The organism is Sphingopyxis sp. P1IMeth2, from assembly GCF_900185685.1.
Taxonomy (GTDB): domain Bacteria; phylum Pseudomonadota; class Alphaproteobacteria; order Sphingomonadales; family Sphingomonadaceae; genus Sphingopyxis; species Sphingopyxis terrae_A.
Window position 1 is genome coordinate 1 of record NZ_FYAT01000015.1, and the last position, 57,360, is coordinate 57,360.

General features: G+C 66.2%; 48 protein-coding genes and 1 tRNA gene (1 of these 49 only partly in view). 23 read left to right on the top strand and 26 right to left on the bottom strand.

Translation table 11 applies throughout. The annotated features are described in order from the left end of the window. Positions 1-143: 143 nt before the first annotated feature. Genes P1IM2_RS15510 through P1IM2_RS15530 form a run of 5 tightly spaced genes read right to left on the bottom strand, consistent with a single transcriptional unit; the run spans position 144 to position 5,794 of the window. Positions 144-680, bottom strand: a complete 537-nt coding sequence (locus P1IM2_RS15510) for a DUF1003 domain-containing protein (protein WP_186402986.1) — start codon at positions 678-680, stop codon at positions 144-146. Between the two features lie 5 nt (positions 681-685). Beyond that, positions 686-1,387, bottom strand: coding sequence for an NnrU family protein (locus tag P1IM2_RS15515; protein ID WP_186402987.1), 702 nt, complete (start codon positions 1,385-1,387; stop codon positions 686-688). Positions 1,388-1,432: 45 nt separating this feature from the next. Then, positions 1,433-2,734, bottom strand: coding sequence for an amidohydrolase family protein (locus P1IM2_RS15520; RefSeq protein ID WP_186402988.1), 1,302 nt, complete (start codon positions 2,732-2,734; stop codon positions 1,433-1,435). After that, complete coding sequence (locus P1IM2_RS15525) at positions 2,731-4,143, bottom strand: amidohydrolase (protein WP_186402989.1); 1,413 nt, start codon at positions 4,141-4,143, stop codon at positions 2,731-2,733. Before P1IM2_RS15525 ends, P1IM2_RS15520 begins: the two co-directional genes overlap by 4 nt. Positions 4,144-4,147: 4 nt before the next feature. Beyond that, positions 4,148-5,794 (bottom strand): peptide MFS transporter, encoded by a 1,647-nt coding sequence (locus tag P1IM2_RS15530; protein WP_186402990.1) that lies wholly within the window; start codon positions 5,792-5,794, stop codon positions 4,148-4,150. 166 nt (positions 5,795-5,960) lie between these two features. On the opposite strand from P1IM2_RS15530, the gene P1IM2_RS15535 reads away from it, so the two are divergent. The 3 genes from P1IM2_RS15535 (at position 5,961) to P1IM2_RS15545 (ending at position 8,667) form a co-directional block, all read left to right on the top strand. After that, positions 5,961-6,542, top strand: a complete 582-nt coding sequence (locus P1IM2_RS15535) for a nitroreductase (RefSeq protein ID WP_186402991.1) — start codon at positions 5,961-5,963, stop codon at positions 6,540-6,542. Positions 6,543-6,613: 71 nt separating this feature from the next. Continuing rightward, on the top strand, positions 6,614-6,961 hold the full coding sequence (locus tag P1IM2_RS15540) for a GntR family transcriptional regulator (protein WP_003043532.1): 348 nt from the start codon (positions 6,614-6,616) through the stop codon (positions 6,959-6,961). Between the two features lie 110 nt (positions 6,962-7,071). Then, entirely contained in the window at positions 7,072-8,667 is a 1,596-nt protein-coding gene (locus tag P1IM2_RS15545) for a peptide chain release factor 3 (RefSeq protein WP_062764671.1), read from the top strand. Between the two features lie 35 nt (positions 8,668-8,702). Here the strand turns inward: P1IM2_RS15545 and dinB are convergent, their stop codons facing one another. Further along, on the bottom strand, positions 8,703-9,827 hold the full coding sequence (gene dinB, locus P1IM2_RS15550; protein WP_186402992.1) for a DNA polymerase IV: 1,125 nt from the start codon (positions 9,825-9,827) through the stop codon (positions 8,703-8,705). A gap of 100 nt (positions 9,828-9,927) precedes the next feature. Between dinB and P1IM2_RS15555 the strand changes: the two genes are divergently transcribed. Further along, positions 9,928-10,001, top strand: a tRNA-Gly gene (locus P1IM2_RS15555). A 12-nt stretch (positions 10,002-10,013) separates the two neighbouring features. On the opposite strand, the gene P1IM2_RS15560 is transcribed toward P1IM2_RS15555, so the two are convergent. Genes P1IM2_RS15560 through P1IM2_RS15575 form a run of 4 tightly spaced genes read right to left on the bottom strand, consistent with a single transcriptional unit; the run spans position 10,014 to position 16,776 of the window. Further along, positions 10,014-11,858: a tetratricopeptide repeat protein gene (locus P1IM2_RS15560; RefSeq protein ID WP_186402993.1), complete on the bottom strand. Its 1,845-nt coding sequence runs from the start codon at positions 11,856-11,858 to the stop codon at positions 10,014-10,016. Next, complete coding sequence (gene prsR, locus P1IM2_RS15565; RefSeq protein WP_186402994.1) at positions 11,859-13,235, bottom strand: PEP-CTERM-box response regulator transcription factor; 1,377 nt, start codon at positions 13,233-13,235, stop codon at positions 11,859-11,861. Further along, a complete protein-coding gene (gene prsK, locus P1IM2_RS15570; protein ID WP_260834175.1) occupies positions 13,232-15,385 on the bottom strand; it encodes an XrtA/PEP-CTERM system histidine kinase PrsK in 2,154 nt (717 codons plus the stop codon). The genes prsR and prsK overlap by 4 nt, the downstream gene beginning before the upstream one ends. Before the next feature lie 2 nt (positions 15,386-15,387). Beyond that, positions 15,388-16,776, bottom strand: coding sequence for a TIGR03013 family XrtA/PEP-CTERM system glycosyltransferase (locus P1IM2_RS15575; protein WP_186402996.1), 1,389 nt, complete (start codon positions 16,774-16,776; stop codon positions 15,388-15,390). A gap of 123 nt (positions 16,777-16,899) precedes the next feature. Between P1IM2_RS15575 and P1IM2_RS15580 the strand changes: the two genes are divergently transcribed. Further along, on the top strand, positions 16,900-17,937 hold the full coding sequence (locus tag P1IM2_RS15580) for a mannose-1-phosphate guanylyltransferase (protein ID WP_186402997.1): 1,038 nt from the start codon (positions 16,900-16,902) through the stop codon (positions 17,935-17,937). Here the strand turns inward: P1IM2_RS15580 and P1IM2_RS15585 are convergent. Together P1IM2_RS15585 and P1IM2_RS15590 are read right to left on the bottom strand one after the other, a co-directional pair. Then, the gene (locus tag P1IM2_RS15585) at positions 17,934-19,262 is read right to left on the bottom strand and encodes an HD-GYP domain-containing protein (protein ID WP_186402998.1); all 1,329 of its coding nucleotides are present in this window, start codon (positions 19,260-19,262) and stop codon (positions 17,934-17,936) included. The two genes, P1IM2_RS15580 and P1IM2_RS15585, sit on opposite strands and share 4 nt — an antisense overlap. A gap of 108 nt (positions 19,263-19,370) precedes the next feature. Next, the gene (locus P1IM2_RS15590; protein ID WP_186402999.1) at positions 19,371-20,759 is read right to left on the bottom strand and encodes a short-chain fatty acyl-CoA regulator family protein; all 1,389 of its coding nucleotides are present in this window, start codon (positions 20,757-20,759) and stop codon (positions 19,371-19,373) included. Positions 20,760-20,896: 137 nt separating this feature from the next. Here P1IM2_RS15590 and P1IM2_RS15595 point away from each other — a divergent pair, with 137 nt between their 5' ends. Together P1IM2_RS15595 and P1IM2_RS15600 are read left to right on the top strand one after the other, a co-directional pair. After that, a complete protein-coding gene (locus P1IM2_RS15595; RefSeq protein WP_186403000.1) occupies positions 20,897-22,489 on the top strand; it encodes an isocitrate lyase in 1,593 nt (530 codons plus the stop codon). 206 nt (positions 22,490-22,695) lie between these two features. After that, entirely contained in the window at positions 22,696-22,995 is a 300-nt protein-coding gene (locus P1IM2_RS15600; RefSeq protein WP_003044268.1) for a hypothetical protein, read from the top strand. A gap of 105 nt (positions 22,996-23,100) precedes the next feature. Here the strand turns inward: P1IM2_RS15600 and P1IM2_RS15605 are convergent, their stop codons facing one another. The 7 genes from P1IM2_RS15605 to P1IM2_RS15635 all read right to left on the bottom strand — a co-directional run bounded on the left by P1IM2_RS15605 (position 23,101) and on the right by P1IM2_RS15635 (position 29,599). Continuing rightward, a complete protein-coding gene (locus P1IM2_RS15605; protein ID WP_186403001.1) occupies positions 23,101-24,087 on the bottom strand; it encodes a TerC family protein in 987 nt (328 codons plus the stop codon). 69 nt (positions 24,088-24,156) lie between these two features. Then, positions 24,157-24,333: a DUF465 domain-containing protein gene (locus tag P1IM2_RS15610; RefSeq protein ID WP_003044272.1), complete on the bottom strand. Its 177-nt coding sequence runs from the start codon at positions 24,331-24,333 to the stop codon at positions 24,157-24,159. A gap of 258 nt (positions 24,334-24,591) precedes the next feature. Further along, positions 24,592-25,416 carry a helix-turn-helix transcriptional regulator gene (locus P1IM2_RS15615; RefSeq protein ID WP_260834176.1) on the bottom strand — a complete coding sequence of 275 codons (825 nt, stop codon included), beginning with the start codon at positions 25,414-25,416 and terminating at the stop codon, positions 24,592-24,594. Between the two features lie 130 nt (positions 25,417-25,546). Continuing rightward, complete coding sequence (locus P1IM2_RS15620) at positions 25,547-26,860, bottom strand: amidohydrolase (protein WP_186403003.1); 1,314 nt, start codon at positions 26,858-26,860, stop codon at positions 25,547-25,549. Positions 26,861-26,903: 43 nt separating this feature from the next. Then, positions 26,904-27,548: a DUF4893 domain-containing protein gene (locus tag P1IM2_RS15625; RefSeq protein WP_186403004.1), complete on the bottom strand. Its 645-nt coding sequence runs from the start codon at positions 27,546-27,548 to the stop codon at positions 26,904-26,906. 82 nt (positions 27,549-27,630) lie between these two features. Next, positions 27,631-28,416 carry a 3-hydroxybutyrate dehydrogenase gene (locus P1IM2_RS15630; RefSeq protein WP_186403005.1) on the bottom strand — a complete coding sequence of 262 codons (786 nt, stop codon included), beginning with the start codon at positions 28,414-28,416 and terminating at the stop codon, positions 27,631-27,633. Positions 28,417-28,453: 37 nt separating this feature from the next. Then, positions 28,454-29,599: a patatin-like phospholipase family protein gene (locus P1IM2_RS15635; protein WP_186403006.1), complete on the bottom strand. Its 1,146-nt coding sequence runs from the start codon at positions 29,597-29,599 to the stop codon at positions 28,454-28,456. A 158-nt stretch (positions 29,600-29,757) separates the two neighbouring features. Between P1IM2_RS15635 and P1IM2_RS15640 the strand changes: the two genes are divergently transcribed. The 6 genes from P1IM2_RS15640 (at position 29,758) to P1IM2_RS15665 (ending at position 36,033) form a co-directional block, all read left to right on the top strand. Beyond that, a complete protein-coding gene (locus P1IM2_RS15640; RefSeq protein ID WP_186403007.1) occupies positions 29,758-30,663 on the top strand; it encodes a neutral zinc metallopeptidase in 906 nt (301 codons plus the stop codon). Continuing rightward, positions 30,636-31,913, top strand: coding sequence for an amidohydrolase family protein (locus tag P1IM2_RS15645; RefSeq protein WP_186403008.1), 1,278 nt, complete (start codon positions 30,636-30,638; stop codon positions 31,911-31,913). The genes P1IM2_RS15640 and P1IM2_RS15645 overlap by 28 nt, the downstream gene beginning before the upstream one ends. 70 nt (positions 31,914-31,983) lie before the next feature. After that, entirely contained in the window at positions 31,984-33,444 is a 1,461-nt protein-coding gene (locus P1IM2_RS15650; protein WP_186403009.1) for a helicase HerA domain-containing protein, read from the top strand. A 92-nt stretch (positions 33,445-33,536) separates the two neighbouring features. Further along, a complete protein-coding gene (locus P1IM2_RS15655) occupies positions 33,537-34,709 on the top strand; it encodes an acyl-CoA dehydrogenase family protein (protein WP_186403010.1) in 1,173 nt (390 codons plus the stop codon). Beyond that, positions 34,709-35,518 (top strand): formate dehydrogenase accessory sulfurtransferase FdhD, encoded by an 810-nt coding sequence (gene fdhD / locus P1IM2_RS15660; RefSeq protein WP_186403011.1) that lies wholly within the window; start codon positions 34,709-34,711, stop codon positions 35,516-35,518. Before P1IM2_RS15655 ends, fdhD begins: the two co-directional genes overlap by 1 nt. Next, a complete protein-coding gene (locus P1IM2_RS15665) occupies positions 35,515-36,033 on the top strand; it encodes a molybdenum cofactor guanylyltransferase (RefSeq protein ID WP_186403012.1) in 519 nt (172 codons plus the stop codon). The genes fdhD and P1IM2_RS15665 overlap by 4 nt, the downstream gene beginning before the upstream one ends. Here the strand turns inward: P1IM2_RS15665 and P1IM2_RS15670 are convergent. Both P1IM2_RS15670 and P1IM2_RS15675 read right to left on the bottom strand, forming a co-directional pair. Next, positions 36,030-38,297 carry an FdhF/YdeP family oxidoreductase gene (locus tag P1IM2_RS15670; protein WP_186403013.1) on the bottom strand — a complete coding sequence of 756 codons (2,268 nt, stop codon included), beginning with the start codon at positions 38,295-38,297 and terminating at the stop codon, positions 36,030-36,032. The genes P1IM2_RS15665 and P1IM2_RS15670 overlap by 4 nt on opposite strands. 60 nt (positions 38,298-38,357) lie before the next feature. Further along, positions 38,358-39,101, bottom strand: coding sequence for a helix-turn-helix domain-containing protein (locus tag P1IM2_RS15675; protein WP_260834177.1), 744 nt, complete (start codon positions 39,099-39,101; stop codon positions 38,358-38,360). A gap of 114 nt (positions 39,102-39,215) precedes the next feature. On the opposite strand from P1IM2_RS15675, the gene P1IM2_RS15680 reads away from it, so the two are divergent. The 6 genes from P1IM2_RS15680 (at position 39,216) to P1IM2_RS15705 (ending at position 46,547) form a co-directional block, all read left to right on the top strand. Then, positions 39,216-40,133 carry an SDR family NAD(P)-dependent oxidoreductase gene (locus tag P1IM2_RS15680; RefSeq protein ID WP_186403014.1) on the top strand — a complete coding sequence of 306 codons (918 nt, stop codon included), beginning with the start codon at positions 39,216-39,218 and terminating at the stop codon, positions 40,131-40,133. 10 nt (positions 40,134-40,143) lie between these two features. Continuing rightward, positions 40,144-41,313, top strand: coding sequence for an acyl-CoA dehydrogenase family protein (locus tag P1IM2_RS15685; protein ID WP_186403015.1), 1,170 nt, complete (start codon positions 40,144-40,146; stop codon positions 41,311-41,313). 79 nt (positions 41,314-41,392) lie between these two features. Continuing rightward, positions 41,393-42,589: a CoA transferase gene (locus tag P1IM2_RS15690; RefSeq protein WP_186403016.1), complete on the top strand. Its 1,197-nt coding sequence runs from the start codon at positions 41,393-41,395 to the stop codon at positions 42,587-42,589. A 154-nt stretch (positions 42,590-42,743) separates the two neighbouring features. Beyond that, complete coding sequence (locus P1IM2_RS15695; protein ID WP_186403017.1) at positions 42,744-43,958, top strand: acetyl-CoA C-acetyltransferase; 1,215 nt, start codon at positions 42,744-42,746, stop codon at positions 43,956-43,958. A gap of 142 nt (positions 43,959-44,100) precedes the next feature. Then, positions 44,101-45,696, top strand: coding sequence for an acyl-CoA dehydrogenase family protein (locus P1IM2_RS15700; protein WP_186403018.1), 1,596 nt, complete (start codon positions 44,101-44,103; stop codon positions 45,694-45,696). Then, the gene (locus P1IM2_RS15705; RefSeq protein WP_186403019.1) at positions 45,696-46,547 is read left to right on the top strand and encodes a MaoC family dehydratase N-terminal domain-containing protein; all 852 of its coding nucleotides are present in this window, start codon (positions 45,696-45,698) and stop codon (positions 46,545-46,547) included. The genes P1IM2_RS15700 and P1IM2_RS15705 overlap by 1 nt, the downstream gene beginning before the upstream one ends. A gap of 195 nt (positions 46,548-46,742) precedes the next feature. On the opposite strand, the gene P1IM2_RS15710 is transcribed toward P1IM2_RS15705, so the two are convergent. The 5 genes from P1IM2_RS15710 to P1IM2_RS15730 are packed head-to-tail and all read right to left on the bottom strand — an operon-like array spanning position 46,743 to position 53,471. Then, positions 46,743-48,497, bottom strand: coding sequence for a chloride channel protein (locus tag P1IM2_RS15710; protein WP_186403020.1), 1,755 nt, complete (start codon positions 48,495-48,497; stop codon positions 46,743-46,745). 39 nt (positions 48,498-48,536) lie between these two features. Then, positions 48,537-48,854, bottom strand: coding sequence for an ArsR/SmtB family transcription factor (locus tag P1IM2_RS15715; RefSeq protein ID WP_062766819.1), 318 nt, complete (start codon positions 48,852-48,854; stop codon positions 48,537-48,539). Then, entirely contained in the window at positions 48,851-52,069 is a 3,219-nt protein-coding gene (locus tag P1IM2_RS15720; RefSeq protein ID WP_186403021.1) for an efflux RND transporter permease subunit, read from the bottom strand. The genes P1IM2_RS15715 and P1IM2_RS15720 overlap by 4 nt, the downstream gene beginning before the upstream one ends. After that, positions 52,066-53,130, bottom strand: a complete 1,065-nt coding sequence (locus P1IM2_RS15725) for an efflux RND transporter periplasmic adaptor subunit (protein WP_186403022.1) — start codon at positions 53,128-53,130, stop codon at positions 52,066-52,068. Before P1IM2_RS15725 ends, P1IM2_RS15720 begins: the two co-directional genes overlap by 4 nt. 2 nt (positions 53,131-53,132) lie before the next feature. Further along, entirely contained in the window at positions 53,133-53,471 is a 339-nt protein-coding gene (locus P1IM2_RS15730; protein ID WP_062902285.1) for a rhodanese-like domain-containing protein, read from the bottom strand. 193 nt (positions 53,472-53,664) lie between these two features. Between P1IM2_RS15730 and P1IM2_RS15735 the strand changes: the two genes are divergently transcribed. From P1IM2_RS15735 to P1IM2_RS15750, 4 genes are all read left to right on the top strand, one after another. Further along, positions 53,665-54,942, top strand: coding sequence for an NAD(P)/FAD-dependent oxidoreductase (locus P1IM2_RS15735; RefSeq protein ID WP_186403023.1), 1,278 nt, complete (start codon positions 53,665-53,667; stop codon positions 54,940-54,942). Between the two features lie 14 nt (positions 54,943-54,956). After that, on the top strand, positions 54,957-55,160 hold the full coding sequence (locus P1IM2_RS15740) for a DUF2892 domain-containing protein (RefSeq protein WP_003044352.1): 204 nt from the start codon (positions 54,957-54,959) through the stop codon (positions 55,158-55,160). Next, on the top strand, positions 55,157-56,422 hold the full coding sequence (locus P1IM2_RS15745) for a TolC family protein (protein ID WP_058811341.1): 1,266 nt from the start codon (positions 55,157-55,159) through the stop codon (positions 56,420-56,422). Before P1IM2_RS15740 ends, P1IM2_RS15745 begins: the two co-directional genes overlap by 4 nt. 78 nt (positions 56,423-56,500) lie before the next feature. Further along, positions 56,501-57,360 carry the 5' portion of an MBL fold metallo-hydrolase gene (locus P1IM2_RS15750; protein WP_186403024.1) on the top strand. The gene runs 64 nt beyond the window's last position, so only the first 860 of its 924 coding nucleotides appear in the window; it begins with the start codon at positions 56,501-56,503; the stop codon falls past the right edge of the window.

Here is a 57,360-nt window from a genome sequence, read left to right on the forward strand (position 1 = left end):
TGAAAAACATTCTTCGCGATATCCAGACCGATTATGCTAACTTCCAACACGGACGCCTCCTCTAGTGGTGTGACAACACCTCCACTATGGCACATCGATGCCGCCGGGGGGCGTCCACCCCATCACCTCAACGCCACCGTCCCCTACCCCCTCCGATCGAGCCGTTCGCTCAAATCTTCGACCTTCTCGACCAGGTCGGCGATGCGCATGCGGTCGATCTTTTCGTGCAGGCGCATGATTTCCAGTTCGGCGCGCAGGTTGATTTCATAGTCGAGCCGGGCCGACAGCCGGTCCTTCGCCGCCTGCCGGTTCTGGCTCATCATGATCACCGGCGCCTGGATCGCCGCGAGCATCGAGAGCATCAGATTGAGGAAGATATAGGGATAGGGATCGAAGACGAGCCCCGCACGCGCAAGGACGCTCGAATTGAGCAGCATCCACGCGACGAGCACGACGCCGAAGGCGATGATGAAACCCCATGAACCGCCGACCGCCGCCACCCGGTCGGCCAGCCGGTCGCCGAAGCTCGCTTCCTCGTCGTCGATCTCGCCCGCGTTGCGGCTGGTCGGTGCGCGTTCGGCGATGGCGCAGATGACGCGCTGTTCCTGTTCGTCGAGTTCGTTGAACGCGCGCCCGAGCAGGCGCAGCGCCATGTCCGCGATCCGGGCTTCGTCATTCATGACGATCAGCCGATCCAGCGCCAGATGCCCGCGGCCATATAGCCGAGCGCGCCATGCCCCCAGGTCGCCGCGAGCCACAGCAGGATGCCGCCGAACAGCGCATGGCCGCGCGGGATCGCATCGCCCCACGGCGCCGCCCCCGCAACCTGGCGCCCGAACGGTAAGAAGCTCGTCCGCGCCGCCCAGTGGCGCCACGCATCACCCATCAACCGCGCCTTCTTCGCATCCTGCCCCGCCGATCCGACGAGCGCGAGGAAGGCGATCGTTGCCGACAGCAGCAACTGCGCGCCCGTCGGCATGACGAGCGCGTGGGCGAACGCCCACAGCGCAAAGCCCCACATCATCGGATGACGGGTAATCGCGAAAACCCCGCGCGGCGCCCCCTGGGCGGCGAACGCCGCCTTCGGCGACGGCAGCGCCGGATTGCCGATCAATGACCCCATGAACAGGATGCTCGCAAAGAGGACGATCAGCGTTGCGAGCGCCCAGAGCGGATCGTCGACCGTCCACAGCGGCGGTTCGGGCGGCATCGCGCGCCACGCCTGAACGAGCGGAATGAACGTGGCGAAGGCCACGATCGAATAGACGATCTGGAACCCCCGCTCGCCGAGCCGACTGGCCAGCCCGTCGCGCAGCGGGTGCGACAGGAGGAGGTGCGAGCCGACGAATAGCACCGCGGTTGCGATCAACAGCGACATGGGGTTCATCGGCTCGCCTCCTTCATCTCGCGGCGCGCTCAGCCTCTCTGGCGCTTACCGGTCATAGGCCTTGGGCAATGCACCTTCTTGCGGCGTCGCATAGCGATCGCGCAAGCGGTCATGTCGCGTCACGAGCGATTGGCGCTTGCCGTCGATCCACACCGCGGTCGGCCGGCTGCCGAGTTCGAGCGGATCATTGTCCCAGATCACGACGTCGCCGACGCGCCCGGCGCGCAGCGATCCGATCGTGCCGTCCATGCCGACCGCCCGCGCGGGGGCGCTGGTGATCGCGGCGAACGCCTGATCCCAGCTCAGCCCGCTGGCGCCCGGCAGCTTTGTCAGCGCGACCAGGTTGCCGGCATATTGCGTGGTATAGCCCATCTTGTGCGCGTCATCGTCGTCGAACACGCCAACCGAAACATCGACGCCGGCGGCTTCGAGCCGCCCGGCATTCGATTGCGTCGCGCCCAGCCGTTCGAAGCTCGCGGGGAGGTCGCTCAGCGGCGAGACCAGCACCGGCACCTTCGCCGCAGCGATGTCCCGGGCGACAAGCCAGCCCTCGGTCGCGCCAACGAGAACAAGTTTCAGCGCCGGAAATTCGCCCTTCAGTTTCAGCACGTTCAATATGTCGGCGGCGCGATCGACGCGCACGAACAGCGGGGTCGTGCCGTTGATCACGCGGACCAGTGCGTCGGCGTCGGCGCGCTGGATCAGCGCGTCGCTGCCCCATTCGGCAAGCGTCGCGGGATTGCGGGCATAGCTGCGCGCCGCCAGCAATTGTTCGCGGAACATCAGGAAGGTCGCCGCGCGGCTTCCCCCCGCGTTCGACGATCCGCCCTCGCCGAATTCGATGAACTGCAGCGCGCGCGGGCGCGTCACCATGTCATTGTCGTCGCCCAGATCGACGACCGCCCCTTGGCCCGCGAACAGCCCGCTGCTGTCGCCCGGCGCAACGATCGCGCGGGTGACGCCGGCGGCGCGGTTGACCGCGACGGGCGAGCCCATCGGGTTGAGCGCGGGCGCGATGTCGATACCCGCCGAAAAGCGCGAACGACGCGCCGAGCGGTCGTTGCTGCCCTGCACGGCATCGACCTCGACCAGTCCGACGCGGCTGAACGCCGCGACGATGCCGGGCGTTACCCAATGGCCGCCGGCGTCAACGCGCTCGATCCCTGCGGGGACCGCAACGCCCGCGCCGGCGGCGACGATCTTGCCGCCGCGCACGACGACTGTGCCGCCCTCGATCGGGGCGCTGCCGTCGCCGATGACGAGCCGCGCGTTGGTGATCGCAACATCCTGTGCCGCGACCGGGGCCGCGATCAGCGCGGCGGCGGAAAGCAGAAGCGCGCGCATCATTTCACATCTCCCTCGCCGGGCTGCCCCAGCTCGAAATCGCTCACCGGTCGCCGCTTGGGATCGGTCGCGTCAAACATCAGCGCGCCGTCGATCCAGACCTTTTCGGGCCGCGTATAGACGCTGAACGGGTTGCCGTTCCACAGCACGACGTCGGCCATCTTGCCCGGCTTCAGACTGCCGGTCTTGTCGGCGATGCCCAGCGCCTTGGCGGGATTGTACGACAGCCAGGTCCACGCCTGTTCGTCGCTGATCTGCATCCCCATGCGCCGCCCGGCGGCAAGTCCCTTCGCCGCTTCCTGGTTCAGGCGCTGGATCTGGTTTTCGTCGTCCGAATGGACGATCGTGCAGGCGCCAGCCTTGTAAACAAGCGCAATATTTTCGGGCACCGAGTCATAGGCTTCCATCTTGAAGCCCCACCAGTCGGCCCAGATGGCGGCACAAATGCCTTCCTTCGCCAGCACGTCGGCGATCTTGTAGGCTTCGACCGCATGGTGGAACGCCGACACCTTATATCCGAACTCGTGGCTCATATCGATGACCTGCGCCATTTCGTCGGCGCGGTAGCAATGGTTCTGAACCAGGATTTCGCCCGACAGCACGCCGGCGAGCGTTTCCATCGCCAGATCGCGATCGACCGGCTTTCCTTCGTCGAGCTTCTTCTTATAGGCTGCGGCCTTGGCCCAGGTCGCACGATCGACCGCGAAATTGCCCATGCGGGTCGAGGGCATGCGCCCCTTGCTGCCATAGACGCGCTTCGGATTCTCGCCGCACGCCATCTTCATACCATAGGGGGCACCGGGGAATTTCATCCCCTGCACCGTGCGCGCCGGAACATTTTTGAGCACGACCGAGCGGCCGCCGATCAGATTGGCGCTGCCCGGCAGAATCTGGAGGCTCGTCACCCCGCCATTGGCGAGCGCACGGCTGAAGCCCGGATCCTGCGGCCAGACGCTATGCTCGGCCCAGACTTCGGGCGTCGTCGGGCTGGTCGCCTCATTCCCGTCCGAATGCGCATCGACCGACGGGCTGGGATAGACGCCGAGGTGGCTGTGGATATCGATCACGCCGGGGGTGAGATATTTGCCGCTGCCGTCGACGACGTCATAACCCGCGGGGGTCGCCGTATCAGGGCCGCCGATGCTCACCACCTTGCCGTCGGCAAACAGCGCGACGCCATTGTCGATGCGGCCGCCTTCGCCGTCGAAGATCGTCACGCCGCGCACCGCCGTCGGGCGGCCTGCATAGGCGTGATAGGTCGACGGATAGGGATCCTTGTTGAACTTCTCCGGCTTTTCGGCGCTCGCGGCGGGCTTGTCGCCCGCCGACTGCGCCGAGGTGCCCGACGCCGCGCAACCCGCGAACGCCAGCGAAACGGCAGCCAGCAGACTGCCCTTCACGCCCCTGATCATGTGCTTATGCCCCCTTCGGTTCGGGATGCGTCCCCGCCGCTTGCGGTTCGGCAAGTTCGCCAGCTCCGGCAACGCTGTCGTCGCGGTCGCGCAGCGTGTCGAGGTGCATCCACTTCTTCACGATAGGCGACAGCGCCAGCACGACGACGCTGACGCCGATCGTGATGATGCCGATTTCCTGATAGATGGCGAGCGTCGCCTCCTTGGTCATGTCGCCGCTTTCGCCGCCGGTCGCTTCCCCGATCTTGCCCGCGACGAAATTGCCGACCGCGGTCATGTAGAACCAGGCGCCCATGATGAGCGAGGCCATGAACGACGGCGCAAGGCGGTTCATCGCGCTCAGCCCCACCGGCGACAGGCACAGCTCGCCGGTCGTGTGGAGAAGATAGAGCAGGAAGACGAACAGGACAGGCGTCGCGACCTCGGGTCCGACGCTGCTCGCGCCCCACACGAAGACGAGGAAGCCCGCCCCGACCTGCGCGAGCGCCAGCGCGAACTTCGCCGGCGCCGAGGGTTCGAGCCCGCGCTTGCCCAGCCACTGCCACAGCGCCGCAAAGACCGGCGCGAAGAGGATGATGTAGATGGGGTTGATCGACTGGAACACCGATGCGGGAACACCGCCCTTGTCGACATAGCGGTCGGTGTAGAGGTTGAAGCTGCCGCCAGCCTGTTCGAACAGACCCCAGAACAGCGGGTTGAGCGCGATCAGGAATAGAATGGCGAAAATGCGTTCGCGCGGTTCCTTCTCGAGCTTGAAGGCCTGGAACAGCACCCAGCCGAGCAGTCCGAGGCCCGAAATGACGAGCAACGTCTGGATCACATCCTGATACTGGACGAGCGCCCACATCACGCCGACGGCGACAAGGCCGACGCCATAGATGCTCCACTCCTTGGATTTCGCGAGCGGTGCGGGTGCCTCGCCGGCGCCGAGCAGGACATTCTTGCCGAGCACGAAGACGATCAGGCCGGCGACCATGCCGATGCCGGCAAGACCGAAGCCATAGGCCCAGCCGATCTTCTGGCCGAGATAGCCGACGAGGATCGTGCCGAGCGCCGCGCCGACGTTAATCCCCATGTAGAAGATGGTGTAGGCCGCATCGCGGCGCATGTCGGTCAGGCGATAGAGCTGGCCGACCATCACCGAGATATTGGCCTTGAGGAAACCCGAGCCGACGATGATGAGCGCGAGCGCGAGCCAGAAGATGTTGATCGCGGGATCGGCCTGCTTCGTCGCGGCATCGGTGATGCCGTGATCGCCCTCGAAGGCCATGAACAAATGGCCGAAGGCGAGGAGCACACCGCCGAACAGCACCGCCTTGCGCTGCCCCAGATAGCGATCCGCAAGATATCCGCCGAGCACGGGGGTGATATAGACGAGCGCGGTATAGGCGCCGTAGATCAGGTTCGATTTGCCGTCCGAAAACAGCCAATGCTGCGTCAGGTAGAAGATCAGCAGCGCGCGCATGCCGTAGTAGGAGAAGCGTTCCCACATCTCGGCAAAGAACAGCATGTAGAGGCCCTTGGGATGGCCGGCGAATTCAGGTTTCTTGCTGGCGGCGACCAAAGCGCCGATGCTCAAAAAGACCCCCAGGATGACCAGCGCGATAACCGCGATCCAGTCCCCCTCGTCCCATAAGGCCATATTTTTCATCTATATGCGTCCCTTTTCCCGGATGGTTTTGCCGCGGACTTCTGCCGCGCGAATGGGGCAACCTAGCGCGAAAATTGCGTATGGGAAGAATCTAATTGCGCATGAAACCAAAGCGCCCGGCGCGGCGGGGTTGCGCGGATGCGGGCGAGACGCCACATGGCGCGCGATGTTCAACGACACCTCTTCGCTGAAAAGCCACCTCGCCACGCGCCGCTCGGGCAAGGCGCGCGACATGGTCGTCCCTGGGCCCGACGCGGACGAATTGCGCGCGATCATCGAACTCGCGCTGCGCACGCCCGATCATGGCAAGCTCGCCCCCTGGCGCATCATCACGATCGCGCCCGAACAGCGCGATGCCTTTGCCGCGCTGCTCAAGCAGGCATGGGTTGCCGAAAATCCCGGCGCGGCCGGCATGGATCTCTCTGCGCTCGACCAGTTTGCGCATCAGGCGCCGACGCTGCTGCTCCTCGTCTCGGCGCCCATCGCGGGCAGCAAGATCCCGCTGTGGGAACAGCAGATGTCGGCGGGAGCAGTCGGCATGAACCTGCTCCACGCCGCGCACGCCCACGGCTATGTCGGCAGCTGGCTCACCGGCTGGGCGGCGTTCAGCCCGAACGTCGGCGCCGCATTCGGGCTGCGCGAAGGCGACGCGATCGTCGGCTATTTCTTTATCGGCACCCCCGGCGCCGACCTGTCGGAACGCCCGCGTCCATATTATGACGAAATCGTCAGCGCCTGGGACATTTAGTGTCGCCTAATATCAGCAGAAACTAATTTTCTTCAATTGACTGTGCTGCTGTCTTATGGCATTAAGGCGGCATGCTCGATCAGACCAAACCCGTTTATCAACGGCTTCGTGACGTGATCGCCAATGCGATTCTCGACGGCACCTTTCGCGATGGCGACATGCTCCCGTCGGTCCGGTCGCTCGCTGCCGAGGAAGGCGCCAACCCGCTGACCGTCGCCAAAGCCTATCAGACCTTTCAGGACGAAGGTCTGGTCACGGTGAAGCGCGGGGTCGGCATGTTCGTCGCCGAGGGTGCGACCGATCGCCTGCGCACGCTGATGCGCGAAGATTTCCTGACCAACGTCTGGCCGCCGGTCGCCGAGCAGATGCGCCGCATCGGCCTCGACGCGCGGACGCTGCTCGACCTCACCGACGCCTGATCGCCTTTCCCGAACGCGACGAGCGGGGCCGCTGCGCCGCCGCTGCGCGAAGACACGATGCTGCGTCAGCCCTTTCCACTGACGCCGCCACCTGCTAGGCGCCCGGCGCCATGTCCCAGAACCACCCAGACCGCCGCACCTTCGCCATCATCTCGCACCCCGACGCGGGCAAGACGACGCTGACCGAAAAGCTGCTCGTTGCGGGCGGCGCCATCCATATGGCGGGCGAGGTCAAGGCACGCGGACAGGCGCGGCGCGCCCGCTCCGACTGGATGAAGATCGAACAGCAGCGCGGCATTTCGGTGACCTCGTCGGTGATGACCTTCGAACATCAGGGCCTTGTCTTCAACCTGCTCGACACGCCGGGGCACGAGGATTTCAGCGAGGACACCTATCGCACGCTCACCGCGGTCGATAGCGCGGTGATGGTGATCGACGCCGCCAAGGGGATCGAACCGCAGACGCTCAAGCTGTTCGAGGTGTGCCGCCTGCGCTCGGTGCCGATCATCACCTTCATCAACAAGGTCGACCGCGAAGGCCAGTCGCCCTTCGAACTGCTCGACGAGGTCGCCGACCGGCTGGCGCTCGACGTCTGTCCGATGAACTGGCCGGTCGGGATGGGCGGCACCTTCTCGGGCCTCTATGATCTGGTCGAACCGTCGCTCGCGGTCCCCGGCAAGGAAGCCTCGCGGGCGTTCGAGGGCGAACGGATCGCGCTCACCGGCCATGACGATCCGAAGCTGGCGGCGGCGGTCGATTCGCGTGCGCTCGATCAGTTCAACGAAGAAATCGAGCTCGCCTCCGCGGGCTATGCGTCCTTCGACGTTGACGCCTATCGGAACGGCGACCTCACCCCCGTCTATTTCGGCTCCGCGCTCAAGGAATTCGGCGTCGTCGATCTGCTCGCCGGGCTCGCGGCGCATGCGCCGGGACCGCAGCCGCAGCCTGCCGAACCCGCGCCGGTACGCCCCGACGACGATGCCGTCACCGGCTTCGTCTTCAAGGTACAGGCGAATATGAACCCCGCGCACCGCGACCGCATCGCCTTCATGCGCCTGTGTTCGGGCAAGTTCGAGCGCGGGATGCGACTGACGCAGGGCGGCACCGGCAAGGCGATCGCGATCAGCCGCCCGATGCTTTTCCTCGCGCAGGACCGCGAAATGGCCGAAGAAGCCTGGCCCGGCGACATCATCGGCATCCCCAACCACGGAACGCTGCGCGTCGGCGACACCCTCTCCGAACGCAGCGACGTGATGATCACCGGCCTGCCGAACTTCGCCCCCGAAATCCTGCGCCGCGTCGCGCTCGTCGATCCCACCAAGACCAAACAGCTCCGCAAGGCGCTCGACGACATGGCCGAAGAAGGGATCATCCAGGTCTTCTATCCGGAGATCGGGGCCAACATGATCGTGGGCGTCGTCGGCCAGCTCCAGCTCGACGTGCTGATCAGTCGGCTCGAGGCCGAATATAAGGTCGAGGCAAAGCTCGAGGCCAGCCCGTGGGATACCGCGCGCTGGATCGCCAGCGATGACGCCGCCGCGCTCAAGCAGTTCCAAGCCGACAATCGCGGCGCCGCCGCCACCGACCGTGACGGCGCGCCGGTCTTCATGGCCAAGGATGCGTGGGAAGTCGGCTATGTGACGCAGCGCAATCCGTCAATCCGCTTCACCGCTACCAAGGAACGGGTGTTCGCACCGGCCCAATAATCTCGCCGCCCCCGCGAAGGCTGGGGCGACCTACATCAGAGCAGGCTCAGCAAATCTGCGGGCGCAGCGGCCGTGTCGCTCTCCTCTTCCTCGCCCTCGAACTTGCTCAGCGTCACGCCGAGCAGCCGGATCCCCTGCTCGACCGGCAGCAAGGGGGCAAGGATCGCCTCCCCCGCCGCGAGCAGCGCCGCCCCGTCGGCGATCGGCGCCGCCACCGACTTCGCGCGCGTGATCGTGCGAAAGTCGGCATAGCGCAGCTTCAGCGTCACCGTCCGTCCGCGCGCGCCCTTCTTCGCCGCCCGGTCCCATACCACGGTGCAAACATGGGCGAGCGCCTCGCGAATTTCGGTGTCGCTGACCAGATCGTTGAAGAAGGTCCGCTCACCGCCGAGGGACTTGAGCGGCCGGTTCGATCGCACACGGCGATGGTCCACCCCGCGCGCCAGATTATAGAGCCATTCGGCGCTATTGCCGAAATGTGCCGCCAGCCACGCGCGGTCCTGCGCCGCGAGATCGGCGCCCGAAAAGATGCCGAGCCCTTCCATCTTCGCGGCGGTCACGGGGCCGATGCCATGGAACCGCCGGATCGACAGCGTCTGGACGAACGCCGCGCCTTTCCCCGGCGGAATCACCGTCATCCCATCGGGCTTGTTCTGATCAGACGCCAGCTTGGCGATGAACTTGTTGTACGACACGCCTGCCGACGCGGTCAGGCCGGTTTCGGCGCGGATGCGTTCCCGGATCAGCCGCGCGGTCGCCGTCGCGCTGCCCAGTTCCGCCTTGTCGCGCGTCACGTCGAGATAGGCTTCGTCGAGCGACAGCGGTTCGACATCGTCGGCGTAGTCGTGAAAGATTGCGCGGATCTGATGCGATATCGCGCGATAGGCGTCGAACCGCGGCGGCACGAAAATCAGCTCGGGACACTGGCGCTTCGCGGTGATGCTCGGCATCGCCGACCGGACGCCGAATTTGCGCGCTTCATAGGATGCGGCGGCGACCACCCCGCGCCGCGAAGATCCGCCGACCGCGACGGGCTTGCCGCGCAGCGCCGGATCGTCGCGCTGCTCGACCGAGGCGTAAAAGGCGTCCATGTCGACATGGATGATTTTGCGAACCGGCGCCTCGCCGCCGTCCGCTTCACTGTCGCCGGTCTCGCTCACACGCCGATTCCTAGCATGTTGCCACGATGTTCTCAATCACCGCTGCGCGTTCCGCTTGACGACCCCGCCCCAAACTGGCAATCGCGCGCACCTTGGCGAAGCGGGTATAGCATAGTGGTAATGCTCTAGCCTTCCAAGCTAGCTAGGCGGGTTCGATTCCCGCTACCCGCTCCAACCTCCCCTGCATCACCGCCCGATCTGATCGGCCTTGTCGCGCAGGTCGGCTGCCGCCTGATCCTTCTCCCGCCGTTCGAGAAGATCGGCATAGAGCCGCATGATGTCGGCGTTCAGCGGCTGCAGGCGATAGGCGAGCGCGATCATCGGCAGTGCGCGGGCGTCGTCGCCCTTTGCTGCCCAGGCGCGCGCCAGTTCGCGCAGGATGACCACGTCGCGGTTGCCGATCCGTTGCCGCACCCGGTCGAAATGGGCGATCGCCTGATCCCAATGCCGCAAGTCCATCGCCAGATGCCCCGCCAGCCGTTCGGCGGCGAGGCTCGATGGCTGGCGATTGCGCAGCGCGAGGATCGCCGCGCCCGATCCCGCCGGATCGCCCGAGCGATAGAGCGCGTTGGCGAGCCGCAGCGTCGTGCGCTCCCCCGCGTCGAGGTCGCGCGCGGCACGATAGGCGGCGATGGCAAGATCATAGCGCTCGCCCGCCAGCGCCGCGTCGCCGAGCAGGATATGCGCGTCGGCGACGCCGCGATTGGCGTCGCGCAGCCGCGTCGCGCGCGCGATGGCCCGGGCATATTGGCCGCTTGCCATGTCGGCCGCGATCGCCGGGATCGCCTTTGCCGGATCGAGCGGGGCGGCATCGGCCGCCATCGCGACCAGGCCATAGTCGTTATCGACCGCAAAGGGTCCAGCCTCGCCGCGCGCCAGGCTGGCGGCGCGCGCCTGATAATCCGCAGATACGCCGCCTCGGCCTTCTTCGGCAGCGACGCGTGCAGCAAGCAGCAGCGACCAGCTATCGGCATCGCCGCGATCGACGATCGGTTGCAGCGCCGCCATCGCGCCGTCGTCGTCGCCATCGGCCCAGTTCGCCGCGGCCAGCACGCGCCGCGCGGTGAAATTGTCGGGCTGTTCGGCAAGCAGCCGCTCGGCCCAGCTCGCGCCGACTGCCTCGCCGCCCAGTTGCAGCTCGACGATGGCGCTTAGCAGCATGAAGCCCGGTTCGTCGTCCATCTGCCCGCGTGTGCGCTGGAGCAGGCTGCGCGCGAGCTGATAATCGTCGGCGCGCGCCGCGAGCACTGCCTGCAGATAATAGATCCGCGGATCGCCGGGGATCAGCGTCGCAGCGTGGCGCAACGCGACCAGCATGTCGCGATAGCGGCCGATATCGCCGAGCGTCGCGGCCTGATCGATCAGCGCCCCGGCATTGTCGGGATCGGCGGCGAGCGCCGCGTCGTACCAGCGCAGCGATGCGCGCAGCCCCTCCTCGGTGCGGACGAGATTGGCCTTGAGTGCCAGCGCTGCGCTGTTCGTTCCATCGAGTTCGATCGCATAGTCGGCCGCATCGCGGGCGCCCTTGATATCGGCATTGGCATTGCGGAAGCGCGCGACATCGACCCACAGCATCGAATCGCGGGGCAGTTCGCGCACCGCGCGGTCATAGGCGTCGCGCGCCGACGCAAGGTCGCCATTGTCCAGATGGACGTTGCCCGCGACCCACGCCGCCTCGCCCATCATTTCGGGCGCGATCGGACCGCCGTCGAGTTCTTCGAAGGCGCGGCGACCGTCGCCCTGCATCGCATAGGCGCGCGCGAGCAGCGGGCGCAGCACGGCGCGATTGCCGCCCGCATCGATCGTCGCCTTGACCGCGGCCTCGGCCGCCACTCCGTCGCCGAGCCGGAACAATATGCGGATCAGCCGGATGCGCGGTTCGAACGATTGCGGATCGTCGGCAACCGCCCGTTGCAGTTCGGCGCGGCGCTCCTGCAGGTCGGCGCGCGAACCCGGCGGCTGCGGCGCGGCGCAGCCGGCGAGCGCCGACGCCGCGACCAGCACGGCCAGCCAAGGCCCGCGCCATGCCATTCAGGCCTGAATCCGATATTGCTTGAGCAGGTCGTAAAGCGTCGGGCGACTGATCCCGAGCAATTTGGAGGCAAGCGAGATATTCCCCTCGCTTTGCGTCATCGCGCGGCGGATCGCCACGCGGTCGGCGGCTTCGCGCGCGCTGCGCAGATTGAGGTGGCTTTCCCCGGGCTCGTCGCCGCGCCCCGCCATGTCGAGATCGTCCTTCGTCACCAGCTTGCCGTCGGCCATGATGACCGCGCGCTTTATCCGGTTTTCCAGCTCGCGCACATTGCCCGGCCAGCGCGCCGCATCGATCGCCTGCAACGCGTCGGGGGCAAAGCCACGCACCGCCGGGTTCATTTCGGGCGCATATTTATGCAGGAAATGCCGTGCGAGCAGCACCGCGTCGCCCGGCCGTTCGGCGAGCGCGGGGATCTTCACCACCATTTCGGCGAGCCGGTAATAAAGGTCATCGCGGAAGGCACCTTGGGCGATCATCGCGTCGAGGTCGCGGTGCGTTGCGCAGACGATCCGCGTGTCGACCGCGATCGGCTTGCGGCCGCCGATGCGCTCGATCGTGCGCTCCTGCAGGAAGCGCAGCAGCTTCACCTGCAGCGGGAGCGGAATGTCGCCGACTTCGTCGAGGAACAGCGTGCCGCCGTGCGCCAGCTCGATCTTGCCCTCGGTGGTCTTGACCGCACCGGTGAACGCGCCCTTTTCATGCCCGAACAATTCGCTTTCGAGCAGATTTTCGGGGATGGCGGCGCAGTTGATCGCGACGAAAGCGCCGTCGCGCCGCCCGCTCGCCTCGTGCAGCCCGCGCGCGAGCAATTCCTTGCCCGTGCCGCTGGCGCCGAGCAGCATCACCGACACGTCTAGGTTGGCGACGCGCTCGATCGTGCGCGCGACCTTCTGCATTTCGGGCGCGCCGGTGATCATGCCGCCGAGGACGCGGTTGTCGCCCGTCCCTGCCTCGGCAAGCCGCGCATTTTCGACCTCAAGCGCGCGGACGTGAAAGGCGCGGCGGACGATCAGGCCCAGTTCGTCGATGTCGATCGGCTTCTGATAAAAATCCCAAGCCCCGCTTGCGATAGCGGCAAGGGCGCTGGAGCGCTCGCCATGCCCCGAAACGACGATCACCTTGGTATCGGGGCTCAGCTCGAGGATCGCCTGCAGGATGCGGAAGCCCTCGCGCGTTCCGTCGGGATCGGGCGGCAGGCCGAGGTCGAGCGTGACCACCGCCGGTTCCTCTGCGCGCAGCAGGTCGATCGCGCTGTCGTGGTCGCCCGCGACCAGCACCTCATAATCTTCATAGGCCCATTTGAGCTGCGTCTGCAGCCCCGGATCGTCCTCGACGACCAGCAGCTTCGGGCGGGGCGCGCCGGTGTCGCTCATTGATTTACCGCTTTCCTGTCGTCCTGATCGTCATTCACCGCGTCACGCCCGTCGGCGAGCGGCAGCCACAGCGAGAAATCGCTACCCTTGCCCGGCTCGCTCGTCACCTCGATCCGCCCGCCCATCGCCTGCGCCAGCCCCATCGCCTCGAACGCCCCCAGCCCGAAGCCGCCATCCTTGGTCGACACAAAGGGTTTGAACAGTTCGTCGCGGATGAAGGCGCGCGTCATGCCGCTGCCCTGGTCGATAACATCGATCCGCACCCGGCCCTGTTCGGCGACCGCGATCAGTTGCACCGGCGTATCGCACGGCGAGGCGTCGATGGCATTGGTGACGAGATGCTGGACGATCTGGCGGATCGACGCCGCATCGCCCCACGCCGTCAGCCCCGCCTGACACCCGACGAACAGCGCGCGGCGCGCGCGCACTTCGGCTGCGACGTGGTTGAGCACCGGCTCGATCAGGACGCGTCCGCGCTCGCCCGCGGGCCCGCGCCCGCGCGGCGACAGTCGTTCGAGCAGATCGGACAGGCGCCCCGCCGAAATGCGCAGCGTCTCGATCATGTCGGCACGAAACTCCGGCTTGTCGGCATGGCGCTCGGCATTGCGCGCGAGCAGCGACAATTGGCTCGCCAGATTCTTGATGTCGTGCATGATGAAGGCGAAGCGGCGGTTGAATTCGTCGAAGCGCTTGGCTTCCGACAGCGCCTGCTGCCCCTGCGCTTCGGCCAGATAGCTCGCCGCCTGCTGGCCCGCGATGCGCAGCACGTCGAGATCCTCCCAGTCGAGCGCGCGCGACACCGGCGGGCGGTGGAGCACCACGACCGCAATCATTCGCTGGAAATGCAGCACGGGCACCACCACCCACGCCCGCGGGTCGGAGAGCAGCCAGTCGGGAATCGCCAGATCCTCAGCCCCCTGCCGCTTGCCCGCGCGTTCGGCGTCGAGATCGACGATGTGCCGCGTTTCCTGAAGCATATAGGCCGATCGCGGCGACAGCGACGCATCGCCCTGCCCCTCGCCCTCGCCCGCGTCGGTCCAGCGCCACCGGTCGGCGGCCCGAAAGCCGCCCTGCCCGTCGGGTACCAGCAGCAGCGCGCCGGGACTGCCGGTCAGTTCGGCAAGCGCCTTGGCGACACGGCGGTGGAGATCGCCCCCATCCTCGCCCCCCTCCACGCCATCGCCCGCGCGTTCACCGAACTGGCCCAGCGTCGCGGTGAAGCGCAGCCATTCGGCGCGGTAATCATAGCGGTGCTCGAAGAAATGCTTGGAGATCATCACCGACAGCCAGGCACGCGTCGGCGCCGAGAGCAGCAGCAGCCCGCCGATACCCAGCGCCGCGATCAGGAAGATCCCCTGCGCCGCCTCTCCATAATCGCCGCCGATCAGCCGCGTGACCGCCCCGACGACGCCGATCAGCACCAGATAGGCGGCCGCCGCAAGCAGCAGCATCCCCCGTGCCGCGACGCTGCGCGACAGGCGGATACGCTCGCGCCCGACGTCCATCGCGGCGAGCACGAACAGCGGCAGGATCAACAGCGCGACCGCGGGAAGCAGCGCGATCAGCGTCGTCGCGCGGGTGCCGGTCAGCGCCCCGATGAACTGGATATTGAGCTCATAGGTCCACAGCATCGCGAAGCCGCCGGCGATTGCCAGCACCGGGGTGCGGATCGCGGCGCTCGCGCGGCGCACGCCGCCATCGACGACGATCAACCCGCCCGTCGCGACGATCATCGCCGAAATCGCAAGCGTCGGCGCCGCCCAGGATTCAGCCGCATCGCCGCCCTGCCAGATCGACAGCGCGCCGATACCGAACATCAGGAAACAGATGGTCAGCAGCAGTCGCTGAACCAGCCGCAACGGCCGCCCCATCGGCGCCGCCGCACTCCAGAAACTGGCGCCGAGCCATAGCAGGATCGCCGCATCGCGCAGCGGTTGCACGACGAGCGCGGCCGCACTGTCCGGCCCCGCGAGCCACAAGGCGCCGCACCACACGGCCATCGCCGCCGCCGCCGCAATCGTGGCGCGCGGTGCGGTGAGCAAGGCCGCCATGCGCGCGCGCGGCCGCACGAGCAGCCAGATCGCGGCACCCGAAAAGCCCAAGGTTCCAAGCCCGGCGAGCAAATGCGTAAGGCCGGCGAGAAGCGTCATCGTCAGCGCGCGCCCTCCGGCCACAGCACGACGCGCACCGTCTGGAGCAGGATCAGAAGATCGAGGAAGGGCGAATAATTCTTTGCATAATAAAGATCATATTCCAGCTTCACCCGCGCATCCTCGACCGACGCGCCATAGGGATAGTTGATCTGCGCCCAGCCGGTCAGGCCGGGCTTCACCATATGGCGTTCGGCATAATAGGGCAGCTGGCGCTCGAGTTCGTCGACGAAGCTCGGCCGTTCGGGGCGCGGGCCAACGAAGCTCATCTCGCCTTTCAGCACGCACCAGAGCTGCGGCAGTTCGTCGATGCGCAGCTTGCGGATGATGCGGCCGACGCGCGTGATGCGGGGGTCGTTTTCCGCCGCCCACACCGCCTTGCCCGCCGCTTCGGCATCGGTGCGCATCGAACGGATCTTCAAGATATTATAAGGTTCGCCGAACAAACCGACGCGCGGCTGGCGATAGAGGACCGGCCCCTTGCTATCGAGTTTCACGGCAAGCGCCGCGATCAGCGCGAGCGGCAGGCCGATCACCAGCACGATCAGGCTGGCAACGATATCGAACAGCCGTTTGCCGACCTTGGAGATGCGTTGCCCCGCCGAAAAACCGTCGGAAAAGATCAGAACGCTGGGGTTTGTCGTCGCCAGATCGACGCGGCCCGTTTCGCGTTCGATGAAGCTGGCGATGTCGTTGACATGCACGCCGGTGGTCTTGACGCGCAGCAGATCGGCGAGCGGCAGCGCATTGCGCCGCTCCTCCATCGCGAGCACGACCTCGCCCGCGCGCAGCGCAACGACATGGTCGGACAGGTTGGCGATCGCTTCGCGTGGGACCGCCTCGGCAATCGTGCGCTCGTTCCCGGTCATCGCAACGAAGCCGACGACGTCGATGCCGCTTCCCGGCGCCTCGGCAAGCGCGCGCAGCCGCGCCGCGCGCGCGCCGGCGCCCAGCACGAGGATGCGCCGCTTGAACGCATCGGCGCCCGCACTTTGCGTCAGTGCAAGCCGGATGAGAAACAGCGCCGCGATCGCCAATCCCATCGCGTAAAAGCTGTTGACGCGCCACAGCGTCGCGGTCGGCAGAAGAAAGCCCACCACCGAAAGGAAAATGACGCCCAGCGACACCGCAGCGAGCAGGCGCGCCGTCGCGAATTTCATCGATCGCAGCGCTTCGGCGCCATACATGCCGGTCGCCATCATCGCGAGCGAATTGGCGACGGCAAAGGTGGTGAGCGGCAACCAGCGATCGCCGAAGTCACCGGCATCGAAGCCGGCGATATGCGCATAAAGCGCCCACGCCGCGTTGGCAGACGCAAACAGCGCCGCAAATTCGAGCAATGCGAGCCAGACGACCGCGTGCGGGACATAATGTTTGAACAAACGGAACATGTTGCGCCTGGCCCTTTCGGGCTGACATCCTAAAGTCGAGGCGTGAAGTGTCGGTTAATTTTACACTCGCGCCGGACCCTATTCGGGGATGACCGCGCGACTGACAGAGGATAGAGCCAAGGAATGAGTATCGAAATTCAACCGATCATCCTGTGCGGCGGCGCGGGTACCCGCCTCTGGCCCGAATCGCGCGGTGATCGCGCCAAGCAATTCCTGCCGCTGACCGGCTCCGAAAGCCTGTTCCGGGAGACCGTCGCCCGCACCCCCGCCGGGGCGCATTTCACGCCGCCCGTGATCCTGTGCGGGACAGGCCATGTCGCGACCGTGCGCGACCAGATGGGCGATCATGAGGCCGCGCTGCTCGTCGAACCGATGCCGCGCAACACCGCCGCCGCCATCGCGCTTGCGGTGGCGCGCGCCGACGCCGACAGCTTGCTGCTCGTCATGCCCAGCGACCATATCATCGCCGACGTTTCCGCCTTCCACGCCGCCATCGCCAAGGGCGCGCATCTGGCGCAGCAGGACTGGCTCGTCACCTTCGGCATCGCCCCCGACCGCCCCGAAACCGGCTTCGGCTATATCGCCAGCGGCGCCGCGCTCGGCGACGATGGTTTCGCGGTCGCCCGCTTCGTGGAAAAACCGCCCCTGGCCGAGGCCGAACATATGCTGGCTGCAGGCGGTTATAGCTGGAACGCGGGCATTTTCCTGTTTCGCGCTGGCCGCATGCGCGATGCGATGCTCACCCATTGCCGCGCGATCTTCGAAGCCGCCGACCGCGCCGTCGCTGCGGGCCGATATGACGGCGACGCGCTCTATGCCGACGCCGACGCCTTTGCCGCCGCGCCCTCCGATTCGATCGACTATGCGGTGATGGAAAAGGACGACCGCGTCGCCGTCGTTCCCGTGGCGATGGGCTGGTCGGATCTCGGAAGTTGGCAGGCCGTCCACGCCCTCGCTGGCGGCAAGGATGCCGACGGCAACGCGGTCAGCGGCGACGCGTTCCTGCACGACAGCCACGGCAATCTTGTCCGTGCCGGCGGCAAGCGCGTGTCGCTCGTCGGGATGGAGGGCGTCGCGGTCATCGTCGACGGCGACGACATTCTCGTCATGCCGCTCGACCGCTCGCAAGACGTCCGCGCCGCCGCCAAGGCGCGCGGTTAGGGCGCGCCGCCCGCGACCTCCTCATCCGCGGGCAGGATATCGACCCGCGCCGCCAATATCCGGTGGCGCATCGCGTCCCAGTCGGCGAAGCGCCAGAAGGTCGGGCTGTCGCGTCCGACGATACGCGGATTATCTGCCGACGGCCCGATGGCGCGGTCGTGGAACGCGATTTCGGTCAGCGTCTCGCAATCGAAGAAGATGCGCACCATCACATCCTCAGCATAGTCGCCCGCGCTGCCCGTCACGACGCCCAGTTCGCCGCACGACAGCCGCACCAGCGTCCCGACCGGATAAATGCCCAGGCTGTCGGCGAATTGATCGAGCAGACGGCTATCGAAATGCCCTTGCCATTGCTGCATTTCGGTCAGCGCCTCGCACGGCGTCCACGGATCCTTGTAGGGACGCTCCGACGTCACCGCGTCATAGACATCGCAGATGGCACCCATCCGCGCGAACAGCGACAATGCCTCGCCCGACAGGCCATCGGGATAGCCGGCGCCATCGACTTTCTCATGGTGCCGCAGGCAGACTTCGAGCGCCGCCTCGGGAACATCCTTCGAATTGGCAAGCAATCGGTGGCCGGCGGCGGGATGCCCGCGCACCGAATCGCGCTCAAGATCCGACAGCGCCCCCGACTTGGTCAAAATATCGTCCGAAATCGCAATCTTTCCGACATCGTGAAGCAGTCCGGCGACGCCCAGATCCTGCACGACGCGCTCATCGAGTTCCAGATGCCGCGCGAAATTCATCATCAGCGCGCACACCGCCACCGAATGGAGATAGGTATATTGGTCCTTTTCCTTCAGGCGGACGAGATTGATCAACGCCTTGGGATCGCGTTCGATCGAGGCGCCGATCGATTTGGCGAGCGGCACCATCCGCCGGGCCTCGACCGCGCGGCCCAGCCGGGCCGTCTCGAACATTTCGCTGACCGCTTCGCGCGACCGTTCGATGGCGCGGCGCGCGCGGCGACATTCGGCGGCATAGCCCTTGCGCTGGCGCGGTTCGTCGCGCGGCGGCGGAGGCGGCGGCACCATGGGCTCGGGCCAGGCGATCGGCCGTGCCGCGGCACGCGACGGCTGGGGACGCGCAGGAAGCTTCGCCGCGACCGACTCGGGCCACGGCGCATCTGTCGCTTCATCGATGTCGCTGCGGCTCTTGTCGATGATCAGCGCGTCGATCGCGGAGGCGCGGATGCGCAGCAATTGTTCCATCGTTTCGACGCGAAAGTGCCGGCGCCAAAACGGGTGATCGAACCACGAGCCTTCAAAGCCGTGGACGAACATCCCGATCTGAGCCTCTTCGGGCTTTATCCGAACCAACATAACGCGCGGTCCCAACAGGTCCTTGGCATCCCCCCGATGCCAACCTCCGGCGCTACATAGATTTTCTTAAAAGCGGGTATATGCGCTGCCCCGTTTTGGGACGAAAACTCAATCGCCCGCAAAATCGAAGGCGCTCACGCCGCGTTCACCATCGCGAAAGCGCAGCGGGCGGCCGATCGGCGGCGCCGATCGCTGGACGCAGCCGGTCCGCGTGCAGCGACGACAACCAAGGCCGATCGGCGTCGCGGCGCTGCGCATCAGGTCCAGGCCGCGCGCGGCGATCAGCGGCGCCGCAACCTTGGCATCTACGCCCACGCACACCGCGAACCGTGCCGGCGTCCCGCCCCCCGTTGCGCCGGGTGCCGCCACGTTGCGGCTCTGCGTGAACCAGCGCGATCCGTCTTCCAGTTCGACCAGATCGGCGACCACCTCGCCGGGGCGCGCGAACGCTTCGTGGACGCCCCACAAGGGGCAGCGCGCATCGCCGTCGACGAGCGGCGACTGGCTCGCGCCGGCATAGCGCTTGCTCCCCTGCCCCGCGCGGTCGATGCGCAGCATGAAGAAGGGCAGCCCGCGCGCACCCACGCGCTGCAGCGTCGTCAACCGATGCGCCACCTGCTCGAAGCTCGCCCCGAAGCGGCGCTGCAGCAACAGCAGATCGTAACCCGTCGCATCACAGGCGCGCAGGAAGCGGCCATAGGGCATCATCAGCGCGCTCGCGAAATATTGGATCAGGTGCCGCTCGAACAGCCGCGCCGCTGCCGCTTCGGCAAATTCCGCGCCGGCAATCAGCGCATCGATCTCGTCCTTCGCCTCGATCTGCGCCAGCGTCGCCGCCGCCTGAAAGGTCCGGCTTGCCGGGCGCAGCAGTTCGTTCAGCATCAATTGCCGCGCATGCCAGTCGAGCCAGCGGAGCCGGTCGGGCATGACATCGGCGGGCAGGATGCGGATGCCGAGCTGGTGGCGCGTACGCAGCCGCTCCGAAATCGTGCCGTAAAGGTCGCCACCCGCAAGGCGCAATTCATCGGCCAGTTCCTCGGCGCGGGCGTCGAGGTCGGGGAAATGGTTGCGCCATTTCTCGATGGCGCGGCGCACCGCGGCCACTTCGGGGGCATCGCCCTCCACGTCCCCGCGCCCCTCTGGCGCCGCGTCGAACAGCCGTGCAAAGGCCGCGGCGGTCGCGGGCGCAGTCTGCAGCCATTCATCGACCTCCTGCGCGCCGATGCCGAGATCGGCGAAACGCGGATCGGCAAGCCGCCGCCGCAGGCCTGCAAGCCCGCCGGGCACGTCCTCGGCGCCCAATTTCGCGGCGTCGAAGCCGAAACGCTCGGCCAGGCGCACGATCACCGTCGCCGACAGCGGCCGCTGGCCATGCTCGATCAGGTTGAGATAGCTCGGCGAAATATCGAGCGCCTCGGCCATCGCCGCCTGCGTCATTGCCGCTTCACGCCGGACCTTGCGCACCGCCGGCCCTGCAAACACCCGCCGCTCCGCCATAATTGTAACTTTCTTTACTGATTTACATGCTGATTTACACCTGATGGCCATATTTCACAAATATTATTGACAAAGCTTTTCGCTTTCGGCGGCACTTTCGCCACCATCCACCCATCACCTCTCACAAGGATATGACGATGGGTTATCAGGAAGACATGGCACAGGCTGGCCGCCTCATCCGCGACTATGACGGTACCTGGGACGGCATCAGCGGCGAGAGCGTCGCGCGCATGCGCGCCCAGAACAAGTTCCGCACCGGCCTCGACATCGCCCGCTACACCGCGCGGATCATGCGCGCCGATATGGCCGCCTATGACGCCGATCCCGCCCACTACACCCAGTCGCTCGGCTGCTGGCACGGCTTCATCGCGCAGCAGAAGATGATCTCGGTCAAGAAGCATTTCGGCACCACCAAGGGCCGCTACATCTATCTGTCGGGCTGGATGATTGCCGCGCTGCGCAGCGAATTCGGCCCGCTGCCCGATCAGTCGATGCACGAAAAGACCAGCGTCCCGGCGCTGATCGAGGAAATCTACACCTTCCTGCGTCAGGCCGACGCCCGCGAACTCGGCATGCTGTTCCGCGATCTCGACGCCGCGCGCGCCGAGGGCGACGAACTCAAGGCCAAGCAGGTTCAGGCCGCAATCGACAATCATGAAACGCATGTCGTGCCGATCATTGCCGACATCGATGCCGGCTTCGGCAATGCCGAGGCGACCTACCTGCTCGCCAAGAAGATGATCGAAGCCGGCGCCTGCGCGCTGCAGATCGAGAATCAGGTTTCAGACGAAAAGCAGTGCGGTCACCAGGACGGCAAGGTCACCGTGCCGCACGAGGATTTCATCGCGAAGATCCGCGCCTGCCGCTATGCCTTCATGGAACTCGGCGTCGAGGATGGCATCATCGTGACGCGCACGGACAGCCTCGGCGCGGGCCTGACCAAGCAGATCGCCTTCTCGAAGGAACCCGGCGACCTTGGCGACCGGTATAACAGCTTCCTCGACTGCGAAGAGGTCGAAGGCGCGGGCAACCCCGGCGACGTCCTGATCAACCGCGACGGCAAGCTGATGCGCCCGAAGCGCCTGCCCTCGAACCTTTATCAGTTCCGCCCCGGAACCGGCGAGGATCGCTGCGTTATGGACTGCATCGCAAGCCTGCAGAACGGCGCCGACCTGCTGTGGATCGAAACCGAAAAGCCGCACATCGAACAGATCGCCGGCATGGTCGATCGCATCCGCGAAGTCGTGCCCAATGCGAAGCTCGCCTATAATAATTCGCCGAGCTTCAACTGGACGCTCAACTTCCGCCAGCAGGTGTTCGACAGCTGGCAGGCCGAAGGCAAGGACGTCAGCGCCTATGATCGCGCCAAGCTGATGAGCGCCGATTATGACGAGACGGAGCTGTCGATCGAAGCCGACAACCGCATCCGCACCTTCCAGCGCGACGCGGCGAAGCGGGCGGGCATCTTCCACCACCTCATCACGCTGCCGACCTATCACACCGCGGCGCTCAGCACCGACAATCTCGCCAAGGAATATTTCGGCGACGAAGCGATGCTCGGCTACGTCAAGGGCGTCCAGCGCAAGGAAATCCGCCAGGGCATCGCCTGCGTGAAGCATCAGAACATGTCGGGCAGCGACATCGGCGATGACCACAAGGAATATTTCGCCGGCGAAGCGGCTCTGAAGGCCGCGGGCAAGGACAATACGATGAATCAGTTCGCCGCCTGACCCAGTTTGGCGCGGGGGTTTTCGTTGCCCCCCGCGCCTTCCGAGCTTTCCTGGGGAGGAAAGCCTGCCCGCCGGACGTCGTTCGATGTCCGGCGGGCATTTTTGTCTGGATACGGTGACTTACCCCATTGGCCTTGTATCCCGCCGATTTGCGTGCATTATGGGGGAAATAGAAAAATCCCTCTCCCCACAAACGGCATCTCCCCATGAACGATACCCGACTGAAACTGATGGAAGCCATCGCGCGCAAGCGAACCGTGACCGCGCGCTACAATGGCAATGTGATGCGCCTCGCGCCGCATCTGATGTTCGAACGCCACGGCGCGCTGTTCGTCAGCGCGCTTAACCTCGACAAGAATTGGCGTTCCGACGACGAGCGCCGGCTCGGCCATTTCAAGCTCGATGGACTGGCGCAGACCGAGCTGGTCGACGAGGGCTTCGACCCGCTCCCGGCCTTTGAGCCCGTGGCGCCGAAGGACGAAGACACGCTCGTCCTGTCGATCTGATCCGGTCCGCTGGCCGCTCCGGCATTTTCTGCTGGAGTGCACAAGCAGGCTGCAGTTCGGGCCGCCTCCACCCCCGTTGGGAGGTAAAGACGGCCCGCACGCCTCCTATGTCGATGGCGATTCGTCGCCGTCCTTCGTCTTGACGAGCGACCAGAGCACGCCGCCCGCGATCAACGCGACCGTGACGCCCAGGCTGATCAGCGGCGGGAATTTGGCCCCGCCGAGCAGGAAGTCGGCGACGAAGATCTTCGACCCGATGAAGACGAGCACCAGCGCCAGCGCATATTTCAGATAGTGGAAACGGTGCACCATCGCGGCGAGCGCGAAATAGAGCGCGCGCAGACCGAGGATCGCCATGATGTTCGACGTATAGACGATGAAGGTGTCGGTCGTGATCGCGAAGATCGCCGGCACACTATCGACCGCGAACACGAGGTCGGCCAGATTGATGACCACCAGCGCCAGGAACAGCGGCGTCGCGGCGAGCGCGAGCTTGCCGCTCCTCTTGTCGATCGTGCGGACGAAGAATTTTTCGCCGTGCAGGTCGGGCGTGATCGGAATGTGCCGTGACAGCCAGCGGACGACCGGATTGCCCGCAACGTCCATCGGCTTGTCGCTCGCGAACAGCATCTTGACGCCGGTGAAGACCAGAAAGGCGGCGAAGACGTAGAGCAGCCATTCATATTCGGTAACCAGCGCCGCGCCGCCCGCGATCATGATCCCGCGCAGCAAGATCACCGCGACGATGCCCCACAGCAGCGCGCGATACTGATAGCGCGCGGGGATGGCAAAAGTCGCGAAGATCAGCGAGATAACGAAGATATTGTCGATCGACAGCGCCTTCTCGATGAAGAAGCCCGTATAATATTGCAGGCCGGCCTCGCCGCCCTTCTCCGCCCAGATCCACGCGCCGAAGGCCAGCGCGATGCCGATATAGAGCGCCGAGAGCTTCAGGCTCTCGCCGATCCCCATCTCCTTGTTCTCCTTGTGCAGGATGCCAAGGTCGAATGCGGTCAGCGCGACGACAAGGCCGATGAAGGCGGCCCAGAACCAGACCGGCGTGCCGAGCCAGTCGGAAAACAGAAATTCCATATGCGTCCGTCCCAAAAGAAGGGACGCGCCGCTCGCAAGCGACGCGCCCATATCATGGATTATCGATGGTTAGCGGCCGAAGGCCGGGCGCCGCGCGAGCATGGCAAGGCGATCCTTGACCGCCAGCTTCAGCTTCTTCAGCCGCAACAGGCGAAACGGATCGCCGCCACGCCGTCCGCGCTCGCGACGCACGGCGTCGTCGAGCTTGCGGTGCAGCACGGTCAATCGATAAATGTGGGTATTCATGGACATAAGGCGCCTCCTGATTGAGATTGCTCAAAAGCAGGTGACGCCGATGCCGGGCCCTTTGGTAGGGGGGAGGATGGGCCGCCAAGGCATCGGTGTCACCCGATGCGGTCCGACATCACGTGGCGGGAAAAATCCCGCCGACGCCAGAGGGGCCCGGCCCGCACTTTTCAAATGTAGGATAGCGCCCCGCCGCTTGCAAGTCCTCCCGGGGACATTTGGGAGGACGCCTGCCGGCGGCGGGACGCTACGCGTCGATCACTCGACGCGATTGAAATGCGTGGTTTCCAGCTTCTGGCTATTGTCGCTCGACCAGACGATCGTTTCGGTCATCGATTTCAGATCCTTGGCGACGGTATAGACCCGCGTCGACACCCGGGTGCCTGCCTTTCCCAAAGTCATCACCAATGTGTCCGGTGCAGGCTGACGCAGGGCGACGGTGTCGATAAAATCCATGTTGCCGGTGATCGGCACGGCGACGCCATCGAGCGCGGCGGTCGATTCCGAATATTTGACCGAGCCGTCGGGCGCGACGATTTCGACGCGCGTCGTCCACTTGCCGTCCTGCGCCGGCCGGAAGCTGATCGTCACCCGCCGGGGCCGTTCTTTTTCGGGCAACTGCGATGCGTCCAGCGACCAGCTTCCAACCAGCGGCAAGGAACGCGATGCCGTATCATGGGCGGCGTTCAAGGAACCCGGCTGGTCATCGGACGGGGCAGCCGCGAGCATCATTCCGGCGGCAGCCAGAGATATTGCAATGAACATGGCGATCATTCCTTTCGAACCGCGAACCCCGATGGTTGCGGTGTGCGCCAACGGCTCCACATCGGGGTGTCGTTTCGGAAGATCGATATTTTCGTCACAAGTTTTTTGGAGGTCGAGAAGGCGCGCCAATTCGCGGCTGCTGCCGACCCCCGTCTTGCGGCGGGCGGAGCGCAGGCGCTCGTTGATCGAGGTTTCCGAATGCCCCAGACGCGCCGCGATGGTCTTGACGGTATGTCCCGCGACCAGCAGGCGCAAAACTTCCATTTCCCGGTCGGTCAGGCGTGCGGACAAGCCGGGAAATGGGTCATGCGCAGACATGGCTTTTGCTCACCACAGGGCCACCAACAGGTCCATCCCAATTTATTTGGGAAATGGCGCCGGGGCCAGAGCGAGCGTGCGCAGGGCCGAGCGCCAGAATCAGGTCAGCGCGTCGGCCCCAATCCGCCGATCACCCCTTCGGCATCAGCTTCATCGCCATCGACGTCAGCGCCTCGGTCGCGGTCGAGATGACCGCGGGCGCGTCGGGCGCCCAGAAGGGCGAGTGAAGGCTGGGCAGGGTCCGCCCTTCCTTCTTCGCCGCATCGAGTTCGGCCTGCGGCACGCCGCCGACCCAGATGATTAGGCTCTTGATGTCCTTGTCATCGCGCGAGAAGCGGCCGAAATCCTCGCCCCCCATGACCGGAGGCATTTTGATCACGCGCTTGTCGCCAAAGCGCGTCGTCAGGAACGCTGCCATATCCTCGGTAAAATCGGGGGTGTTGAAGGTCGAGGGCGTGAATTCGTCCTTTTCGACGCTGACCACCGGCAATTTGTCGTCGGGGAGGCCTGCGGCGATCGCTTCGCCCTTGGCCACGCGCGCAATGCCGTCGAGCAGATGGTTGCGCACCTCGTCGGTATAGCTGCGAACCGTCAACTGCAGTCGCGCCTCGTCGGGGATGATATTATGCTTCGCGCCGGCATGGAAACTGCCGACGGTGACGACCGCGCTGTCGAGCGGGCTGATTTCACGCGACACGAGCGTTTGCAGCGCGGTGACGATCCGGCTCGCCAGCACGATCGGATCCTTGGTTGCCTGCGGATAGGCGCCATGACCGCCGACCCCCTTTACCAAGATGTCGACGCTATCGACATTGGCGAGCGCATAGTCTGGCGTATAGCCGATCGCGCCGGCCGGAAACTGCGCCGCGTCGTGGAAGGCGAGCGCATATTGCGGCTTGGGAAAGCGGGTATAGAGCCCATCTTCGAGCATCATCCGGGCGCCCGCGCCGCGCTCCTCGGCAGGCTGGCCGATCATGACCAGCGTTCCCGACCATTTATCCTTATTCGCCGCCATCAGCCGCGCGGTGCCGATCCACGACGTCATGTGCGTATCGTGGCCGCACGCATGCATCACGCCGGTTTCGACGCCTTCCTTGGTGGTCACGCGAACCTTTGACGCACCGGGCAGGCCCGTCTGTTCGGTCACCGGCAATCCGTCCATGTCCGCGCGCACCAGCACCACCGGACCGGGGCCGTTCTTCATCACGGCGACGACGCCGGTTCCGCCAACCTTTTCGGTGACATCGAAGCCGAGCTTGCGCGCTTCGGTGGCGAGAATGCCGGCCGAGCGCACCTCCATGAAGCTGAGTTCGGGGTTGGCGTGCAGATCCTTGTAGATCGTCATCAACGAGGGCATCTGCTGCTGCACCTGATCGCCCAGCGATTGCGCCGCCGCCGGCATCGTCAGCGCCAGTGCCGCAACGCCCGTCCACAAAATCCGCATAAATCCCCCTTTGTCCGTCAATCTCGCCCGTCAAATCTTTCCGTCAGTTTGCGGGAACCAGCTCGATCACATCGAGCAAGGATTCATAGGCCGGCGCCGGCAGCACCAGCCGCCAGCGATTGTCGCCGATCCGTTCGACCAGCCCGGCCATATCGCGCATGCGGTCGGTACCGTAATCGATAGCCAGCCGTTCGTCGCCAAGCTGCAGCGTGCCCAGAAAGACCTGCCGGTTCAGGCTGTCGGGAAAGATCAGGCCCACGGGACGCTGCGATCCGGTCAGCTTGACGAAGCTCGCGATGCCCTGCTCGTCGGCGATGCGGCACCGGAACCAGTCATAAGCGATATAGGCGAGCGTGCTGCGCCCCTGCGTACCAAGCTTGATCGTCCGGCACCGGTAATCGCCAGCAGGAATGTGCGGATTGGGCAGCGCCGCCATCGGCTCGAGCAAAACGCCCTCGCGCTCGATATCGGCGCCATAGCCTTTCGCGCGCGCATCGGTCAGCGCCGCCTGCCAGCTCTTGTACCAGCTGCGTATGCGTTCCTTGTCCTGATCGGTCGCCGTCGCACGCCACGTTCCTGCGGACGCAGGGGCATCGGCCGCCGAAGGCGGCACGGCGGGCACGGTCTGACAGGCGCCAAGGGTCAACCCCAGCGCCAGGGTGGAAACAAGCGTAGTGCGACCCCGCATTCTCGGTCTCTCCTGATCGGCTTTGGTTAACCCTTAGGAGGCGACGGACGAATGCTCAAGGGCGGGACGCGCGCAAGCGCCCTCAGGCGGCGGTCCAGCCGCCATCGACGCTCAGATTGGCGCCAGTGATGTTCGCGGCCTCGTCGCGGGTCAGGAAGGCGGCGATCGCGGCCACTTGCTCGACCGTAACGAACTGCTTGGTCGGCTGACCGGCGAGCAGCACGTCGTTGATGACCTGCTCGCGCGTCATATGCCGCGCCTTCATCGTATCGGGGATCTGGTTCTCGACGAGCGGCGTCCAGACATAGCCCGGGCTGATGCAATTGACGGTGATGCCGGCTTCGGCAACTTCCAGCGCGACCGTCTTGGTCAGGCCAGCAAGGCCGTGCTTTGCGGTGACATAGGCCGATTTGAACGGCGAGGCGACGAGCGAGTGCGCCGATGCGGTACCGATGATCCGCCCCCATCCCTTCTTGCGCATCCCCGGAACCGCGTGGCGAATGGTGTGAAAGGCCGCGGTCAGGTTGAGCGCGATGATCATGTTCCATTTTTCGACCGGGAAATCCTCGACCGGCGCGACATATTGCATGCCCGCATTGTTCACGAGGATGTCGACGCCGCCCATATCCTTGTCGGCGCGCTTGAACATCGCTTCGATCTCGTCGGGCTTGGTCAGGTCGGCACCATCATAGGCGGCCTTGCCGCCGTTCAGCACCTGCAGCGCCGCGCGTTCGGCTTCGATCGCCGCCTCTTCGCCGAAGCCATTGATGATGATGTTCGCGCCCTCGGCGGCGAGCGCCTTGGCAATGCCGAGGCCGATGCCCGACGTCGATCCGGTGACGAGAGCCGTCTTGCCTTGCAGTCGCATAAATAGTCCTTTCTTCGGGGGGGGATAATGATGGCGGTCAGCCGGCCTTGGGCCGCAGCAGGTCGGCCTGCACCGCGAAACTGTCCGATCGCCCTTCGGCGATGCTTTCGGCAAGAAGATGCCCGTCCTTCATCGCCGCTTCGACCGCGGCGCGGCCGAGTGCCCAATTGGCCTCCATCGTCGAGCGCGAGAATTCGAAATCGCGCGCACCGGTCTGCCAGGCGGGCGGTTGATGGATGAGCTGCACGACGTTCAGCGCCTTGCAGTCGACCATCTTCTGCACCGCCTTGACCTCGGGCAGATCGCGCGCCTCGGGCGGCAGCTTCGCCAGCATCCGGTCGATCAACGCATGCTCCTTGCGCCGCCGTACCAGCCCGTCGGAAATGCGCCGGGTACGGCTCGAATAGCGGATATCCTTTTCGCGCGACCAGACCTCTTCCAGATCGTGCGGACGATCGCCGCGCGCCGGGAAAAGATCGACCTGAAAGACGAGCATATCCTCGTGCGCTGCCTCGACCACATGCTCGAGCGGCGTGTTCGACACCAGCCCGCCATCCCAATACCAATGCCCGTCGATCTCGATCGGCGGCAGCCCCGGCGGCAAGGCGCCGGACGCCATGATATGCCGCGCGTCGATCCGGTCGGTGCGGGTATCGAAATAGCGGAAATTGCCCGTCTCGACCGCGACCGCGCCGACCGAAAGCCGGACATTGCCCGTGTTGAGCCGATCCCAGTCGATCAGCTGGTCGAGCGTCGCGATCAGCGGCGTCGTGTCATAATAGCTGACCGCGGCAGGCGTCTGCCGCTCGGCAAAAAGCGGCGGCGGGATGCGCGGAACGAAAAATCCCGGCACCCCGAAACTCGCGACCCGTGCGGCCGCGCCCAGATGCACCCACTCCCGCACCGCATCATTGTCGACCACCGGTAGCGAGGGCAGCGCCGACGACACGCCTTCCCAAAAGGCGCGCATCTTTCCGACCGCCTCGTCGCGCGGATTGCCCGCGATGATGGCGGCGTTGATCGCCCCGATCGAAATACCCGCGACCCAATCGAGTTCGATCCCAAGATCGATCAGCGCTTCGTAAACGCCGGCCTGAAAGGCGCCAAGCGCACCGCCCCCCTGCAGGACAAGCACCACAAGGTCGGGAAGCGGCAGGGCGGCTCGGGCAGCGCGGCGAGGCATGGACTCGGAAACGATCCTCTTTTGGGTCGGCACCCGCGTCTTTTGTGCGCCGCAACAGCGAACAATGCAAGGGTGCTGTGCAGCGCGAATCCCCTTCCAATTGCGGGGTGCTGCTGCCACAACCGTTTTACGACAAGGCTTTGACGGCGGAGACAGGCATGCGCCTCGACGATTATGATCCCGGCGACGACATTCGCGATCTCGGTCGCGGCGGGGGCGGATTCGGCGGCGGGGGCGGCGGCATGGGCGGATTGCTCGTCGGCCTGCTGCCGATGCTGCTCGGGCGCAAGATGGGCTGCGGGACCATCCTGCTGCTCGGCGTGCTCGCCTTCGTCTTTCTCGGTCCCGGCGCCAGCCTGCTCAGCACCGGCGGCGGAAGCGCCGACCCGATGGCACAAAGCCGCGGCGCACCGCAGGGGGTTGCCTGCGACACGGCGGCGGAGAAATTCGCCTGCAACGTCTTCGGCTCGACGCATCAGGTCTGGGGGCAGCTTGTCGACGGCTATCGCAAGCCGACGCTCAATTTCTTCACCGACGAAAACCGGTCGGGCTGCGGCGCTGCACAGGCGGCGATGGGCCCGTTCTACTGCCCTGCCGATCAGGGTGTCTACCTCGACACAGCTTTCTTCAACGAACTGGCGAGCCGCTTCGGCGCCGCCGGCGATGCAGCGCAGGCCTATGTCGTCGCGCACGAAGTCGGTCACCACATCCAGACGCTGACCGGCATTTCGGACAAGGTTCGCCAGATGCAGGCGCGATCGTCGCAGGCCGAGGGCAATGCGCTGCAGGTTCGCATGGAGTTGCAGGCCGACTGCTACGCCGGCGTCTGGGCCAATCGCGCGCGGACGAAGGACGGTCAGCCGGTGATGGAACCCGGCGATATGGAAGAAGCGATGCGCGCCGCCAACGCGATCGGCGACGATACGCTGATGCGCTCGGCCGGGCAGCGTCCCGTTCCCGAAAGTTTCACCCACGGCACGAGCGAACAGCGCATGAGCTGGCTGCGCCGCGGCCTGGAAACCGGAGATCCGCGCCAGTGCGACACCTTCAACGCTTCGCGCTGATCGCCGCGCTGGCGGCGGCATCCGCGCCCGCTTCGGCGGCAAGCGTCTATGTAAAGGCCGGGCGCCTGATCGACGGGCTGACCGACACCGTTCGCACCGGCCAGTGCATCACCATCGCCGACGAGCATATCGTCGCGGTCGCGCCGTGCGGCAAGGCGCCCAACGGCGCGCAGGTCGTCGACTGGTCGGCCTATACGGTGCTGCCGGGGCTGATCGACCTGCACACGCATCTCGCCGATCTGGGGCAAAGCGCCGATCTTGCCGCACCGATGAAGGCCTCGCCCGCCGAAACTGCGCTCGTCGGCGCGCGCAACGCACGCGTGACGCTCGACGCCGGCTTCACCAGCGTGCGCGACGTCGGCACCTATCGCGGGCTGACCGACGTCGCGCTCCGCAATGCGATTGACCGCGGCGATGTACCGGGGCCGCGCATGTGGGTCGCGGGCGCCTATATCACCATCCCCGGCGGCGGCGGCGAACTCAACGGCGTCGTCCCCAATGACCAGCTCCCGCCCGATATGCGGCTGGGGGTCGCCGCGACGCCCGAAGAGGCGGCGGCCAAGACCGCCTTTCTGCTCGATCATGGCGCCGATTTCATCAAGACGATTGCGACCGGCGCGGTGCTGGCGATCGGCACCGAACCCGGTGCGCCCGAACTCACCGAGGATCAGCTTCGCGCCGTCGTGACGGTCGCCCACGCACGCGGCAAGCGCGTCACGGCTCATGCGCATGGCGCCGAAGGGATCAAGAATGCGATCCGTGCCGGGGTCGACAGCATCGAGCATGCAAGCCTCGCCGACGAAGAAGCGCTGCAAATGGCGAAGGCGCACGGCACCTGGCTCGCGATGGACATCTACAACGGCGATTATATCAACGACATCGGGACGAAAGAGGGTTGGCCCGAGGAATATTTGCGCAAGAATCGCGAAACCACCGACACGCAGCGCGCGGCGTTCAGGCGGGCCGTCGAATTGGGAATCAAGATCGGCTTCGCGACCGACGCGGGGGTCTATCCGCACGGGCTCAACGCGCGGCAATTTGCCTATATGGTCCGTTATGGCATGACGCCGATGCAGGCGATCCAGGCCGCGACCGGCCGCGCTTCGGAAGAAATGGGCCGTAGCGATGTCGGAGCGGTGGCACCGGGCCGCTATGGCGACCTGATCGCGGTAAAGGCCGACCCGCTGACCGATATCCGCATCCTCGAACGGGTCGATCATGTCATGAAAGGCGGGACGATCATCCGCTGACGCGGCGCGCGCCGTCGCCGGACGCCGAGCCCGGTTGTCACGGCGCGGGCGCCTCGTTAGGGGCTGCGCAGTGGACAACAGCATCGAAATCGGAATCGACGGCGCGCAGCGGCCCGTTCATGTCAATGTCCAGGAATTGCTGGCGACGCGCCTGTTGGTCCAGGGCAATTCGGGATCGGGCAAATCGCACCTGCTCCGTCGCCTGCTCGAAGAAAGCGCGGGGCTCGTCCAGCAGATCGTGATCGATCCCGAGGGCGATTTCGTCACCCTTGCCGACCAATATTCGCACATCGTCGTCAACGCGGGCGATTATAGCGAGGCCGAAATCGCGGCGATGGGCGCGCGTATCCGCGAACATCGCGCCTCGGTCGTCCTCAGCCTCGACACGCTGGAAATCGAGGCGCAGATGAGCTGCGTCGCGGTCTTCCTGAACGCCTTGTTCGATGCGCCGCGCGCGCACTGGTTCCCGGCGCTCGTCGTCGTTGACGAGGCGCAGATGTTCGCGCCGAGCGCGGCGGGCGAAGTGTCCGACGCGGTCCGGCGCGCCTCGCTGTCGGCGATGACCAATTTGATGTGCCGCGGCCGCAAACGCGGCCTCGCTGGAGCCATTGCGACGCAGCGGCTCGCAAAGCTCGCCAAGAATGTCGCCGCGGAGGCGAGCAATTTCCTGATGGGTCGCACCTTCCTCGACATCGACATGGCGCGCGCCGCCGACCTGCTCGGCATGGAGCGGCGGCAGGCCGAGCAGATACGCGACCTCGACCGCGGTTGTTTCCTCGGCCTTGGTCCCGCGATCACGCGGCGGCCGGTATCGATCCGTATCGGGTCGACCCGCACCGCCACGCGCGCCGGCACGCACAGCCTGTTGCCGCTGCCAAGCGCCGAGCCGGCCGATATGCAGACGATGCTCTTCGCCAATCTCGACGCCCAACCCGCGCCGCATCCCGCCCCGGCCCCACGCCCGGTCGCGGCGCAGGAGTTGATGGAGCGCTTCGTCGTCCCCGCCGAAGACGCCACCTCGCCCATCGACGACGGCCCGCCGTCGGCGCCGGCACCGGCGATCGATCCCGAACCCGTGGTCATCGCGGCGCTACGCGACATGCTGGCCGACCCGGCGTGCGGCTTCCATGCCGAATCCTTTCTCTATCAGGATTTTTCGGTGCGCTGCCGGATGCAGAAGCTGCGGCAGGTGCCGCTCGACCTTGCGCAGTTCCGGCGCCGCTTCGCGCTCGCCAAGGCGGGGATCTTCGATCCCGCGGAGCCGCAATGGCACGACCTGCTCGACGCGGCGACGCGCCTGCCCGACGACATGCTCGCGCCCTTCCTGCTGATCGGGCGCGCCGCGATGGAGGGATCGCCCTGCCCCGACGACGATGCGCTCGGCGCGGCTTATGGCACGCGCTCGCCGGGCCGGGTCCGCCGCCTCGTCGAATATATGGAGCGGCAGGGCGCGGTGGTGGTGCGGTCGGATTTCGGCGGACGCCGGTCGATCGGCATCCCGGCGCTGGGGTTGAGCACCGAGGCCGAGTGATCGGCCGCCCGCCCTCTCACGCTTGATGGTTGCGGCGGCGCGGCGCTTCGGCATAAGCGGCGCGAAGCAAAGAGAGGATTGGACCAGCGACGATGCAGCTCAGCCCCTATGACAGCGAGCATTTTCCCGAGATTCGTGAGGGCGTGCGGCGGCTGTGCGCCGAGTTTCCGGGCGAATATTGGCGCGAACTCGACGTAAGGCGCGAATATCCCACCGCCTTCGTCAAGGCTCTGACCGACGCGGGCTATCTCTCGGTGCTGATCCCCGAAGAATATGGCGGATCGGGGCTCGGCCTGTCGGCGGCGGCGGCGATCCTCGAGACGATCCAAGCCGAAGGCTGCAATGGCGGCGCCTGCCATGCGCAGATGTACATCATGGGGTCGATCCTGCGCCACGGGTCGGAAGAACAGAAGCAAGCCTATCTGCCCAAAATTGCAACCGGCGAGTTGCGCCTGCAAGCCTTCGGCGTCACCGAGCCGACGAGCGGCACCGACACGACCGCGCTGCGCACCGTCGCGGTGCGCGATGGCGACGATTATGTCGTGAACGGCCAGAAAATCTGGACCAGCCGCGCCGAGCATAGCGACCTGATGCTGCTCCTCGCGCGCACGACCCCCAAGGATCAGGCGGCGAAAAAGACCGAAGGCCTCTCGACCTTCATCGTCGACATGAAAAAGGCGCTGGCCGACGGGTCGCTCACCATCCGCCCGATCCGCACGATGATGAATCATGCGACGACCGAGGTCTTCTTCGACAATATGCGCATTCCGGTCGCCAACCTGTTGGGCGAGGAAGGAAAAGGCTTCCGTTACATCCTCTCGGGCATGAACGCCGAACGGACGTTGATCGCCGCCGAATGTGTCGGCGACGCCAAATGGTTCATCCGGAAGTCCGCCGACTATGCGAACGAACGCCATGTTTTCGGCCGCGCGATCGGCCAGAACCAGGGCATCTCCTTCCCGATCGCCCGTGCCTATGCCAATATGCGCGCCGCCGAATTGATGGTTCACGAAGCCGCCCGGCTCTATGAAGCCGCACAGCCCAACGGCGCGGAGGCCAATATGGCAAAGATGCTCGCCGCCGACGCGTCGGTCGAAGCCGGCAATGTCTGCATCCAGACCCACGGCGGCTTCGGCTTTGCCGAGGAATATGACGTCGAGCGCAAGTTCCGCGAGACGCGCCTCTATCAGGTCGCGCCGATCTCGACGAACCTCATCCTCTCCTTCCTCGCCGAGCATGTCCTCGGCATGCCGCGGTCCTATTGATGGCCGATACCCCGCCCTTCCTTCCGCGCCCGGTGCGCCGGATGGGTCTGGGGGTGGCGGGCGATGCCGACATCGAGCGCATGATCGCGGTCGAAATGCCGGTCTCGATCGAGGTTCAGGGGCTCGCCTATGCCGTGATGATGGCGACGCCCGCCGATCTCGAAGATTTCGGCGTCGGATTCGCACTGGCCGAGGGGTTCGTCGATACGGCAGCGCAGATCGACCGGATCGACGCGCAGCCGGTTCCCGGCGGCCAAGCGCTGCGACTCTGGCTTTCCCCCGCTTGCGCCGCGCGCGCGCTCGACCGCGCCCGGACGCGCGTGAGCGAGAGCAGTTGCGGCCTGTGCGGCCTCGAAAATATCGACGCGGTGCTGCGCCCGCTGCCCCCCGTGACCGCGCGCGTCACCGTGCCGCGCGCGGCGATCGCGCGCGCGCTTGCGGCGCTCCCCGAGCGGCAACCGCTCGGGCGTGCGACCGGCGCCGCTCACGCCGCCGCTTTCTGCGACCCCGATGGCGACATTCTGCTCGTTCGCGAAGATGTCGGACGGCACAATGCCCTCGACAAGCTTGTCGGCGCGCTCGCGCGCGGCGGCGTCGATCCGGCGGGCGGCTTCATCCTGCTGTCGGCGCGCTGTAGCTACGAACTGGTCGAAAAGACGGTGCGCGCGGGTTGCCCGATGCTCGTCACCATCTCGGCGCCCACCAGCCTGGCCGCCGAGCGCGCCGCATCGGCCGGGCTGACGCTCGTCTCGCTGGCGCGCGCCGACAATGCCCTCATCATCTGCGACGCGCAGGGCATGAGCGCATGAGGCTGCTCGGCGCGGTACTCGCCGGCGGGCAGTCGTGCCGCTTCGGCTCCGACAAGGCGCAGGCGCTCTTGGACGGCACGACGCTCCTCGATCATGCCGTCGCGGCGCTGAAGCCGCAATGCGACCGGATCGTCATCGTCGGACGGGAAAACGGGCGCGTCGCCGCGATACCCGACCGGCCGCGGCCCGGCCTCGGCCCGCTCGGCGGCATCGCCGGGGCGCTTTCCTATGCCGCAAACGAAGGCTTCGATACGGTGCTGACGGTGCCGGTCGACTGTGTTCGGCTACCCGCGAATCTGCGCGATCTGCTCGCCCCGCCGCCGGCATTTCTCGCCGCGCAGCCGGTTATCGGTCTGTGGCCGGTGCAGGCGCTTCCGCTGCTTGACGCACTCCTCAGCGAAGAGGACGACCGGTCGGTACGCGGCTTCGCCCGCCGGATCGGTGCGCGTGCGGTCGAGAACGATGTCGACCTGCCGAACATCAACCGCCCGTCCGATCTCGATCGTTTCGCTTAGGCGCCGACGACCCGCACCGGGATCGACTTTGCCGCCGGACAGCCGCTGATCGGGTCATAATAGGCGAGCGGCAGCAGCGGGTTGAGTTCGGGATAATAGCCCGCGATGGAACCTGCCGGCATCGGATAGTCGATCGCGGTCAGCCCCTCGACCCGCCGCACGATGCCGTCGGTGCTGATCGTTTCCAGCATGATCCTCGCGCCTTCGGCCAAGCCGCGCGCCGCCATGTCCTCGGCATTCATGAACACCACCATCCGGTCGTTGTACACGCCGCGATAGCGATCATTATAGCTGTAGATCGTCGTGTTGAACTGATCGTGCGATCGCACCGTCGCGAGCCGCAGCATGCCGGGATCATCGACCGGCGCATCGACGTGCAGTCCGGGCAGCGGCAGGAAATTGGCTTTCCCGTTCGGGGTCAGCCACGCGCGCCGCCGCGGCGCGATGTCGAGATGAAAGCCTTTGGGCGCTTTGATGCGCTCGCCGAAATCGGCATAGACGGCGGGATAGACATCGGCGATCCGGTCGCGGATGCGGGCATAATCGTCGATATAGCTCGCCCAATCGACCTTGCTGTCGGGCAAGGCCGCCATCGCCATGCGGCAGACGATCTCGACCTCCGGCAACAGATGTTCGCTCGCTGGATCGAGCACCCCGCGCGAGGCGGTGACGTTCGACATCGAATCCTCGATCGTGACGAATTGCTCGCCCGCCGCGGTTTCGATGCGTTCGGATCGCGCGATGACCGGCAGGATGAGCGCATCCTTGCCATGCACCAGATGCCCGCGGTTGAGCTTGGTCGCGATGCCGACGGTCAGGTCCAGCTTGCGCATCGCGTCATAGGCGCGGTCGGTATCGGGCACCGCGCGCACGAAATTGCCGCCCAGCCCGATGAAGACCTTCGCCGTCCCCGCCATCATCGCCTCGACCGATTCGACGGTGTGATGGCCGTGCGCGCGCGGCGGCTCGAAGCCGAAGACATCGCGCACGCGATCGAGATAAGCCTCGGTCGGCTTTTCGTCGATGCCGACGGTGCGATCGCCCTGCACGTTCGAATGACCGCGGATCGGGGAGATGCCGGCGCCGGGCTTGCCATAATTGCCCTTGAGCAGCAGCAGCGCCGCAACTTGCTGGAGCAGCCGCGATCCCAGTTGATGCTGGGTCAGCCCCATGCCGTAACAGATGATCGTGGCGTTGGAGCGGATATAGACTTCGGCGCAGCGGCGAATCTGCTCTTCCGAAATGCCCGAGACCGCGACCATCTCGCCCCAATCCTGCGCCATGATGTCGTCGCGCAGTTCCTCGAAACCTTCGGTATGCTCGGCGATGAAATCATGGTCGAAGACCGTTTCGCCCGCGGCTTCGCGCTCGAACATCGCGCGCATCATGCCCTTGATCAGCGCAAGATCGCCGCCGATCTTCACATGCACGAATTCGCTGGCGATCGGCGTCGAGCCGAAGGTTGCCATCTGCGCGATGTCCTGCGGCTCGGTGAAGCGGATCAGCGCGCGTTCGGGCATCGGATTGACCGCGACAATCGGAATCCCGCGCCGCCGCGCTTCGACGAGGCAGGTCATCATGCGCGGCGCGTTGGTGCCGGGGTTCTGCCCGATCACGAAGATGGCCTCGGCATGGTCGAAATCGTCGAGGATCACCGTCCCTTTGCCCACCCCGATCGCGGGCGGCAGGCCGCGGCTCGTCGGTTCATGGCACATGTTCGAACAATCGGGAAAATTGTTGGTGCCGAACTCGCGCACGAAGATCGAATAAAGGAACGCCGCCTCGTTCGGAGTGCGGCCGGAGGTATAGAATTCGGCCTGGTCGGGATCATCGAGCGCGCGCAGGTGCCGGCCGATCAGCGCAAATGCGTCGTCCCAGCTCACCGGCATATAATGGTCGGTCGCGGCGTCATAGCGCATCGGCTCGGTGAGCCGCCCCTGCATCTCGAGCCAATAGTCCGACTGCGCCATGAGCTCGGTGACGCTGTGCGCCGCGAAGAAGTCGCGCGTGACCCGGAATTTCGTCGCCTCATGCGCGAGCGCCTTGGCCCCATTCTCGCAGAATTCCAGCTTCTTGGTGCAACTCGCATCAGGAAAGGCGCAGCTCGGACATTTGAAACCGCCCGGTTGGTTCATCGACAGCAGCGCGCGCGATCCCTTGGTAACGACGCTTTGTTCGAGCAGCACTTTTGCGGTGGCCGCGGCGGCGCCCCATCCGCCCGCGGGCTGCTTGTAGGGGGTGTAGCGGGGCTTGCCTTCGGCCATGGTCGTATCCCGAGCGATTGGACGCCCACTATGGTCCCGCCATTGCATGAACTCCAGAGCTTATCGCCCTGCGTCGGCGACCCCGCCCGCGCCGAGCGCATCGCGCAATTGCCGCAGCGCATCCCCAAGCGCTTCGATCTCTGCCGCGCTGCGCGACCCCGCGACGATCGACGCCGACAGGCAAAAGCCGGGGCGTGGCTCGGCCAGGCCTGCGGCCACGGTCACGACGCCGCGATGCGCGAAGCCCTCGTCGACGGCAAAGCCCTTCGCCGCCGCCTCGCGCACCTGCGCGGCATAGGTCTCGAAATCGAGCGCGGCCTGCCAGCGCACCGGTGCAAAGCGACGCGCAAGTTCACGGGCATCGACGCCCTGCGCCGCCGCGAGCGCCCGGCCGGCCGCGCCCCCGCCGAGCGGCTGGCGCTGTTCGTCGGCGAGGCGCAGCCGCATTCCGGCATCGCTTTCGGCATGCGCGAGCAATTGCATCCGCTCGCGCGACACCGCCGCCCACAGGCCAACCGCCGCCTCGCTGCGCTGCGCAAAGCGAAGCATCAGCGGGCGGGCGCGTTCGGCAAGCGCAGCGGCGCCCCCATTGTCGAGCAGTGCAGCTGCCTGCCAGGCCGCGGTCAGCCGGTAACGCTTGCCCGGCTCGGCGCGCTCGATCGCGCCTTCGCCTGCCAGCGTCTTGAGAAGATTGAGGCAGCTCGACGGACTGAGGCCGAGGCTACGACCGATGTCCGACAGCGTCAGCGGTCCCGCGTCGGCGAGCAGGCGCAGGATTGCGAAAGCCAGAGAAACGGAACGCACGGGGCCAGTCATCATCTCTCTATATTTTCATATATATGAAAGAACAATTCTCAATGTTGAAATGATGCATTGCCCGCCCTATCGCGCTATCGATTGATTCGACGGGAGAGTGGCATGAGCGGTTGTCTGGACGGCAAAGTGGTCGCGATTACCGGCGCGGGACGGGGCATCGGGCGCGAACTGGCTCTCCACTGCGCCGCACAAGGCGCAGCGGTCATCGTCAACGACCCCGGCGTCGCGCAGGCAGGCGATGGCGGCGACGCTGCACCGGCGGAGACCACCGCGAACGACATTGTTGCCGCGGGCGGCAAGGCTGCCGCCAATTTCGGCAATGTCGCCGATCCCAAGGAAGCCGCCGGCATCATCGAGGATGCGGTCGCAAAGTTCGGCCGCATCGATGCCGTCGTGAACAACGCCGGCATCCTGCGCGATACCATCTGGCACAAGATGAGCTACGAGGATTGGAAGAGCGTCATCGAGGTCAACCTCACCGGCGTCTTCAACGTCTCGAAGGCCGCCACGCCCTGGTTTCGCGAACAGCAGTCGGGCAGCTTTATCCACTTCACCTCGACCAGCGGGCTGATCGGTAACATCGGCCAGGCCAATTATTCCGCCGCCAAGCTCGGCGTCGTCGCGCTGTCGCAGTCGATCGCGCTCGACATGGCGCGCGTCGGGGTGCGATCGAACTGCATCGCGCCCTTCGCGTGGAGCCGCATGACCAGCTCGATCCCGGCGACGACCCCGGCAGAGCAAGAACGCGTCAAGCGGTTGCAGGAAATGTCGCCCGACAAGATCGCACCGCTCGTCGCCTATCTCGCCTCCGACCTGTCGAAGGATGTGACCAACCAGATCTTCAGCGTGCGCAAGAACGAGATATTGCTTTTCTCGAAGCCGCGCCCGGTGCGCTCGATGGCCAAGCTCGAAGGCTGGACCGCCGAAGCGATTGCCGACGAGTTGATCCCCGCCTTCCGCCCCGCCTTCGCGCGCGCCGACGAGGTGTCGGCGCATGTTTTCCCCTACGACCCGATCTGAGGACTTCAAGATGAGCAACCCCGGCATGGACGCGGACGTCTTCGAACAGTTCATCGAACAGCTTCAGCGCTATGTGCGCGAGCGCCTTCTCCCCGCCGAAAAGGCGATCATCGAGAGCGACGCGATCCCCGACGATATCCTGTCCGAGATGCGCGACATGGGCCTCTTCGGCCTGACGATCCCGGAGGAATTTGGCGGCGCGGGGATGAACGTCAGCCAGTATATCCGCACGATCCACACCATCAGCTATGCGATGCCGGCCTTCCGATCGATCATCTCGATCAACATCGGCATGTTCGCCTCGGCGCTGAAGAATGGCGGGACCGAGGCGCAGAAGGCCGAATGGCTGCCGCGCGTCGCCGCGGGCGAAATTGCCTGCTTCGGCCTCACCGAACCCGGCTCGGGATCGGACTCGGCGGGGCTTCAGACCACCGCGACGCAGACCGACAACGGCTGGGTCTTGAACGGCACCAAGCGCTACATCACCAACTCGCCCTTCGCGAAGGTCGGCCTGATCATGGCGCGGACGAGCAAGGAAAATCTGCCGAAGAACGCCCATGTCTCGGCCTTCGTCGTGCCGATGGATGCCCCTGGTGTATCGATCGGCAAGTCGGACAAGAAGATGGGCCAGGCGGGCAGCCACATCGCCGATATCGTGATGGACGATGTCCGCGTCGGGGGCGAAGCGCTGCTCGGCGGTGAGCTCGGCAAAGGCTTTGCCTATGCGATGATGAGCCTCGACAACGGCCGCATGTCGGTCGGCGCCGCGGCCACCGCCTACGCCCGCCGCGCGCTCGACAGCGCGGTACGCTATGCGACCGAACGCAAGGCGTTCGGCGAACCGATCGCGAATTTCCAGCTGATCCAGCAGATGCTCGCGCAGAGCGAAATCGATATCTACGCCGCCGAATGCATGATGGAGGACGTCACGCGCCGCGCCGACGCGGGCGAGAATGTCCTGCGCAAGGCGGCGGCATTCAAGGTCTTCGCCTCCGAAATGTGCGGCCGCGTCGTCGACGCCTGCGTCCAGGTCTATGGCGGCGCGGGCTATCTCGCCGAATATGACGCCGAGCGTTTCTTTCGCGATGCCCGCATCTATCGCATCTACGAAGGCACGACGCAGATTCTGCAGCTGCAGATCGCGAAGCATATGCTGCGCGAGTTTGCGGCGGCGAATTGAGGGTGGAGCGCCGCCTCACACCCTATCGTCATCCCGGCCTTCGCCGGGATCTCGCCGGCGGGGGACGACGGAACACGCCATGTATAACCTCCTCTCCGGCCTGTCGGTGATCGAAGCCTCCTCCTTCGTCGCCTCGCCCACCGCCGGGCTTTATTGCGCACAATTCGGCGCCAAAGTGATCCGCGTCGACCAGATCGGTGGCGGCCCCGATTTCCGCCGCTGGCCGGTGACAGCCGAGAACAACTCGCTCTATTGGGAGAATCTCAATCGCGCGAAAAAGTCGGTGGCGCTCGATCTGTCCCGGCCAGAGGGGCGCGAGTTGCTGCAGCAACTGGTCCGCGCGACCGGCCAGTTCATCACCAACTTTCCGGCGGGCGGCTTCCTGTCGCACGACACGCTCGCCGAAGGCCGCGCCGACCTGATCACCGTGCGCGTGATGGGCTGGGCCGACGGCTCGCCCGCGCTTGATTATACGGTCAACAACAGCGTCGGCTATCCGATGCTGACCGGCGCGGGGCCCGAACCGGTCAACCATGTCCTGCCCGCCTGGGACCTGCTCACCGGTGCCTATGCCGCCTTCGCACTGCTCGCCGCGATCCAGAGGCGCAGCGTCAGCGGCGAAGGCGGTGAGGTCCGCATCCCCCTGTCGGACGTCGCGATCGGCACGGTCGCCAACCTCGGCGGTGTCGCCGAAGTCCTCTATTCGGGCGAAAACCGCCCGCGGCTCGGCAACGCGGTCTACGGCCTCTTCGGACGCGACTTCGTGACGCGCGACGGGCAGCGAACGATGATCGTCGTCGTCACCCCGCGCCAATGGGCGAACCTCGTCACCGCGCTGAACCTCGGCGAGGCCATTGCGAGCATCGAAAATGCACGCGGCGTCTCGTTCGCCAAGGACGATGGCCTCCGCTTCGACCACCGCGATGCGCTCTACCCGCTGTTCGAACAGGCGATCGCGAGCCGCGACCATGCCGATCTCGCCGCCGCCTTCGACGCGGGCGGGATCGTCCATTCGCCCTACCGCACGATGCTCGATGCGGTTCAGGACCCGGCGCTCGTCGCGAACAACCCGATCTTCGGCGCGGCGCAGAACCCCAGCGGCTTCGCCTACCCCGCCGCGGGCGCCTTCGCCACCATACCGCAGGCGGACCGCGAACCCCCGCGCCCTGCGCCGCTCAACGGCCAACATAGCGAGGAAGTGCTCGCCGCCTGCCTGTCCCTATCCTCGGGCGAAATCGCCCGCCTGATCGATACGGGGATTGTCGGTGTCGGCTGAATTGCCCCACTTCCCCTTCCTGTGCCCCCGCGAAGGCGGGGGCCCATCATCCGATCCTTGCGATGCCGGCCAGCGGTTGCTGAGGGCTGAGAGGGCAGGTGATGGACCCCCGCCTTCGCGGGGGCACACGCAATTTATGTTTGGAGATTAGAAAATGACCCTTCGCCGCGCCGCCATCGTCGCCCCGATCCGCACCGCTGTCGGCAAGTTCGGCGGATCGCTCTCCTCCATGACCGCCGGCGCCCTCGGCGCGGTCATCCTGAAGGCGCTCATGGAGCGCACCGGGATCGACCCCGCGCGGGTCGATGACGTCGTCTTTTCGCAGGGCTATGGCAATGGCGAAGCGCCGGCGATCGGCCACTGGTCGTGGCTCGCCGCGGGCCTGCCGCTCGACGTGCCGGGCTACCAGCTCGACCGCCGCTGCGGCTCGGGACTGCAGGCGGTCGTCAACGCCGCAATGATGGTCCAGACCGGCATGTCCGACGTCGTCGTCGCGGGCGGCGTCGAATCGATGTCGAACGTCGAGCATTATTCGACCGATATCCGCAAGGGCGTGCGGGCGGGGAACCTCACGCTCCACGACCGGCTGACCCGCGGGCGGCTGATGTCGCAGCCCGTCGAACGCTTCGGCGTCATCACCGGGATGATCGAGACCGCCGAAAATCTCGCCAAGGATTATGACATCAGCCGCGAGGCCTGCGACGCCTATGCCGTCCGCAGCCACCAGCGCGCCGCCGCCGCCTGGGCGAACGGTCTGTTCGACGACGAACTCGTCCCCGTCTCGGTCCCGCAGAAAAAGGGCGACCCGGTCGTCTTCGCCCACGACGAAGGTTACCGCGCCGACGCGACGATGGAAACATTGGGCAAATTGCGCGCACTCGAAGGCGGCGTCGTCACCGCGGGCAATGCGAGCCAACAGAATGACGCCGCCGCCGCGTGCCTCGTGGTCGCCGAGGACAAGCTCGACGAGCTCGGGCTGACCCCCATCGCCTGGTACCACAGCTCGGCTGCGGCGGGCTGCGATCCCAGCCGCATGGGCATCGGCCCCGTCCCCGCGGTCGAACGCCTCTTCGCGCGCAATGGTCTCGGCTGGGGCGACATCGACCTCGTCGAGCTCAACGAAGCCTTCGCGCCGCAGGTGCTCGCGGTGCTCAAGGGCTGGGGCTGGTCCGACGACGACAGCCGGAACGAAATCCTCAACGTCAACGGCTCGGGCATCTCGCTCGGCCATCCGATCGGCGCGACCGGCGGCCGCATCCTCGCCAATCTGACGCGCGAACTCGTTCGCAGGAATGGCCGCTACGGCCTTGAAACCATGTGCATCGGCGGCGGCCAAGGTATCGCCGCGATCTTCGAGCGCGCGGCTTGAAGGATATCCGACCAATGGACATTGGAGCGGCCTCTCCGCAAAAAGCCGTTCGTGCTGAGCTTGTCGAAGCACCGTCCTTCCTTCGCCGCGTTGAAGCGAAGAACAACCCTTCGACAGGCTCAGGGCGAACGGATTTTTGGTGATGCTTGCTAATCTGAACGCTGCGCTGATTGCCGCGCAGGCGTATCGCGGTGCGGCACAAGCCGCGCTCGCCGAGCGGCTGGCGGCCACCCCAATCGACAGCGAGCAGCGCGCGGCGCACGGCTTCGCATGGGTCGCGACCACGGTCGCAGCGCTCGAAGCGACGCTCGACTGGCTCGAGGCGGGCAAGGGCACAAACCCGCTCGACGCGCAGATCGCTACCCTCGCCTTCGCCGAGAGCATCGGCCAGCTCACCGGCGGCCTGCCGATGGGCCAGAACGAGATTTTCCGCCCCGCCGACCTCGGCCTCGCCGCCGCCGCCCGAACGCTCGCCGACGCCTGCGCGAACCTGCTCGACGCTGACCATGCCGTCACCCGCGCCGAGGTCGCCGCCGCGCTAGCCGAAAATCAATGGCCAAGCGAGACGCTCCACGACGCCGACCTCGACGCGATCCGCGACCAGTATCGCCGCTTCACCGACACCGCGATCATCCCGCACGCGCATGGCTGGCACCTCGCCAATGAGCTGATCCCCGATGCGACGGTTCGGGCGATGGCTGAGCTAGGCACCTTTGGCGTCTGTATTCCCGAGGAATTTGGCGGCCTCGGCCTCGGCAAGCTCGTCATGTGCATCGTTACCGAGGAACTATCGCGCGGCTGGATCGGTACCGGTTCGCTCGGCACCCGGTCCGAGATCGCGGGCGAGTTGATCGTTCATGGCGGCACCGATGCGCAGAAGGCCGAATGGCTGCCGCGGATCGCCAGCGGCGAAATCCTGCCCACCGCGGTGTTCACCGAACCCGACGTCGGCTCGGACCTCGGCTCGTTGCAGACCAGGGCGCGGCGCGAGGGCGACCATTGGGTCATCGACGGCGCCAAGAACTGGATCACCCACGCCGCGCGTTCGGACCTGATGACGTTGCTCGCGCGCACGCTGCCCGACGCGAAAGGCTATGCGGGCCTGTCGATGCTGCTCGTCCCCAAGCCGCGCGGGACCGAGGCCGATCCCTTCCCCGCCGCCGGCATGACCGGCAGCGAGATCGAAGTGCTCGGCTATCGCGGGATGCGCGAATATGCATTGCAATTCGACGCCATGACCGCACCCGCCGACGCGCTGCTCGGCGGCGAGGAGGGGCAAGGCTTCAAGCAGCTGATGCGCACCTTCGAGGGCGCCCGCATCCAGACCGCCGCGCGCGCGGTCGGTGTCGCGCGCCGCGCGCTCGAACTCGGGCTCGACTATGCGCGCACCCGCAAGCAGTTCGGCAAGGCGATCGTCCATTTCCCGCGCGTGTCGGACAAGCTCGCAATGAGCCTCGTCGATTTCGTCATGGCGCGCGAACTCAGCTACGCCGCTGCGCGCGCGAAGGATAGCGGCAAACGCTGTGACATCGAAGCCGGTATGGCAAAGCTGCTCGGCGCGCGCGCCGCCTGGGCGAACGCCGACGCCGCGCTGCAAATCCACGGCGGCAACGGCTATGCACTTGAATATGAGATCAGCCGGGTGCTCTGCGATGCGCGCATCCTCAACATCTTCGAGGGCGCGGCCGAGATTCAGGCGCAGGTTATCGCGCGCGGGCTGACCGGAGGACGCAATTGATGAATGATTGGAGCGCCTGGATCGGCCGCGAGGATATCCGCCACGATCATGTCGAGCCGGGCGCGGTGAAGCGCTGGCTCGCGACGCTCGACCGCTCTGCGCCCGCCGACGGCAGCGTCCCGCAGGCCTATCACTGGTGCCTCTGCCTCCCCGACGCGCCGACGGCGATCCTCGGCGCCGATGGCCACCCCGTGCGCGAGGATAGCGACGACAGCTTCCTGCCCCCCATCCCCCTCCCGCGCCGCATGTGGGCCGCAAGCAAGGTCGAATTCCTCAATCCCCTGCGCCCCGGCCAGAGGGTAATGCGCAGCTCGCGCGTCGCCGCGATCACCGAAAAGCAGGGCGGCAGCGGCGCGCTCGTCTTTGCCCAGATCGCGCACGAAACGCATGGCGACGGCGAACTCGCGGTGCGCGAGACGCAGACCATCGTTTTCCGCGAACCCGCGCCCGGCGGCGCCCCACCAGCCCCGCCGCCGCCGGGCGAGGGCCGCTTCGATCCCGGGGGCTGGGACGCGCACCGGATGCTTGTGCCGTCGGAGGCGCTGCTGTTCCGCTACTCGGCGTTGACCTTCAACAGCCACCGCATCCACTATGACCTGCCTTATGCGACCGAAGAAGAGGGCTATCGCGGCCTCGTCGTCCACGGCCCGCTCACCGCAACGCTCCTCCTCGACCTCGCGCAACGCCATTTCGGCGACAACGCCCTCACCCGCTTCGATTTCCGCGGCACGTCTCCGGCGATCTGCGGCGAGCAATTGCATCTGGCGCTGCGCGGCGACGGCGACGATATCGTTCTTGGGGCTTTCGCGAGCGACGGGCGGCAGGTGATGGCGGCGAGCGCCGCCCGCTAACTCAGGCGCGGCGCCCCCGGCCTCCCGCGCTATCTCCCGCAACCTTTGTCGCGCGATAATCGCGTTTCGGCGCAGCGCAGGCGCGCCGCCGGCCAATTACGCCCACAGCGGCAAGGCAAAGCACGATACTCCGTTATCCTCTCCCTCCCCCCTTAGGGAGGTGCGCCGGCGGCCCCATCCGTCGGCGCAAATTTTTCAGCTTTCGCCGAACAGATCGCGCTGCGCCTCTTCGAGCGCTTCGAAATAGCGGCGCCGTGCATGTTTTTCGGTGACGACGCCGATCACCTTTCCGCCATCGTCGACCACCGCCAGTTCATCGGCCGAGGCGGCATCGAAGGCTGCGATCATCGCCTCGACCCCGGTTGCGGGGTGCAGCGTGTCGTCGGTCAGCGTCGCAAGGCTGGCGATCGGGGCATCGCCCGCAATGTCGGGATGATAGGCCGCGGCTGTGACGACGATCCCGCCATAGCGGCCCTCGCCATCGGTGAGTACGGCCTTGGCCGTCGAACCGAGCGGCACGCGCAGGCGGAAATCGGCGACGGTCATGGCGGCGGGGACGGCGGTCCAGTCGGTGCGCATGATCCGTCCGGCGGTGAGCGTCAGCAACCGGCCGATGTCGCGCGGACTGCGGATCTTCGAGCCGCGCAAATGCAGGCGCCAGGTCGAGAAGCTGTAGCCGAACCATTCGCGCGTCAGCGCGCTCGACACCAGCGTCGCGGTCAGCACCACGCCCATCAGCGCGAAATCATGCGTCGTCTCGAGCATCAGCACCGCGAGCGTCATCGGCCCGCCGACGACCGAGACGCTGAGCGCCGCCATGCCGACCAGCGCCGCGTCATTGGGATCGAGTGCGATGCCGAGGGGGCTCATGTTGACGAGGCCCGCGAAGATCTGTCCGATCAGCGACCCCAGGAACAGCGAGGCAAAGAACAGCCCGCCGCGAAAGCCGAAGCTGAGCGACACGACCGACGCCGCGATCTTGAGCAGCAGCACGATGGCGAGGAAGGACAGCGCCGGGCGCAACACCAGATCGAGGTGCAGCGCGCCATGCCCCGCCGACAGCGTCTGCGGCGACACCAGCGCCAAGGGGATCAGCAGCAAGCCGCCGATGAGTGGCCGCCAGCCTGCGATCCGTTGCCATCCCTGAACGCGAATTTCGGCGAAGGTAACGAGCCGCATGATGAGGATGCCGAACAGCGCGGCAACCAGCCCGAGCAACGCATAGGCAAGATAGTCGGCGGTCGAAAAAGCGCGGTCGACGGTCGTCGCGATCAGATAGGGATCGACGCCGAGCGCGCGGCTGACGAACACGGCCGACAGCGCCGCGACCATCACCGGGGCGATCGCGGCGGGGGGATAATTGCCGATGACGATCTCGAACGCATAGAAGGCGCCGGTCAGCGGGGCGCCGAAGGCCGCGCCGATCGCCCCGCCCGCCCCGGCGCCGACCAGCGTGCGCAGATCGTTGCGGCGCAGTGCGAACCACTGGCCGAGCTGCGAGGCGAAGCCGCCGCCCATCTGCGCATAGGCGGCCTCGAGCCCCACCGACGCGCCCGCACCGTTCGAAATGATCGTCTGCGACGCGATCACCAGATTGTCGGCAAAGGGAATGCGTCCGCCGTGCAGCGCGTTTGCCTCGACCACGTCGACGGGCATGCGCTTGCGGTTGCGCAGGCCGCGCGCGAGCAGGACGAGCAGAAGGCCGCCGATGGGCAGCGCGACCAGCTTCCATGGATGATGGATCTCGCCGAGCGCGCTCAGCCGGTTGATCGTGACGCCGTAAAGAAGCTGCTGGATGCCATGCGCCAGAAATTGCTGGATGTTGGTCAGCACCCCAGCCGCCAGCCCCGCCAGCGCGGCGAGCAGGATGAACGCGGCTTCGCTCTCGCGCAGCCGCCGGCGTTGCCGCGCGGCGGCGATCAGCAGACGGGTTTTGCGTATCCGGAACACGTCGGCGCTCCAAGCGCGGCGGCGGCTCCGGGTCAAGTGTTAAGCCGCTTCGTGCCCGTGACATGCCTCGCACAGCGCCGCGATGATTCGCTGCATCTTGGCGTCGGACAGGCTGTAATAGCGCGTCTGCGCCTCGCCGCGCGCCGACACGATGCCCTGGTCGCGAAAGCGCGCCAGATGCTGCGACACCGCCGATTGCGACAGCCCGCTGAGTTCGGTGAGTTCGCCGACCGACACTTCGCGCTCGTCCATCTGGCACAGCATCAGCAGCCGCTCGGGATGCGCGAGCAGCTTCAAATAGTCGGCCATCTCGCGCGCATCGCGTTTCAGGATCGAAAGGTCGGTCGGCTTGGTCATGGGGAGAGGGTTCCTTCACGGCCATCGTCGCGCAGGACGATGTAAATCGCGGGAATAACGAGCACGGTGAGCAGTGTCGAGGAGGCGAGTCCGAAGAGCAGCGAAATCGCAAGGCCCTGAAAGATCGGGTCGGTCAGGATCGTCGCCGCCCCGATCATCGCCGCCGCCGCCGTCAGCACGATCGGCTTGAAGCGGATCATCCCCGCTTCGAGCAGCGTATCGCGCAGCGGTTTGCCCTCGCCCTTCGCATGGTTGATGAAGTCGACCAGCAGGATCGAATTGCGCACGATAATCCCGGCGAGCGCGATGAAGCCGATCATCGACGTCGCAGTAAAGGGCGCGCCGAACAGCATATGCCCCAGCACGATACCGACGAGCGTCAGCGGGATCGGCGTCAGGATGACGAGCGGAATCTTGAAATTGCGGAACTGCCCGACGACCAGGACATAGATGCCCAGCAGCGCAACCATGAAGGCCGCGCCCATGTCGCGGAAGGTCACCCAGGTAATCTCCCACTCGCCGTCCCACAGCAGGGTCGGCACCTGTTCATCGTCGGGCTGACCATTGAAGCGGACCACCGGCTTTTCCATCCCGTGCGCCTTCCAGTCGAACGCCTCGATCGCATCGTCGACCGCGAAGATGCCATAGATGGGGGCTTCATATTCGCCCGCCAGTTCGGCGGTGACCATATCGGCGGCGCGGCCGTTGCGGCGGAACAGCGCGGGTGATCCCGCCTCCTCGCGCGCATCGACGATCTCGCCGAGCTGGACGAGCCGCCCGCCCGGTCCCATCGTCGCAACCGGCGTCGCGGCAAGGTCGGCGCTCCAGCTGCGCTGCGACTGATCGAGCGCGATGCGGATCGGCAGCGGATCGCGCCCGTCGCCGCGCGGCGCATAGCCGACGGTCTGCCCGCCCAGCAGCGCGCCGATACTGTCGAAAAGCTGGCGCTCCGAAATGCCATAGGCGTCCATCCGCGCCCGATCGGGTATCAGCCGCAGCCGCGGGCGCGGGACGCCGAAACTGTTGTCGACATCCACCACATAGGGGACGGTGCGGAACAGCGCCTCGACCTGCGCGGCGGTCTTGCGCCGCGTCACCTCGTCGGGGCCGTATATTTCGGCGAGCAGCGTCGCGAGCACCGGCGGTCCCGGCGGGGTTTCGACGACCTTGATCGACCCACCGGCGGGCAGCGGCAGCGCTTTCTTCAGCCGCTGGCGCAGATCGAGCGCAATGGCGTGGCTCGACCGGTCGCGCTCGCCCTTGGGCGCCAGCGTCACCATCAAGTCGCCCATCTCGGGCCGATTGCGCAGGAAATAGTGCCGCACGAGGCCGTTGAAATTGAACGGCGCCGAGGTGCCCGCATAGGCCTCCATCGACCGCGCCTCGGGAATCTCCCGCACCACCGCGGCGGCGGCGTCGAGCGTGCGCCCCGTCGTCTCGAGCGACGTGCCCTCGGGCATGTCGAGGACAAGCTGCACCTCCGACTTGTTGTCGAAGGGCAGCAGCTTCACCGTCACCGCCTTGAAATAGAACATCGAGCAGGCGACGAGCGTCGCGGCGCCGACGGCAATCAGGAAATTGCGCGCGCTCTTGCGATCGCGGATCACGCGGATGGCGACGCGGCCATAGAGCGCGCCGAGCTTGCCCCCGCCCGCATGGTCGTGCGCCCCCTGCGCCAGCGTATCGCGCGCAAAGCGCACCATCAGCCACGGCGCGATGATCACCGCGACGAAGAAGGAAAAGAGCATCGCCGCCGAGGCGTTGATCGGGATCGGCGCCATATAGGGGCCCATCAGTCCCGATACGAACAGCATGGGAAGCAGCGCCGCGACGACGGTCAGCGTCGCGATGATCGTCGGATTGCCGACCTCGGCGACTGCATCGACCGTCGCGTCGATCCGGCTGCGCCCGTCGCCCATCGCCCAGTGGCGCGCGATATTCTCGATCATCACGATCGCGTCATCGACCAGGATGCCGATCGAAAAGATCAGCGCGAACAGGCTGACGCGGTTGATCGTGAAGCCCATGATGTTCGACGCGAACATGGTGAGCAGGATCGTGGTCGGGATAACCACCGCCGTCACCCCCGCCTCGCGCCAGCCGATCGCGAAGCCGATCAGAATGACGATCGACACCGTCGCGAGTCCGAGGTGGAAGATCAGCTCGTTCGCCTTTTCATTGGCGCTTTCGCCATAATTGCGCGTCACCGCGACCTCGACGCCCGGCGGGATCAGGCTGCCGCGCAGCGCCTCGACCCGCGCGACCACAGCGTCCGAAACATTGACGGCGTTCGCCCCCGAACGCTTCGCGATGGCCAGGCTGACCGCTCGCGCCATCGACCAGCGATCGCCCGCGCCCTTGGCCCAGCGCCATGCGCGCGCCTGATCCTCACCCGGCCCCTGCGTGACCGTCGCGACATCGCGCAGATAGACGGGATTGCCGTTGGCGGCGCGCACCGTGATCGTCGCCAGTTGCTCGGCGCTGCGGACCGTCTGTCCGGCAACGACGGCGGTCGCCGCGCCGCCTTCGCGCACCGTTCCGAGCGGGAAGCTGCGGTTTGCCTGTCCCACCGCGTCCATCAGCGCGCCGAGCGAGACGCCATGCGCGGCGAGTCTCGCCGGATCGGGAACGACGCGAAGCTGTTCCTCCTGCCCGCCGGTGATGAAGGTCAGGCCGACATTGTCGACCTTCGCAACCTCGGTCCGCAACCGGGCGGCGAGCGACCGCAGCGCCTGCTCGTTCCAGTCGCCGCGCGCGCCGGCCTTGGGCGACAGCGTCAGCACCACGATCGGCACATCGCTGATTCCGCGCACCGTGACCTGCGGCGGCTGGATGCCCTGCGGCAGCTTGTCCATATTCGCCGACAGCCGCTCGTTGATGCGGATGGCGGCGTCGTCGGGATCGGACCCGACCAGAAAGCGCGCGGTGACCATCACCCCGTCGTCTTCGGCCTGGGTATAGACATGTTCGACGCCGTCGACGCTCTTGACGATCGTCTCCAGCGGCTTGCCGATCAGTTCCACGGCATCGCTCGCGGACAGGCCGGGCGCGGCGACCATCAGGTCGACCATCGGCACGCTGATCTGTGGCTCCTCCTCGCGCGGGATCGTCATGATCGCGAGCAGCCCGACCATTATGGCGGCGAGCAGCATCAGCGGCGTCAGCGGACTGCGGATCGTCGCGCGCGTCAGCCGCCCCGACAGGCCCAGGCTCATTTGCCTGCCGCCCCGCGCGCCACCGCGATCAGCGTGTCGCCCTTGCCCGCGCCCGACAATATCTCGACCCGCGCCGGATCGTCAGTCGGCGCGATCTGGACCGGCACCCGCGACGTCGCATCCTTGCCGACGATGATCGTCACATAGTCGATGCCATAGCTGGTTTCGACGAAGCGGCGCGGAACGACGAGCGCCTGCCGCTCGCCGACCGCAACGCGCGCCGTGACGCGGCGACCGACCATCGTGCTGGCAAGTCCGGGGATCGGAACGTCGGCCGACATCTGCCCGCCGCTGACCGCGGGATAGACGCGGCCGACGCTGGCGCGCGGCGGCGCCGCGCCCTTGTCGTCCGAAAGTCCCGTCGCCAGCACCGCGCTTCCGACATGAACCTTGTCGGCCAAGGTTTCGGGCAGTTCGAGGCGCAAGACCATCGGTCCCGAGGTGATCGTCGCGATCGACGTGCCGGGCGCGACCGCCGAACCCGCCGGAACCTGCGCGATCAGCACGCGCCCTGCCGAGGGGGCGACCACCGCGCCCTGCCCGGCGACCGCACCGACCGCCGATTGCTGCGCCCGCGCCGCCGAAACCTGTGCCCGCGCCGCACGCGCCTGCGCTTCGGCCTGATCGAGCCGCGCCTGCGCATAGACGCCATTGGCATGGAGGTAGCGCACGCGCTCCAACTCGGCATCGGCCTGTGCGGCCTGCGCTTGGGCCGCCGCCGCCTGTGCGCCATAGGCCGCGCCTTCATAGCCGAGGCGGCTGTCGACGACGCGGCCGATCACCTGTCCCTTGCGCACCATGTCGCCTTCGCGAACACTCAGACTATCGAGGATGCCGGGAATGCGCGCGCGGGCGTCGGCCATGTCGACGCTCGTTACCAGCGCGCCAACATCCTTCCAGTCGGTGATCGTCACCGGCTGCAACGCCAGCCTTTCGCCCGTCACGGCCGCGCTCTTTTCGGCGGGCGCAGTCGTCTCGCCGCCACAGCCGGCGAGCGATAGCGATGCCGCAAACAGGGCGGCGCTGAGCAGCGCAGAGGTGAGCAGGGATGATGGGCGCATCGTCAATTCCCCGTCACGACCGGCAGGCCGGCCGCGCGCCAGGCGCCCATGCCGCCAGCAAGATGGGTGTCGATGTCGGGCCGCCCCGCCGCCGCCTTGTCGAGCGCCATCGCCGAACGGCGACCCGCGGCGCAGGTCAGGATGACCGGCTTGTCGCCCGCCGGAAGCGCGCTCGCCTGAAACCGCGACAGCGGCATCGACAGCGCGCCCGCGACATGGCCGCTCGCGAATTCGTCCGATTCGCGGACATCGACCAGAATCGCACGCTTTTGGTCAAGCAAAGCCGCAAGCTGCTGTGCGGGAATCTCCTTATGGCGCGGTTTGCGGAATAGGCTCAGCATGACGAAACTCCTCGGTTGACCGGCACGCTAACCGGCGCGGCCAGATTTCGACACTGATAATATTACTTAGTTGTAATATTCGCAATATCTAATATTATGCCGACAGCAATCGGGTCCGACTCACCGAACTGGCCGCACACCGAACCATTTGAAAAAGCCGGAGCCAGCCAGCGCCGGAACAAGGAGAGAAAGCATGTCGTTACCGCGGATCGTCGTTCTGGGCGCCGGACTCGGCGGCACCATTGCCGCTTACGAAATACGGGAGGCTTCCAAGGGCAAGGCCGAGGTGATGGTGATTTCCGACCAAGAAAATTACTGGTTCGTCCCCTCCAACCCCTGGGTCGCGGTCCGCTGGCGCGAACCCGAAGCGATCTGCGTTCACCTGCCCCCCGTCATGAAGCGCAAGGGGATCGATTTCACCGCGGTCGGCGCGAAGCGCGTCCACCCCAAGGAAAATCGGGTCGAACTGAATGACGGCGCCTTCGTCGATTATGATTATCTGGTCATCGCGACCGGGCCGAAACTCGCCTTCGACGAGATCGAGGGCTTCGGGCCGGAGGCGAACACCGTATCGGTATGCGCCACCGATCATGCCGCCGCCGCGGCCGATGCCTTCGACCGCTTCTGCGAAAATCCGGGGCCGATCGTCGTCGGCGCCGCACAGGGCGCCTCCTGTTATGGGCCGGCCTATGAATTCGCGCTGATCCTCGACACCGAACTCAAGCGCCGCAAGCTGCGCGACCGGGTGCCGATGACCTTCGTCACCGCCGAACCCTATATCGGCCATCTCGGCCTCGATGGCGTCGGCGATACCAAGAGCCTGCTCGAAAGCGAGCTGCGCAACCGTCACATCAAATGGATCACCAATGCGCGCGTCACCAGCTTCGAGGCCGGCATGGCGCATGTCGAGGAAGTCGCCGAGGACGGCAGCGTCAAGGCCAAGCACGACCTGCCCTTCGGCTATTCGATGCTGCTACCCGCCTTTCGCGGCGTCGATGCCGTCTTCGGCATCGAAGGACTGACCAATCCGCGCGGCTTCATCATCGCCGACAAGCATCAGCGCAATCCGACCTTCGCCAACATCTATTCGCTCGGCGTCTGCGTCGCGATCCCGCCGGTCGGCCCGACCCCGGTCCCGGTGGGCGTGCCCAAGACGGGCTTCATGATCGAATCGATGGTCACCGCGATCGCGCAGAATCTGAAACTCGAACTCGCCGGTCAGCCGCCGAAGCATGAGGCGACGTGGAACGCCGTCTGCCTCGCCGACTTCGGCGACGGCGGCGTTGCCTTTGTCGCGCAGCCGCAGATCCCGCCGCGCAACCTCAACTGGTCGTCGTCGGGCAAATGGGTCCATCTCGCGAAGATCGGCTTCGAAAAATATTTCCTGCGCAAGGTCCGCAAGGGCGAGAGCGAGCCCTTTTACGAAAAGCTCGCGATGCATGCGCTCGGGATCAAGAAACTCCGCTTCTGACGAAAGGAAGACCCATGAACCTCGATCGTGCCGTTTTGCGCTTCGCGGGCGTCGTCGTGCTGACGAGCGTGCTGCTCGCCTGGTTCGTCCATCCCTGGTGGATCGGACTCGCCGCCTTTGCCGGGCTCAACATGATCCAGGCAAGCTTCACCGGCTTCTGTCCCGCGGCGGCCATTTTCAAGCGTCTCGGCGTGCGGCAGGGAGCCGCCTTTAAGTGAAGCGCGCCGCGACCCTGCTGACGGCGGCATGCCTTGCTGCACTCGCGCTGCCGCACCCCGCGGCGGCGCAGGATTTGGCGACCGCCATCGCCGACGCGCGCGCGCACTCGCCCGCGCTCGAAGCGGCGGCTGCCGATGCCGATGCCGCCGCCGCGCGGCTTGCACAGGCGCGCGCCGCCGCCGGTCCCACCGCCAGTGTCGAGGGCAGCGTCGGCACCGGCCGGCTCGACCCCGGCGGCTATTTCGGCCTGACCGCGCAAAGCGTGACCCCCAGCGCCGTGCAACTGGTCGGCGAATACCCGCTCTACGCCGGTGGACGGATCAGCGCCGCGATCGATCAGGCCGCAGCGGGCAGCCGCGCCGCGACGCTTGGCAAGGATATGGCGCGCCAGAATCTGACCCTCGCGACTGTCGGCGCCTATGCCGAAGTGCTCACCGCGCGCGATCTTGTCGCGAGCTATGGCAAGCTCGTCGATGCGCTGGGCGAGATCGTTCGTCATACCGGCCTGCGCTACGACGTCGGCGATGCGACGAGCAGCGAGGTCGCCCAGGCGAAGGCACGCCGCGCCGAGGGACAGGCCGGTCTCGTCCAGGCCCAGGGCCGCCTCACCGCCGCGCTCGCCCGCCTCGAGCGGCTGACCGGCAAGCCTGTCGGCGATCTCGCCCCCCTGCCCCCGCGCCCCGAGGTTCCCGCGACGCTTGGCGAAGCGGTCGAGGCCGCCGTCGCCGCGAATGTCCTGCTCGCGCAGGCCGATGCCGGGGTCGACGGCGCTGCCGCGGGGGTACGCGCCGCCAAGGCGACCAACCGCCCGCAGCTCGGCGTCTTTGCCGAGGGCGCGCGGATCCGCGACCAATTCTTCCCTGACTATCGCGCCGATAGCGTCACCGTCGGGCTGCGCGGGCGCTGGACCTTCTTCGACAGCGGCGCGGGCAGCGCGCGCGTCCGCGAGGCGCAATCGAAACTCTCGGCCAGCGAAGCGCGGCTGCGTCAGGCGCGCGACGACGTCACCCAGGCGGTGATCGAGGCGTGGAGCGGGCTAGACAGCGCCGAACGCGCGCTCGATGCCGCGCGCGATGGCGACGCCGCGGCGCGCGAAGCGCTGCGCGGCACCCGCCTCGAAGTGCGCTCGGGCGCCCGCCCGCCGCTCGCCGAGCTCGATGCCGAACGCGAAGCGATCGCCGCGACCGCACGGCTCGCCGAAGCGCAGGCATCGGTGCAGACCGCGGCGTGGCGCCTCCGCCTGCTCTGCGGTATCGAATAGGCCTCCTCCTCCACTGGACAAACGGCGCCGTCTCACTATATTAGTTTTATCTAATATTTTAAACGAAGGAATGATCGCATGGACGACCTTCACCGCGATTCCGCCGCCGCGCTGATCGACAAGGCGCGCGCAACCGGCCGTATCCCCGTCGTCAAAAGCTTCTTCGACGAACCGACCTTCACCGCGACGCACGTCGTCCACGACCCCGCGACGCGCAAGGCGGCAATCATCGACTCGGTGCTCGATTTCGACCAGCCTTCGGGCCGCACCGGCCATGCGTCGGCCGACGCGATCGTCGATTATGTCCGCCGCGAAGGGTTGACCGTCGAATGGCAGATCGAAACCCACGCCCACGCCGACCACCTCTCCGCTGCCCCCTATCTGCAGGAGAAGCTCGGCGGCCAGATCGTCATCGGTCGGCATATCGAAACGGTGCAGACGGTGTTCGGCGCCATTTTCAACGAAGATGAGCGCTTCGCGCGCGACGGCTCGCAGTTCGACCGGCTGATGGCTGACGGCGAGCGCTTCATGCTCGGTGAGATCGAGGGAATGGTGCTCCACACCCCCGGCCACACGCCGGCGTGCATGGTGTGGATCATCGGCGATGCGCTGTTCACCGGCGATACCTTGTTCATGCCCGACTATGGCACCGCGCGCGCCGACTTTCCCGGCGGCGATGCGCGCACCCTCTATCGCTCGATCCAGCGCTTGCTGTCGCTCCCCGGCGAAACGCGGCTGTTTCTCTGCCACGATTACAAGGCGCCGGGTCGCGACAGCTTTGCCTGGGAAACGACGATCGCGGTCGAGCGCACCGCCAACGTTCATGTCCACGAAGGCGTGGACGAAGATCAGTTCGTCGCGATGCGCGAGGCGCGCGACAAGACGCTGTCGATGCCGCGGCTGATCCTCCCGTCGATCCAGGTCAATATGCGCGCGGG

Excerpts from the sequence above, each read along its gene's own strand:
- P1IM2_RS15700 (WP_186403018.1), top strand. The coding sequence starts at position 44,101 with ATGCTTGCTAATCTGAACGCTGCGCTGATTGCCGCGCAGGCGTATCGC.
- P1IM2_RS15615 (WP_260834176.1), bottom strand. The coding sequence starts at position 25,416 with ATGTCTGCGCATGACCCATTTCCCGGCTTGTCCGCACGCCTGACCGAC.
- P1IM2_RS15730 (WP_062902285.1), bottom strand. The coding sequence starts at position 53,471 with ATGCTGAGCCTATTCCGCAAACCGCGCCATAAGGAGATTCCCGCACAG.
- P1IM2_RS15590 (WP_186402999.1), bottom strand. The coding sequence starts at position 20,759 with ATGGCGGAGCGGCGGGTGTTTGCAGGGCCGGCGGTGCGCAAGGTCCGG.
- P1IM2_RS15680 (WP_186403014.1), top strand. The coding sequence starts at position 39,216 with ATGAGCGGTTGTCTGGACGGCAAAGTGGTCGCGATTACCGGCGCGGGA.
- P1IM2_RS15580 (WP_186402997.1), top strand. The coding sequence starts at position 16,900 with ATGAGTATCGAAATTCAACCGATCATCCTGTGCGGCGGCGCGGGTACC.
- P1IM2_RS15735 (WP_186403023.1), top strand. The coding sequence starts at position 53,665 with ATGTCGTTACCGCGGATCGTCGTTCTGGGCGCCGGACTCGGCGGCACC.
- P1IM2_RS15535 (WP_186402991.1), top strand. The coding sequence starts at position 5,961 with ATGTTCAACGACACCTCTTCGCTGAAAAGCCACCTCGCCACGCGCCGC.
- P1IM2_RS15670 (WP_186403013.1), bottom strand. The coding sequence starts at position 38,297 with ATGGCCGAAGGCAAGCCCCGCTACACCCCCTACAAGCAGCCCGCGGGC.
- P1IM2_RS15585 (WP_186402998.1), bottom strand. The coding sequence starts at position 19,262 with ATGTTGGTTCGGATAAAGCCCGAAGAGGCTCAGATCGGGATGTTCGTC.
- P1IM2_RS15690 (WP_186403016.1), top strand. The coding sequence starts at position 41,393 with ATGTATAACCTCCTCTCCGGCCTGTCGGTGATCGAAGCCTCCTCCTTC.
- P1IM2_RS15715 (WP_062766819.1), bottom strand. The coding sequence starts at position 48,854 with ATGACCAAGCCGACCGACCTTTCGATCCTGAAACGCGATGCGCGCGAG.
- P1IM2_RS15595 (WP_186403000.1), top strand. The coding sequence starts at position 20,897 with ATGGGTTATCAGGAAGACATGGCACAGGCTGGCCGCCTCATCCGCGAC.
- P1IM2_RS15665 (WP_186403012.1), top strand. The coding sequence starts at position 35,515 with ATGAGGCTGCTCGGCGCGGTACTCGCCGGCGGGCAGTCGTGCCGCTTC.
- fdhD (WP_186403011.1), top strand. The coding sequence starts at position 34,709 with ATGGCCGATACCCCGCCCTTCCTTCCGCGCCCGGTGCGCCGGATGGGT.
- prsK (WP_260834175.1), bottom strand. The coding sequence starts at position 15,385 with ATGACGCTTCTCGCCGGCCTTACGCATTTGCTCGCCGGGCTTGGAACC.
- P1IM2_RS15525 (WP_186402989.1), bottom strand. The coding sequence starts at position 4,143 with ATGATCAGGGGCGTGAAGGGCAGTCTGCTGGCTGCCGTTTCGCTGGCG.
- P1IM2_RS15695 (WP_186403017.1), top strand. The coding sequence starts at position 42,744 with ATGACCCTTCGCCGCGCCGCCATCGTCGCCCCGATCCGCACCGCTGTC.
- P1IM2_RS15720 (WP_186403021.1), bottom strand. The coding sequence starts at position 52,069 with ATGAGCCTGGGCCTGTCGGGGCGGCTGACGCGCGCGACGATCCGCAGT.
- P1IM2_RS15630 (WP_186403005.1), bottom strand. The coding sequence starts at position 28,416 with ATGCGACTGCAAGGCAAGACGGCTCTCGTCACCGGATCGACGTCGGGC.
- P1IM2_RS15520 (WP_186402988.1), bottom strand. The coding sequence starts at position 2,734 with ATGATGCGCGCGCTTCTGCTTTCCGCCGCCGCGCTGATCGCGGCCCCG.
- P1IM2_RS15625 (WP_186403004.1), bottom strand. The coding sequence starts at position 27,548 with ATGCGGGGTCGCACTACGCTTGTTTCCACCCTGGCGCTGGGGTTGACC.
- P1IM2_RS15655 (WP_186403010.1), top strand. The coding sequence starts at position 33,537 with ATGCAGCTCAGCCCCTATGACAGCGAGCATTTTCCCGAGATTCGTGAG.
- P1IM2_RS15575 (WP_186402996.1), bottom strand. The coding sequence starts at position 16,776 with ATGTTCCGTTTGTTCAAACATTATGTCCCGCACGCGGTCGTCTGGCTC.
- P1IM2_RS15545 (WP_062764671.1), top strand. The coding sequence starts at position 7,072 with ATGTCCCAGAACCACCCAGACCGCCGCACCTTCGCCATCATCTCGCAC.
- P1IM2_RS15635 (WP_186403006.1), bottom strand. The coding sequence starts at position 29,599 with ATGCCTCGCCGCGCTGCCCGAGCCGCCCTGCCGCTTCCCGACCTTGTG.
- P1IM2_RS15705 (WP_186403019.1), top strand. The coding sequence starts at position 45,696 with ATGAATGATTGGAGCGCCTGGATCGGCCGCGAGGATATCCGCCACGAT.
- P1IM2_RS15740 (WP_003044352.1), top strand. The coding sequence starts at position 54,957 with ATGAACCTCGATCGTGCCGTTTTGCGCTTCGCGGGCGTCGTCGTGCTG.
- P1IM2_RS15560 (WP_186402993.1), bottom strand. The coding sequence starts at position 11,858 with ATGGCATGGCGCGGGCCTTGGCTGGCCGTGCTGGTCGCGGCGTCGGCG.
- P1IM2_RS15685 (WP_186403015.1), top strand. The coding sequence starts at position 40,144 with ATGAGCAACCCCGGCATGGACGCGGACGTCTTCGAACAGTTCATCGAA.
- P1IM2_RS15530 (WP_186402990.1), bottom strand. The coding sequence starts at position 5,794 with ATGAAAAATATGGCCTTATGGGACGAGGGGGACTGGATCGCGGTTATC.
- P1IM2_RS15640 (WP_186403007.1), top strand. The coding sequence starts at position 29,758 with ATGCGCCTCGACGATTATGATCCCGGCGACGACATTCGCGATCTCGGT.
- P1IM2_RS15540 (WP_003043532.1), top strand. The coding sequence starts at position 6,614 with ATGCTCGATCAGACCAAACCCGTTTATCAACGGCTTCGTGACGTGATC.
- prsR (WP_186402994.1), bottom strand. The coding sequence starts at position 13,235 with ATGAGCGACACCGGCGCGCCCCGCCCGAAGCTGCTGGTCGTCGAGGAC.
- P1IM2_RS15620 (WP_186403003.1), bottom strand. The coding sequence starts at position 26,860 with ATGCGGATTTTGTGGACGGGCGTTGCGGCACTGGCGCTGACGATGCCG.
- P1IM2_RS15600 (WP_003044268.1), top strand. The coding sequence starts at position 22,696 with ATGAACGATACCCGACTGAAACTGATGGAAGCCATCGCGCGCAAGCGA.
- P1IM2_RS15725 (WP_186403022.1), bottom strand. The coding sequence starts at position 53,130 with ATGCGCCCATCATCCCTGCTCACCTCTGCGCTGCTCAGCGCCGCCCTG.
- P1IM2_RS15605 (WP_186403001.1), bottom strand. The coding sequence starts at position 24,087 with ATGGAATTTCTGTTTTCCGACTGGCTCGGCACGCCGGTCTGGTTCTGG.
- P1IM2_RS15515 (WP_186402987.1), bottom strand. The coding sequence starts at position 1,387 with ATGAACCCCATGTCGCTGTTGATCGCAACCGCGGTGCTATTCGTCGGC.
- P1IM2_RS15610 (WP_003044272.1), bottom strand. The coding sequence starts at position 24,333 with ATGAATACCCACATTTATCGATTGACCGTGCTGCACCGCAAGCTCGAC.
- P1IM2_RS15510 (WP_186402986.1), bottom strand. The coding sequence starts at position 680 with ATGAATGACGAAGCCCGGATCGCGGACATGGCGCTGCGCCTGCTCGGG.